Genomic DNA, 55,416 nt, shown 5'->3' on the forward strand with positions numbered 1-55,416 from the left:
GGCCGCGGGCCGGCCGGCAGCCGACCGGTTCGGGCTCACCGTCACCGTACGCGGCGGCGATACCGTCGAGGAGCGGGTCTGGTACGAATCACCCGACCGCGAGTTGCCGGCCTGACACTGCGGATCGACCGAATCCGCCGAAGAGCGCCGCCCTCCGCCGCCGACGACGCGGCGAACTCCGGTGTGGGCGGGGGTGATGCGGCCGACCCATGGCCAGGCCCCGGCGTCCGGTCCGGCGTCGCCGAACCGCCGAACCGCCGAGCGGTATATCGTGGGCGGCCACCACGGCATGTAGCTCAACAGCAGAGCACCGGGCTCCTACCCGGAGGGCGCGGGGGCGGCACCCGCCATGCCGGCTCGATCGGAACCACAGGGTCGGGGGCTCACGGGTGCGGGGACTCCCCTCCCCGTCAGCCCACTTCCGGTCCGCCGCTTCGAACCAATCGGGCGGCCAGGTGGTCCGGCAGCTCGATGGCCCCCACGGCCCGAGGATCCGATGCGGCACGGCACTCCCGGCACAGGTCGCCGGGGGCCAAGTCGCGGTTGGGGCGGCCACATTCGGCGCATTCGACCAGGCGCGGCGGCGATTGCCGGGCCGCCGGGACGGCAGCGGTGGTCGACCCGTGCCCGGAACGTGTGGCGTTGGTGAGGCGGTAGTGCAGGAAGCCGGTACGGATCCGGCGACCGCGAGGCAGGTCGCGGGTGAGCGTACGACGCAGCTCGGCGACGGTCCACCCGGCGGCGAGCCGGTCCACGACAAGCGGTACCAGAGTCCGCAAATCCCGTTCCCGGAAGGCGAGTCGGGGATCTACGTCACCCAGCGAACACAACAGCGCGAACGCCTCGTCGTGCGCCGCCGCAACACCCTCGGGCGGCTCCTCGACGCGGTCCGCCGCGCCCCGCCCGGCCACCCTCGGCCCGATCCAGTCGGTACGTCGGCCCGCCATCCGCCCGGTGACGCCGTCCCGGAGCCGACGCCCGGCGGCGAGGCCGCCGGCGATAAGCTCGCCCAGCACGCGGGCGGCGATGTGGCGGCCCACCCGGAGCAGTTGCCGAATGATGTCGATGCTGAGCGGCGTGCCGGACGGCATCGCCTCGTAGCGGACGGCGGCCTCGAACGCGCGCCCTTCGAGGTGGCCATAACGGGCCAACACGCGGGCGGCGGAGTCGTCGATCGGGGCAGGGGCGTCGATAGTCTTGATGTCAGCCATGGTGAGGGTCACGCTCCTCGCGGTGGTCAGGCCCTCTGCCCGGTGTTCGTTGCACCGGCGAGGGCCGCTTTGCGTTTGTCTATGGATACATACGGCTGCGCCCAGTCCACAGGCGTCAACCAAACCACGTCAATCACCCTGTCGAGTGACGCTCGAACCCACCGCAGTGGACGGGCGGCTGCTGCGACCACCACCGCAACGAAGGTCGCTGCGGCCGAAATCGGAGGCACCCCCGGCCGATTCCGACCGGGGGTGCTGGTTCACCTACAACGACTGGCCTGCCTGCCCGCTACCAGAGCACAGCTTGTTGGAGTTGCCCTCTTCCGAGTGGGGACCCACCTTGCCCTCGGCGTTGACCCCCATCCGCTGCTTGCACACCGGACACTTGTGCGTGGGTGCCATACCTATACCTCCTGAAGTTGACCAGTGGGCACGCGCCGTTCCTTGTAGGGGTCGCGCTAGACGCTGTCCGGCAGGGTGTAGTCCGGACCCGGCCGCTGGCCGGAGCTGTGGGCCGTCACGAAGTTCACCCGGATCTTCGCGCCGGAGTGGTAGCGCACGGACAACCCGTACGGGACGGCCCCGGGAGACTCCGCTTCGGAGAATCGGCGGATGGCGGCCACCTCGGACGATTCGGCGATCAGGGCGGCAAGGAATGCTTCGAGCTCGGCGGTCCGTACCTTGGCGCCGTCGATCGCGGGCGCCGACAGGGGCGCCATTGGCTCACCCTCCACCACGGTTTCCGGTTCGCTGTACTGGTCTCCCGGTGACGACTCCGCCGTGACCCCCACCTCGACGACGGCCCCGTTTCGTAGGGTCAGCAGCAGGCCGTAGGGCCCCCGCTTGGGCGAGGCAGGCTCCCCCGCCTCTTCACGCGTCTGCACTTGGGCGACGCTGCCGGATTCGATCAGCCGCTCTTGCAGCCAGGGCGTGAAGCGAGTAGGGCGCACAGAGGTGTCCTTCCGTGGGGAGAGTCAGCAGTCTAGAGCTGGTCGACGGCCTGACCATCGAGGGCGATACCCAGCCAAACCGGTGGTCCCGCCGCAGGGATCGGCGCTCGGGTGGCCTGGTCCGGTCATGCGTTCGCACCCCTCCGGCCGGCTTCCAGCGGATCCAGCAGTTCGGCCCACATGTCGAACTCGGCGGCCGGGCGCACGTTTTCGGCCCGCGCCGCCCGCAGGAGGGCTCGGCGCGCGGCGAGCGAGCCGGCAAACCAGCTTGGACACGACTCGATCACCCACTGGCGGGCGCTGTCCGCGGAGTGCCCTGCCTCGCGCAGCCACATGTACAAGCCCGCACCTTCGACCCACTGGGGCCCGATCGTCGCCCGGCCCCAGTCGAGCAGCACCACTTCTCCGTTGTGCATGCGCACGTTTCCGGGTGACAGGTCGTGGTGCAGCAGGCTGTCTCCCCTCAGGAGTGATCGATCGCGCGGGGTGAGGTAGCGCGCCATGCGATCCACCAACGTGGGCAATCGGGTACCGGCCGCCGGCCGGATGGCGTTAACGCGACGCAGGGCCGCCGCCACCAGGGGCAGGTCCGGAGATCCCGGTGCGTAGTTCGCGGACCGGCCCGAGACCACCGTGTACAGCAGCCCCGACCAGGTGCCGACGCAGAGAACGTCGAGCAGGTGCGCGGCGGGGCCGCAGCCGAGCATCGCCGCCACCTTCTCCTGCGCCTGGCTGACGGCCGACCTCGCGTTGTCGACGCGGTTCGCCAGCTTGACGAAGACCGGCCTGCCTCGATCGGTGCTCAGTACGGCGGCAAACGAACTCGTGTAGGCATCGGTGGGAGTCTCGACGGCGGTCACCCGGCCCGCCGCCTGTTCGATGGCGGCCCGCAGCTCTGCCGGCAGCTCCGTCCACGTGTACCGGCGGGGGGTGGTGTCGGTGGGGACCGGCTCCGATTCGCGGTCGGCGCCTGCGGAGTTGCCCGGGTCGACGCGCAATGGCCGGTCCGGCGGCACGTCGTTCTCGGTACGCGGCGGGCCGAGGAGCTGCCGGGATGGACGTCGACGCGGCGGGTCCCCGGTCGCGGTTGTTGCCGGCCGGTCAGCTGAACGTGCTCTGTATTCTTCGTCTTGCACCTTGCCGTCCTTCGGACTGGTGGTGTGGCAGGTGGGCGGGCGTCGCCTGGAATCGAGTACCCGCCCACCTGGTCATGACGCCCCGTCAGGCTCCCGGAGCGGGATTTCGTCGGGGTCGTGGATCAACTCGGCGGCCGTGGCGTCGTACAGGGACCGGTCGGACCAGCGGCGAACGGTGTGGATCGGCTCGGCGTCGGTACTCCGGATGCCGATGATCTCCCCGCTGTCCCGCCACCGCGTACCGTGCCGCCGCACCGGGTCGCCGATAGCGAACTCGGGCTGCCTGCCTGCCAGTTGGGGCGATATGACCGCTGGCCTCAACTCGGCGGGGTGGTCTACGGACGACGTGAATCGGATTGTTGTCCGGTCTTCGGTCATGGGCGACCCTTTCGCTGGCCCGACGGGCGGGGTGTAGACGGCCTCGGCAGCAGCGGCGGCCGAGAGAACGGACACGTCGCCCACTCGGGCGGTGAACTCGGTCCCGCCCAGGGTGCGGGCGCAGACGCTTTGACCGGTGCTGGACTCGCAGATGCCGCACAGGCCGGTGAGACGGTCCCGGATCCACACCCCCTGGGTGGGTGGTGTCGTCACTGGGTCCGACCGAATCTGGTGCATGTCAGTACCTCTCGCCCGCAGTTGGCGGTGCGCTCGACCTCCGGACGAGACGGATGAAAATCACGGAGAGTCAAGAACTCGTGACACAATGAACGCTGACACGCAAACGCACTTGCGGCAAGCTATGCGCCAGTCATGCCACAGACTTGAGTCAGGATGCGATGGCGAGGGCAACGATGAGAAACCAGCCGGGCGATGTGGGCTCCGAACTTCGCCGCCTACGAAAGGCGGCCGGGATGCGACAGGAGGACGTGGCACGGTTGGCCGGGTGGGATGCATCCACCCTGTCCCGTCTTGAAACCGGGAAGGCCAAAGTTGATGAATCACACCTATGTGCAGTTGCTCAAGCCCTCAACCTGACGCCAGTTGAGCGTATGCGCCTGGACCGCCTTGCCGGTGGTGCGCACTACGAGCCCGTGGAGTGGTGGGCGCGATATCACGAAGTACTCGTGCCGGAGTACGAACAACTCATTTATCTGGAGTCGATCGCTACCACTATGCACGCAGCGTCCACTCTCGTACCGGGGCCCATGCAGACCGAGGGGTATGCCACTGCGACGATCATGCTCAGCTCGTTCGTACCTGACCCTGACGACGCCGATGCTCTGCTGCAAGTCCGTTTGGGGCGACGACGCGTCATTACAGACGGCAGCGTGCAACTCACTGCAACGCTGGCCGAGGCAGTACTAACACACGCGTTTTGCGGCCCTGTAGCATTGCAAGAGCAGTTGCGCTACCTGCTTGACCTAAGCGATCTGGAGAATGTGAGCCTCAAGATCGTGCCGAGTTCGGCCGAAGCGGTTCCATTTCTGGGCGGGGTCACAATCCTCGACACCCCCGAAAGCAACCAAGTGGCACTTGTTGAGTACCAGTCGGGCACGCAGCTACTGAAGGACGAGCGCACGGTACGGCGATACCGCCGCGACGTGGATCGCTACCGCGCGGAAGCGAGATCCGAAGAGGAATCGCGGCGGATGATAATGGAAAGATTGGGTGTCCTGTGAACATCGACGAGCGCTCATGGCGCAAATCGCGCTACTCCAACGGCAATGCATCCTGCGTAGAGGTAGCGCCCCTGCCAGCGTCCACCGGCATACGTGACACCAAGGACCGCAGTCGCGGCCACCTGGAGGCCGGACCGGCCGCGTGGCGCGAGCTGCTGAACGCACTCAAACAGTAAACGTGAAGAAGCCTCCGACCTGGGGGCTTCTTTCATTGATCAGGATCGGAGGTGTACTACGACAGGGAAGTCCAATGGCCGGACCAGCGTAAATCCCAGGCAGACGAGTCGCGACGAATGATCACGGATAGATTGGATGTGCTTTGACCAGCATCGAGAACTACACGTGGCGCAAATCCGCAGCCTCGAGCGGGAACGACGCGTGCGTCGAGGTGGCCTCGCTTCCAACCTCCACTGGCATACGCGACACCAAGGACCGCAGTCGCGGCCACTTGGAGGCCGGCCCGGCCGCATGGGTCGAGCTGCTGAACGCACTCAAGCGGTAGAGATGGGCGCCATCGATGCGCATACGTGGCGAAAGTCTAGCCGGTCACAGTCCAATGATGCCTGTGTTGAGGTAGCGCCACTGCCGACCTCCACCGGCATACGTGACACCAAGGACCGCGATCGCGGCCACCTGGAGGCCGGACCGGCCGCGTGGCGCGAGCTGCTGAACGCACTCAAACGGTAGCGACGAAGGAAGAAGCCCCCGGCTCCGGGGGCTTCTTCCTTTGGTTGCAATCGGAGGCATCCGGCGGCACAGAGTCCAGCGTTCGCCGAGATCGGATCCGGGAACCTCGCCAGACGCCGGCCGCCGCCCCGAAGGGGCGGCCGGCCCAGTAGTAGCCCAGAACGCCGATCCCCCGACCAGCGGATCTCCGCACCAACGGCCCGACCAGCCCAAACGCCGATCAGCCCCGGCCACTTGACCGACCGTCGAACTCCCCGCCCATCGGACCCTACGACCTACGGACACCCAACCGCCCCAGCACGACGCCCCATTGGCACCGCCCGAGTTGCAACCGGCCGACGCGCCAAGCCACTCAGGCCGATATGGCCTCCGCCTCGGCCCCGTCGAACGGCGGATAGCTCTCGCCACCCATCCGCTCCGCCGCATCGATGTAGTCGGCCAGCGCGTCCCGGGACTGCGCGAGCGTAGCCATCTGATCGTCAAGTCGCCGCAACCGTGCCCGCATCGCGGCCACCAGTTCGGGGCACCCGGGCAACTCCGGTGCCTCGCCCACCGCGCACGGCAGCACGTACGCGATGTCCTCGGAGGACAGCCGGGCGCCGAGCAGGTGCCGGATCTGCTTCACCCGCAGCACGGCGCTCTCGTCGTACTCGCGGTATCCGTTCGCACCGCGGTCCGCCTCCAGCAGGCCCTGGGTCTCGTAGTAGCGCAGCTGATGGGCGTTGACGCCCGTCCGACGACTCAGTTCCCCGATCCGCATCGAAAACCTCGCTTGACCTTCACACCGGTATGAACGTTGACGATGCTGCCATGGACATCGACAAGACCAATTCACCCGTGCCAGTGCCAGCGCCCATGCCAGCGCCAGTGCCCGCACCCGCGCCCGCACCATCGCCATCGCCATCGCCAGTGACCGTCATCGGGCTCGGCCTGATGGGCCGGGCACTCGCCGGCGCGTTCCTGGCGGCCGGGCATCCGACCACCGTGTGGAACCGTACGCCCGCCAGGGCCGACCGGCTGGTGGCCGAGGGCGCCCGGCGGGCGGCGACGGTCGGGGACGCGCTCGAAGCCGGCGGCCTGGTGATCATCTGCGTCACCGACTACCAGGCCATGTACGACCTTTTCGGCGACGCGAGTGACGGCGCGGTCGGCGCGAGTGACCGCACGCTCGACGGCACCACGTTGATCAATCTGACCTCGGGCAGCTCGGCCCAAGCCCGGGAGGCCGCCCGCTGGGCCGAGCAGCGCGGTGCCCGCTACCTGGACGGCGCGATCATGGCCATCCCGGCGGCGATCGGGACCGAGGAGGCGGTGCTTCTGCACAGCGGGCCGCAGTCGGACTTCGACGCGCACAGGTCGACACTCGCCGCGCTCGGCACCGTCACCCACCTCGGCGAGGACCATGGGCTGGCATCGTTGTACGACGTGGCCGGCCTGGCCATGATGTGGAGCGTCCTGAACGCCTGGCTCCAGGGCACCGCCCTGCTCAGGACGGCCGGCGTCGACGCCGCGACGTACGCGCCGTTCGCGCGGCAGATCGCCGCCGGCGTGGCCGAATGGCTACCCGGGTACGCCGAGCAGATCGACCGCGGCGCCTTCCCCGCCGAGGTGGCGGCCCTGGAAACGGACGCACGGTCGATGGCCCACCTGATCGAGGAAAGCGAAGCGGCCGGCGTCAACACCGAACTCCCGAACCTGCTCAAGACCATGGCCGACCGCGCCATCGCCGCCGGCCACGGCGGGGAGCAATACCCGGTCCTGATCGAAGAGTTCGGCAAATCTCACAACGCCGCCTGACCCGACCACGCGGAGCGCTCCGGAGCATCCCTCCGGGGCGCTCGGAGCAGCAGCGGCGCGGTCGCCGGCACGAGCACACCGGCCAGGCCGATGGCCGTACGCGGGCCCAGTAGGCCGCTCTGCACGAGGTCAAGCCGAGAGAGACCACACCTTCAGTTGATATCAATGCGTCATCAACCAACTTCGGAGTGTGTAGCTTGGCCGCATGAGTGCTGAAATCACCCGCCGATTGATCCTGATGCGACATGGCAAGTCCGAATGGTCGGACGTGGACGACCATGAGCGCCCGCTCGCGGAGCTGGGTCGCAAGGACGCGCCGGTTGCCGGCAAGTGGCTGGCCGGCGCCGGTATTGCTCCCGACCTTGCCCTCTGTTCGACGGCCGCACGGTGCCGGGAGACCTGGAAGCTCGCGGTTGCCGAACTACCGCAGCGCCCCCGGACGGTCTATGAAGACCGCCTCTACGAGGCTTCGGTGGGTGAGCTGATCGCGGTGCTCAACGAGGCATCCGACGAGCTCACGGATCTGCTGCTGGTCGGCCACAATCCCGGCATGCATGGGCTCGCCGATGCCCTTGCGGGCGAGAGCGAGGGCGACTTGCTCGCGCGGATGAACCGCAGTGGATTCCCGACCACCTCGGTCGCCGTCCTGACCTTCCAAGGGTCCTGGAAGGCCGTTGAGCATGGGATTGCCCGCCTGGTCGGCTTCCGGGCCCCCGAGCGCGTGAGCAGCCGACCGAAGTGATGCCTCACCGGGCGTGAACGCCATCGCCGCCGGCCACGGCGGGGAGCAATACCCGGTCCTGATCGAAGAGTTCGGCAAACCTCACAACGCCGCCTGACCCGACCACGCGGAGCGCTCCGGAGCATCCCTCCGGGGCGCTCGAGGCAGCAGCAGCGGAGTCGCCAGCAGAAGCACGCCGGCCAGGCCGATGGCCGTACGCGGGCCGAGCAGGCTGCCCAGCACGCCCCAGAGGGCGGTCAGGAGCGCGGTCGTGGCCTTGTTCGTCACCGACCACGCGGACAGGGTGCGGGCGACCCGGTCGGTCGCGGTGCGTTCGAGGCGGTAGGTGGAGTAGACGGGGTTGAAGACCCCGCAGCAGAAGATCAGTCCCAACTCGACGCCCATCACCAGGAGCAGTCCGCCGGTCCCCGGCCCCACGAAGGCCAGCCCGACCGGCCAGAGCGCGCGCAGCGTACCGGCCACGACCAGGACCCGGTGTTGCCCGTACCGACCGACCAGCGGTCGGGCCAGCCGCGAACCGAGCAACCCGCCGATCGCGGGCGCGGCGAAGGCGAGGCCGTACTGCCACGGTGTGAACCCGAGCCGCCCGAGCATCAGGACGGTCAGGAGCGGCGTGACGGCCATCAACAGGCCGTTGAACAAGGTGCTGTTGAAGAACAGCGGTCGCAGCGACGCGTCGGCGAGGATGTACCGCCACCCGTCGAGCAGGTCCCCGGCCCGCATGCGCGCGACCTCCCGGCGCTCGGGCCGCGGTTCCTTGCCGCCGATCGCGCGGATGCCCAGGGCGGAGAGCAGGTAGCTGACCGCGTCGGCCACCACCGTCGTCACCGGACCGAGCAGCCCGATCGCGGCGCCACCCAGCGGCGGTCCGATGATCGTGGTCGTCCAGGCGGTGGACTCGAATCGGGCGTTGGCGACGAGCAGGTCCTCGGCCGGCAGCAGCGTCTTGAGGTACGCGCCGGAGGCGGCGCCGAAGGTGATGTCGGCCGCCGCGACGACGACCGAGACCAGCAGGAGCTGGACGAAGGAGAGCACGCCGAGCGCGAACGCGGCCGGGATCGTCAGCAGCGCCGCAAACCGCACCAGGTCCATCCCGATCAGCACGTGCCGCTTGCGGCGGAACTCCACCCACGGGCCGAGCGGCACCGCCACGGCCGCACCCACCGCCGCTCCTGCGGAGGACAACGCCGCCACCTCCGCCGGCCCGGCGTCCAGCACCTGGATGGCGATCAGCGGGAACGCGCCGAAGGCAAGCCACGTGCCGAGCGCGCTGGTCCCGTACGCTCCCCACAACCACCCGAACCGCCGCCCCAGCCGATGCCCCATCCGGTGCCCGTTCCGCATGTCCGACGCCCCCGTCACTCATCCGCACAACCCACACGACCCACACGACCCGCGCAACCCGCGCAACCCGCGCAACCCGCGCAACCCGCATAACCCGCGCAACCCGCACGACCGCACAACCGATCCGCGATCGGAAACATCAAAGCGAGCGCCGGGCCCGGGGATCAAACAACCGGGGAGCCGCTCGGCCACAACCAATGGTTGTACCCCTAGGGTGTCCGCATGGATCTCGACGCCGCCCGGACCTTCGTCGCCGTTGCCGACGCGGGACAGTTCCAGGAGGCCGCCGCCGAGCTGGCGATCACCCAGCAGGCCGTCTCCAAGCGCATCGCCGCACTGGAGCGCGACCTCGGCGTACGGCTGTTCACCCGCACCCCGCGCGGCGCCGAACTCACCATCGACGGCCAGGCGTTCCTGCCCCACGCCCGCGAACTGCTGCGGGTGGCCGAGCGCGCGGTCGCCTCCGTGCACACCGGCCGCCGGCCGCTGCGCGTCGACGTGATCGGCTCGCGCGGCGCGGGGTCGAGCCTGATGCGCGGCTTCCACCACGCGCACCCCGAGATCGACCTCGACGTGCTGATGTTGTTCGACATCGAGACGGCCGTCGCCGGCATCCGGTCCGGTGCGCTCGACGCATCCTTTCGCGCTGTCACCGCGCCCGGCCGACCCCCCCTGCCCGAGGACATCGAGTCCGTCCGGGTGCTCGACGAGCCGCTACAGCTGCTCACCGGCCCCGCGCACGCGTTGGCGCGCGCCCGGTCGGTACCCCTCGCTCGGCTCGCCGGGCACCGAATCTGGATGCCCGGCATCGTCCCCGGTTCGGAGTGGGCCGCCTACTATGACGACCTGGTCGCCGAGTTCGACCTCACCATCGAGGCGACCGGCCCCAACTTCGGCTCCGACGTGCTCCTCGACACCATCGCCGACACCCCGGCCCTGGCCACCTTCATGGGCGGGCACACCCGCCTCGTCTGGCCCGCCGACCACGGCCTGCGCCGCATCCCGGTGACCGACCCGATGCCCGTCTACCCGCACTCGCTGATCTGGCACCGCGACAACCCGCACCCCGCGCTGACCACCCTCCGCGCCCACCTCGCCGCCACGACGACCGGGCACGACGCCCCCGGGACCTGGGCGCCGAACTGGGCAACCGGGCGTTGAACGCCGCCGCCTCGGCGTGGCCCACCGGGGGGTTGGCCCTACCTGAAGCCGGGTGGGTGGCGGGATCGCCCCGGGCGGGCGCATCGGGACATCCTGGGTTCGGCACATACCGCTGGATTCCCAATGATTTCCCAGGAGTTGACTCGTGCGTGAGCAGCAGGCGTGGCGGCAGGCATGGCAGCAGGCGTGGCAGTGGCGTGGTTCTTCCGAGCAGCCGCAGCCGCAGCCGCAGTCGCAGCCGCAGCAACAGCGGCGGCGGCGGAGCGGTCGACGCGGAGCCGTCTCGGGCGTAGCCGTGCTGGCGGTCGGCGTCCTGGCGATGGGTGCCCTGGCGCCGTCCTCGGCATCCGCCGCCACCAGGCCGGACGCCGTGCAACCGGGCCTGAACGCGCTGGTGAGCGCCGATGGCATGCCCGCCGCGCTGGCGAGCGTCAAGGGCCGCGACGGCCGTACCCACACCTACACCGCAGGGGTCGGCAACCTGGCCACCGGCGCGCCGGTACCCAGGGACGGGCAGGTACGAATCGGCAGCAACACCAAGGCGTTCACCGCGGTGGTCGTGCTGCAACTGGTCGCCGAAGGGCGGATCGACCTCGATGCCTGGGTCGACACCTACCTCCCGGGCCTGGTCCGCGGCGAGGGGATCGACGGACGCCGCATCACCGTCCGTCAGCTCCTGCAACAGACCAGCGGACTGCCCAACTACACCGAGTACGACCTCCAACTCCGCAACTACAAACCCCTCGAACTCGTCGACATCGCTCTCCGGCACCCGGCCCGCTTCATCCCCGGGGAGAAGTGGGAGTACAGCAACACGAACTACGTGCTGGCCGGCCTGATCGTGGAGAAGGTCACCAGCCGACCCATCGCCAAGGAGCTGGAACGGCGCATCATCAAGCCCCTCGGCCTGCGCCACACCTACTTCCCCGCACCCGGTGACGTGACCATCCGAGAGCCCCATCCCCAGGGCTACGACCGGGAGTCGGCGAGCGCGCCACTGCGCGACATCACCGAGATGGACCCCTCGTGGACGTGGGCGGCGGGTCAGCTGATCTCCACCAACTCCGACCTCAACCGGTTCTACACCGCGCTCCTGTCCCCCGGCCGCCTCCTCCCGGCGGCCCAACTCGCCCAGATGCGCACCACCGTGCCCGCCGAGAGCACCTTCGGCCCCGGCGCCCGCTACGGACTGGGACTCGTGAGCAAGCCGCTGTCGTGTGGCCGCGGCGGCCTCTACTGGGGCCACGGCGGCAGCTTCCCGGGCTACGAGACCCGCGGCGGCGCCACCGACGACGGCCGCGCGGCCAACGTCGCGGTGACGATCCAGCCGACCGACAAGTCGGCCATGACGCGCGTCGACGCCGTCGTGGAGACGGCCTTGTGCGGCTGAAGCCAGACGTCAGATGACCTGGACCACCGTAATCACCAGCTCACTTGCCGTGATCTGGTAGACCACGAACACCGAACCGCACGTGGCCTCTCGCCGGTCCTTGCTGTAGGTGGGACTGGATCCGGACCCGTAGGGATCGCAGGCGATCCGCGCGATTCCGCTATCCAGATCCCGCCGCTGCGCCGGATTCAGGTCGCGGCGGGCCTTCTCGGAGACGGGACTGCACCGTACGGAGTACGTCATCGCGGTCCTCCCCCATGATCATGCGTACTTCGGCTTCCTCGTGGATTCCTTGCACCCAGTCGTGGACACGCTCCACCGCCTCCTGCATGTCGGTGGTGGAGCGTGACCACCGCACCATCGTGGCGAGCATGTCCCGCGCCGGGGTGTTCTCGATCGCCTTCGTGAAGTCGCCGCGCCGGCCCTCGGGCAGCGACTCACGAATGCCCGCGATCGTCGCCGGAATGACGTACCACCGACCCTCTTCGACCTGCGTCACGAACAACCGACCACCCTGGTCGTCGGGCCGGTCGGAATCAGGTCGTTCAACGTGCTCGTCCATAGGCTTCCTTCGAAGTGCGTCACAGCCCGACTACAGCCAGTGTGCATCGAATCGGGCCATTCGTGAAGCCGCGCACGCTCACCTCGCGCCGCGCCACACCACGCCGAGAAATGGGTGCGCGCGGGCGAACTCCCCACCGCCACGCGGTCCCGCGCCCCCTCGGCCGGACCCGTCCCGCCGCCCAAGATCGGTGCCGGCTCGGGACACCAACAGGCGTAGGAGGCATCATGAGCGTGACCACTTTCGAGGGGGCAACCATGGACGACGAGGAACTGAGCCAACGCCATGAGGGCATCGCTCGGGCGCTCGACCTGGCCGACCTGGCCGACGCGATCATCGAGGACGCCGAACGCCAGGGCTTGTCCCCGATCCCGGCCTATGTCGAGGCGTTCACTGTGGTGCCCGCCGAGGACGACATCACCCCGGACACCACCCTCGACGCCGGTGGGATTTGCCCCGTGTGTCGCGATACCCGGGTGATCATTCGGCAACAGCCGCTCGGACGGCGCTACTGCGTCGAATGCCAATCCGCGTGGTTCCTCGAAGAGAACTGACGCGTACCCTCGTTGCATGACGTACGAGCGGGAGCCCAGACGTGAGCCCATGCGATGCCCCCAGTGCATGAGCATTCACGTGATGCTGCGTATGGAACCGCATCCTCGGTTGTGTGCGGACTGCCGGCACGAGTGGCCCCGGGACGACGATCTCAACCCACTGCCCACGGGTTGGGACACTCTCCCGCAACGCCGCACCACGAACTGACCCCGCCTCAGGGTCGGCACGGCGGATAACGGACAGGCAACCGACACACCGCCCACACACCGCCACACACAGCCGACACACCGCCGACGCAGACCCGATCGCGCGCGAACTTCCCGGCGACCGCGGCGTGATCGAGCGTCGCGCGGCTCGCGCCGGCGGTCCGCACCCGGCTGTCGGCCCGCCCCCGTACGATCGTTGACTCCGTCGCGTGCGCCTCCGCCCGGCCCGCGCGACCGATCCGGGCCCGCCGAAGCCCGTCGTGGACGACCTACGGAGCCGCATGATCAACGACATCGTCATCACCGGCGCGCGCGAAAACAACCTCAAGGACGTCTCGCTGCGCATCCCGAAGAACCGGATCGTCGTCTTCACCGGCCCGTCCGGATCCGGCAAGTCATCCATCGTCTTCGACACCGTCGCGGTCGAGTCCAAGCGGCAACTCAACGAAACCTTCTCGGCGTTCGAGCGCAAGTTCCTCCCCCGCCACGAACGCCCGCACGCGGACGCGATCGAGAACGTATCCCCGGCCATCGTGGTCGATCAGAAGCCGATCGGTGCCAACTCCCGCTCCACGGTGGGCACGATGACCGACATCAACCCGCTCCTCAGGGTGCTCTTCTCCCGGATCGCCGAGCCCTCGGCCGGCACCCCCGCGATGTACTCGTTCAACGACCCCGGCGGCATGTGTCCCACCTGCGCCGGCCTCGGTCGGACCGTACGGGCCGACCACGCACGCCTGTTGGACACCGCCAAGTCGTTGGACACCGGCGCGTTCCGGGTCGGCCTGCTCGCGGTCGCGATGTACCAGGCCTCCGGCCTGTTCGACAACGCCAAGCCGCTCGCGGACTACACCGACGCCGAGTTCGCGCTGCTCACCCGCGGCGACCCGGACCGGGTGATCAAGTTCAAGTGGGTCACCCCCGACGGCACGGTCAACGTGACCTTCGAAGGCGTGTACAACCGCTTCGACCGGCTCTACCTCAACCGCGACGTGTCCACGCTCAGTGCCAAGACCCGCGAGGTCGTCGAGGGCTACCTGACCGAAGGGCCGTGCCCGGACTGCGCCGGCGCCCGCCTCAATCCGGCCGTACTGGCCGCCCGCATCGACGGCTACCACATCGCCGACTACTGCGCCCTCGAAGTCGGCGATCTGATCGGGGTGTTGACCAAGATCGAGGACCCGATCGGCGGGCCGGTCGCCGAGGCCGCCGCCGCGGCGCTGCGGCGGATCGTCGACATCGGCCTGTCCTACCTCAGCCTGGATCGGGAGACCGGCACGCTGTCCGGCGGCGAGGGGCAACGTCTGAAGATGGTCCGCCACCTCGGCTCCAGCCTCACCGGCATGACGTACATCTTCGACGAGCCGAGCGTCGGCCTGCATCCGCGCGACGTGCACCGGCTCAACGAACTCCTGGTCGCACTGCGGGACCAGGGGAACAGCGTGCTGGTCGTCGAGCACGACCCGGACGTGATCGCCGTCGCCGACCACGTGATCGACATGGGCCCGCACGCCGGTTCGCACGGCGGCGAGCTGGTCTTCGCCGGCACCGTCGAGGAACTGCTCGGGACGGACACCCTCACCGGCCGCTTCCTGAACCGGGGCACGGTGGTCAAGACCGACTTCCGCGTCCCCACCGGCCGACTCCCGATCCGCGGCGCCAACCTGCACAACCTGCGCGATGTCGACGTGGACATCCCCACCGGCGTACTCACCGTGTTCACCGGCGTCGCGGGCTCCGGCAAGAGCAGCCTGGTCTCCGAGGTGTTCGCCGCCGCCTATCCCGAGACCATCGTCATCGACCAATCCGCCATCGCGGCCAACTCCCGTTCCATGCCCGCGAGTCACCTGGGCATCATGGACCCGATCCGGGCCCTGTTCGCCAAGGCGAGCGGGCAGAAGCCGGGGCTGTTCAGCTTCAACTCGGCCGGCGCCTGCGGGGCCTGCCAGGGGCGCGGGTCGATCACCGTCGAGATGGCCTTCATGGACCCGGTGACCACGATCTGCGAACGCTGCGAGGGACTTCGCTTCGACGCCGAGGTGCTGAAGTATCCGCTGCGCGGCAGGTCGATCGTCGACGTGCTCGCCCTGACCGTCGAGGACGCGCAGGAGTTCTTCACCGAGAAGCGGATCCGCCCGCACCTGGCCGCGCTCACCGAAGTCGGCCTGGGCTATCTCACGTTGGGCCAGCCGCTCGGCACGCTCTCCGGCGGCGAACGGCAACGCCTCAAGCTGGCCGGCGAGTTGCCCAAGACCGGCGGCATCTACGTACTCGACGAGCCGACCACGGGCCTGCACATGTCCGACGTGGACACGGTGCTCGCCCTCCTCGACCGCCTCGTCGACGGCGGCAACACCCTGCTGGTGATCGAGCACAACCTGGACGTGGTCGGCCGCGCGGACTGGGTGATCGACCTCGGCCCGGACGGCGGCAAGCAGGGCGGCACCGTGGTGTTCGAGGGCACTCCGACCCAACTGCTTGCCGCAGCACACTCGTTGACCGGCGAATACCTGCGCCGCAACCTGAACCGAGGCGCGGCCCGAGCCCAAGCCTGAGTCTTGGCCCGAGCCCGAACCCGAGCGGGGCGACTCACCCCTCCCGCATACCGAAATCCCCCAGTCCCTCCGCCAATTGCTTGAACGCCGCCTCCGCCTCGGCCACCGCCACCGGGTACACCTCGTCGGCGGTGGCGCCGGCGGCCAGTCGTTCGGTGGTCCGGGCGACCAGGATCTGCCGCACGTTGAGGATCTGACTCGCCGCCAGCCGGCAGGCCAGGTCGCCCGGCCGCCCGACCACCCGCTCGAACTCGGCGACCAACAGGTGCTCGTTGCGCTCCCGCATCGCCATCGCGCCGTGCCGCAGCGTCGGGGTGTCCAGGATCAGCCGATGCACACTGAGGATCTTCGGGTCGTCGCTCAGTCCGACGACCGGGTCCCGCTCGCGCAGCGCGGTCAGGAAGTGCCGGCGCAGCGCCTCGATCACATTCTCCCCGACCGCCCGATCCCGAACCACCCGGGCCGGCTCGCCGACGTGTGCCTCCATCGGCGCCAGGATCAGGTCTTCCTTCGCGGGGAAGTAGTTGAACACGGTCATCTTGGACACATTCGCACCGGCCGCGATCTCGGCCACCGACACATTGTCGAAGCCTCGCTCCAGGAACAGCCGTACTGCGGTGTGCCACAGCGCGCTCCGCGTCTCCGACTTCTTGCGCTCGCGCAGCCCGGGTTCCTGGGTCATGGCAGGACTGTACCAGGATGATAAATTGGTCGAACCAAAAGATTGACCCGACCTAAAAATCAATCCTATGGTCCTGCCATGAAGACGACACGGGGTTCGCAGCCGACGCCGAAGACCCCACCGAACCTCCCATCGAGCCCCCCACCGAAAACCACAACCGACACCGCAACAGAGACCACAGCAGAGACCACAACGGACACCCCACCGAACGCCGCGACCGAGCCCGACGGGATGACCGACTTCCAACGCCGCGTCGGCACCATCCTGTGCCTGCTGACGATGGTGCTGGCGATCCTGGACCAGAACATCGTCTCCGCCGCGATCGTCCCGATCGTGCACGATCTCGACCCGGCGCACGGCGTCGACCACGTCGCGTGGCTGGTCGCGGCGTTCTCCCTGGCCGCGAGCGTGGTGCTGCCGCTGTATGGCCGGCTGTGCGACGCGTTCGGCGCCAAGCAGGTCTATCTCGCCGCGATCGGGACCTTCCTGCTCGGCTCGGTGCTGTGCGGACTCGCCCAATCCATGGGCCAGTTGATCGCCTTCCGGGCGATCCAGGGAATCGGCGCCGGCGGCCTGATGAGCGTCACCATGGTCGTCATCGCACAGCTGCGCAAGCCCGGCGACAAGGGCGGATCGAGCGCGCTCGCGGGCATCCTGGGTGGCAGCGGGATGGCGCTCGGGCCGTTCATCGGCGGCGTGTTCGCCGATCACGGCAACTGGCGGATGATCTTCTTCGTCAACGTCCCGCTCGGCGTGCTGATCATCAGCGGCGCGGTGTGGATATTGCGACTGCCCAAGCACACCACCACCGAGACCCGGATCGACTTCGTCGGCGCGGCACTGGTCGCGGTGTTCGCGAGCGCGATGATCCTGGCCTGCCAGTGGGGCGGCACCGAATATGCGTGGGATTCCCCGCTGATCCTCGGCCTGCTGGTCACGACGGTCGTCGGCCTGGCGCTGTTCGTCCGCCGCCAGGCCACGGTCGCCGTACCGATCCTGCCGCTGTCGCTGTTCCGCAGCGCGTACATCCGCAACGGCTTCCTGCTCCAGGGCCTGACCGGCGCCGGGATGCTGGGCACGATCGTCTACCTGATGATGTACCTCCAACTGGCGCGCGGCGTGACGGCCACCGGCGCGGGATCCTACCTGGCCTTCATGGCGATCGGCATGATGATCGCGGGCATCGTCGGAAGCAAGCTCCCCTGGCAGACCCGGACCGGGCTGATCACGGGTACGGCACTCGCCACCCTCACGTTCGCCGCCTTGGCGCTGCTCGGCACGGACACCCCGCTGTGGGTGCTGCGCGGCGAACTCCTGCTTCTGGGCCTCGGGTTCGGGCAACTGGTGGGCCGGGCGATCTTCGCGGTACAGCGGGCCGCGCCGGCGGCGCAGCTGGGCGTCACCACCACCGGCATCCGCTTCTTCCAGTCGCTGACCGGCACGCTGAGCGTCGCACTGTTCGGCACCCTGCTGGGCCGCGCGTTCGCGGCGAAGAGCGACGTCGGCGACATCTCCGCAATCGCCCACCTCGCCCCGGCCGAACACGCCGACGCGGTCTCGGCCTTCGTCTCCAGCGTCGACCTGATCTTCGCGGGCGCAGCAGTACTGATGGCACTCGCCGCGCTCTGCGCATGGCGAATGCCCGACCCCCAGCCACCTACGACATCCACCGAGGAGCTCACCGAACCGGCCCGGGCAACCTGAAGCTCCAGCCCATCCGGCACTCAAGGACAACCAGGCCGGGGGGCCGCACCACAGCCAACCAATCCGGGGCCGAACCGCGCAGCCAACCAAATCCAGCCCGTCCGGCGTTTGAGGACAAGCCAGCCGCAGGCCCGGCAAACCAACCGCAGCCCAACCACGCAACCAACCAAATCCAGCCCGTCCGGCGCTTGAGGACAAGCCGGCCGCAGGCCCGGCAAGCCAACCCGCAGCCAAACCGCACAGCCCACCAAATCCAGCCCGTCCGGCGTTTGAGGACAACGCAGACCCGGCGAGCCAAAACCGCAGCCGCCCGTTGTCCGTCGATCGGTGGACAACCGGCGTCCGTCGTTCGTACGTCCCGCACCCCACCCCCCGCGCGGGATCGTCGAGGCATGACAGGGGAACCCACAGCGCAACACACCGACGCCGAAACGGCGATCACCGTGCGCGGGCTCCGGCGCGAATACCGGGGACGACCGGCCGTGGACGGGCTCGACCTCGACGTCCGTCGCGGCGAGATCTTCGCGCTGCTCGGCCCGAACGGCGCGGGCAAGACCACCACGACCGAGATCCTGGAGGGCTACCGCTCGCGCGACGCCGGCGAAGTGGCCGTCCTGGGCCAGGATCCGGCGACCGCCGGCCCACGCTGGCGGGCCCGGATCGGCATCGTGCTCCAGGAGTCGGCGGACGTATCCGGGCTGACCGTCCGCGAAAGCGTCCGGCACTTCGCGCACTACTACCCCAAGCCCCGCGACCCGGACGAGGTGATCGAGGCAGTCGGCCTGACCGACAAACAAAACGCCCGCGCCGGCGCCCTCTCCGGCGGCCAGCGACGCCGGCTCGATGTCGCGCTCGGCATCCTGGGCGACCCCGAACTGCTCTTCCTGGACGAGCCGACCACCGGCTTCGACCCCGAGGTACGCCGCCGCTTCTGGGCGCTGATCGCCGGCCTGCGGGACACCGGCACCACGATCCTGCTCACCACGCACTACCTGGACGAGGCCGAACACCTCGCCGACCGGGTCGGGGTGATCCGCGCCGGCCAAATCGTCGACGTGGACTCGCCCGAGCGGCTCGGCGGGCGGCACCTGGCCCCGTCGACGCTGCGCTGGCGCGACGCGGAGGGTACGCACCAGCTCCGCAGCACCGCACCCGCCGCCGACGTGGCCCGGCTGGCCGCCCGCTTCGGCGGCGAGGTACCGGAACTGACCGTCACCCGCCCGTCCCTCGAAGACGTCTACCTCGACCTGATCGGAGCCGAGTGATGTCGATGCCGGCCCTCGTGGCGGAACGCACCCGCCTGGAACTCAAGATGTTCGCCCGGCACCGCGAACAGGTGGCGGTGACCTTCGGGATGCCGGTACTGATGCTGGTACTGCTCGGCCTGATCAGCGGCGGCACGGTGGACGGAACGAACGTGCCGCTGAGTCGGGTACACGCGGCGGGCATGATCGCGGTCGGCATCGTCGCCGTCGGCTTCCAGGGCCTGGCCCTCGCGGTGGCCGCCGAACGGCAGGACGGCACCCTCAAACGGCTGCGCGGCACGCCGATGCCGCCCGCGGCGTACCTGCTCGGCAAGATCGCCCAGGTGCTCACGGTCACCCTGGCCCAGGTCGCGGTGCTGCTCGTGGTCGGCGTGCTGTGGCTGGATCTGACCCTGCCGCACGACCCGATGCGCTGGCTGACCTTCGTGTGGGTCTTCGTCCTGGGGGTGACCGTCGCCACACTGTTCGGTCTGGCCGCGAGCGGACTGATGAGGAAGGGCGCCAACGGCGCGGTGATCATCCTGCCCTTCACCGCGCTCCAGTTCGTCTCCGGCGTGTTCGTCAGCTTCAGCCAACTGCCGAACAGCGTCCAGGAGTTCGCCGCCCTCTTCCCGCTCAAGTGGCTCACCCAGGGGATGCGCTCGGTGTTCCTGCCGGATTCGTTCCGGGCGGTCGAGCCGGCGGGCGCCTGGGAGCTGGGACGAGTGGCCCTGGTGCTGGGCGCGTGGGGTGTGGTCGCCTTGGTCGTGTGGATCAAGACCTTCAGGTGGAGCGAGAACGAGCGTTGAGCACAGTGGGCATTCCGGGGGACTACGACCCGGAGGAGCGGGCCTTCGGGACCAGGCTGCTCACCGCGTACCGCTACGCGTACTTCGTCCTCGCCGCGATCACCGCCGCCGAGTTCGCCGGTCACGACCAGCCGATCTGGTGTTTCGTGGTGATCGCCGCACTGCCCGTGGCCTTCTGGGTGATGTTGCCGCCCGGCGTGGATCCGACCGATTGGGACCGACGCGGCCGGGCACACCTGCTGGTCGCGTACGCCGGGGTGATCGCGCTCAGCGCCTCGCGTCCCGACGGAATCCTGATCATGTACCTCCTGATGCCGCTGACCTTCACCTTCATCGAGGCGATGACTGGGGCGTTGCTGGCGTGCATCTGCCTCTTCGGCGTGAACGGCGCGTTCCAGGCCCGGCAGGCGCACTGGGCGCCGGACCGGGTCGTCAGTCTCCTGATCGAGGTGACGGTCGTGCTCGGCTTCAGCTTCATGATGGCCCGGTTGATCAACTGGCTCGCCGACCGGGTGGAGGAGCGCGGGAACCTGGTGCGCGAGTTGGAGGCGACCCGGGCCGAGCTGGCGGACACGCACCACGAGGCGGGGGTGCGGGTCGAGCGGGAGCGCATGGCGCGGGAGATCCACGACACCCTCGCGCAGGGCTTCACCAGCATCCTGATGCTGATCCAGGCGGCCGGGATCACCGTGGACACCGACGCCGAGGCCACCCGCAAGCGGCTGGACCTGGCGGAGCGGGTGGCCCGGGACAACCTGGCCGAGGCCCGCGCCCTGGTCGCCGCCCAGGGGCCGGCCGAGGGCGAGGGCACCATCGAGCCGCTCGCCGACCTGCTCGGCCGAACCGTGGCCGGGCTCGGCGAGGAGTTGGAGATGGCCGCGACGTTCAAGGTCAGCGGCGCCGAGCACGAGTTGTCCTCGACGGTGCAGGTGGTGCTGGTCCGGGTGCTGCAGGAGTCCCTGGCCAACATCCGCAAGCACGCCGAGGCGGGTTCGGTGACGGTGGAGTTGGCCTACCGGCCGTTCGCCACCCGGCTGACCGTCACCGACGACGGACGGGGCTTCGATCCGGGGCCGGGGAAGGGGGGATACGGTCTTACCGGCATGCGAGCCCGACTCGCACAGGTCGGCGGCGAGGTGGAATTGCACTCGACGCCCGGCCGGGGCACGACCGTACGCGTGGAGGTACCGCAGTGATCCGGCTTCTCATCGCCGACGACCATCCCGTGGTGCGCGAGGGATTGGCGGGCATGCTCGCGGCAGAGCCCGACTTCGAGGTGGTCGCCGCCGCCGAGGACGGTGCACAGGCTGTGGACAGGGCCGCCGAACTGCGGCCCGACGTGGTGCTGATGGATCTGCGCATGCCGGGCACCGACGGGGTGACCGCGACCCGGCGGATCGTCCGCGAGTTGCCCGGGATCCATGTCCTGATCCTGACCACGTACGACACCGACACCGACATCGTGCGCGCGGTCGAGGCGGGCGCGACCGGATACCTGCTCAAGGACACCCCCCGGGCGGAACTGGCCGCCGCCGTCCGGGCCGCGGCCCGGGGCGAGACGGTCCTTGCGCCGCCGGTGGCGGCCAAGCTGGTCACCCGGATGAAGGCGCCGGTCCGGGACGCGCTGAGCCCGCGCGAGACGCAGGTGCTCGGCCTGGTCGCGCGCGGGATGACCAACGCCGAGATCGGCCGCGAGTTGTACATCAGCGAAGCCACGGTCAAGACACACCTGCTGCGTACGTTCAACAAGCTCGGCGTGGACGACCGCACCGCCGCCGTCACGGTGGCCATGGCGGACGGGTTGTTGCCGGCGGCGGGCGGCTGAGCCGAAACCCGGTCGGGGATCGGTCGGGATCGGTCGGGATCAGTCGGGGATCGGTCGGCGGACAGCCGAGCCGGGGCCTATTCGGCGACCAGGCGCGCGTACCGGCCCCGGTGGAACAGCAGCGGCGCAGTGTCCCGCGGCAGGTCCAGGGCGGTCACCGCGCCGATCACGATCACGTGGTCCCCGCCGGGCAGTTCGTGCGCGATGTCGCACTCGATCCAGGCCAACGCGCCGGCGAGCCGCGGTGCGCCGTTGTCGGCGGGGGTCCAGTCGACGCCGGCGAACTTGTCGCCGCCGCTGCGGCCCATCGCGCGACAGAGGTCCTGCTGGTCCTCGGCCAGGACGTTGACCACGAACCGGCCCGCCGTGCGGACCCTGGGGTAGGTGGTCGAGGTGAGCGCCGGGGCGATCGAGATGTACGCCGGGTCCAGGGACAACGACGTGAACGACTGGCATGCCATGCCCACGGGTACGCCGTCGTGGCTCGCGGTGACCACCGTGACGCCGGTCGCGAAGTGGCCCATGACCTGGCGCATCCGCGCCTGATCGAGCCCGGCCGACGACGACGTCCTTGCGTTGGACATGGCTGCCCCCAGGGATCCGTGGCCGGAGATGACCACCGGTGAATATGACTATTAGTCGTATGCCTGTTTGTCCCCGCCATTGAACGGCGGATCTGACGAACCGTCAATAACGTGGCGTGCCTCCCATCCGGTGATCACCGCCACCTTGACGGCCCCTTTCGGCGCGTTCGGGAACTTAGGCGTGCGTGCCACACGTCCGGATCAGTAGCAGTAGCGTCGTCCGCGACGTCACACACCTCTGGAAGGACACCATCCATGGCCGTGAGCCTGAGCAAGGGCGGAAACGTATCTTTGACCAAGGAGGCCCCGGGCCTGACCGCGGTCGTCGTCGGCCTCGGCTGGGACCTGCGCACCACCACGGGTGAGGACTTCGACCTCGACGCGAGCGCGATCGTGGTCAACACGACCGGCAAGGTCTACTCCGACCAGCACTTCGTCTTCTTCAACAACATGAAGACCCCGGACGGCAGCGTCGAGCACACCGGCGACAACCGCACCGGCGCGGGCGAGGGCGACGACGAGCAGATCAAGGTCAACCTCGCCGGCCTGCCCGCCGACGTGGACAAGGTCGTCTTCCCGGTCTCGGTCTACGACGCGGAGACCCGCAAGCAGTCCTTCGGCCAGGTCCGCAACGCGTTCATCCGCGTCCTCAACGCGGCCGACAACACCGAACTGGCCCGCTACGACCTCTCCGAGGACGCGTCGACGGAGACCGCGATGCTCTTCGGCGAGCTCTACCGAGCGGGCACCGACTGGAAGTTCCGCGCCCTCGGCCAGGGCTACGCCTCCGGCCTGGCCGGAATCGCAAAGGACTTCGGCGTCAGCGTCTGAGCCTGCGGCCTCCATTTTGGCCTCATGCGCCGGCCGGGCTGTCGATAGCCCGGTCGGCGTTTGAGGCCAACGCAGCGCAAGCAACGCCCGGGGTCGGCCGAACACTTTCAGCCCGGCCGGCGTTTGAGGCCACTCAGCCCGGCCGGCGCATGAGGCCAACGCAGCGCGACCAACGCCCAGGGTCGGCCGAACACATCCAGCCCGGCCGGCGTTTGAGGCCACTCAGCCCGGCCGGCGCTTGAGGCCAACGCAGCGCGACCAACGCTCAAGGTCGGCCGAAGACATCCAGCCCGGCCGGCGCATGAGGCCAAGTAGCCCGGCCGGCGCTTGAGGCCACCCCGGGACACCGGCGTGTTCAGTCGGCCCACGTGTAGCCGACGTAGTTCTCGGCCAGCGAGTCCATCGCCGCCTCGGAATCCGCCACATAGGCCAACTGGGCCAATTGACAACGCTGCTCGAACTCCGCCGCACCCGGGTCGAGGTGCAAAAGCGTCGTCATCCAGTACGAGAAGTGCTCGGCCCGCCAAACCCGCCGCAGACACGTGTCGCTGTACGCGTCCAGCCCACCCCGCGAACCCCGCTCGTACCACTCGCCGACCGCGTCACCCAGCACCCGCACATCCGCCATCGCCAGATTGAGCCCCTTGGCCCCCGTCGGCGGCACTATGTGCGCCGCGTCGCCGGCCAGGAACAACCTGCCGAAGCTCATCGGCTCCGCCACGAAGCTCCGCATCGGCGTGATGCTCCGCTCGCTGATCGGCCCCTCGTCCAACGTCCAGCCCGGCAGCGCCAACCGCTCCCGCAGCTCGGCCCAGATGCGCTCGTCCGGCCAGTCGGCGAGGTCCGCGTCCGGGGCCACCTGGAGGTAGAGCCGACTCACCTCCGACGACCGCATGCTGTGCAGCGCGAAGCCGCGTTCGCTGTACGCGTAGATCAGGTCGTCCGTCGACGGCGCGACCTCGGCCAGGATGCCCAGCCAGGCAAACGGATGGACCCGCTCGTACGTCCTCAGCACGTCGGCCGGGATCGCCGCCCGGGACACCCCGTGGAAGCCGTCGCAGCCCGCGATCAGTTCGCAGTCGAGCACCTCCTCGACCCCGTCCCGCACGAACCGGACCCGCGGCGCGTCCCCGTCGATGCCCTCGATCGAGGTCACCGGCGCGTCGAAGTACAGCCGCGCTCCCTCCGCCACCCGCTTGGCGATCAGGTCCTTGACGATCTCGGTCTGCCCGTAGACGGTGACCGATCGCCCGCCGGTCCGGCTCGGGAAGTCGATGTGCCGGTCCGTACCCGCGAAGCGCAGATGGATCCCGTGGTGCACGAGGCCCTCACGATCCAGGCGATCCGCCGCACCGGCCGCACGCAGGACATCGACCGTGGCCTGTTCCAACATGCCCGCACGCTGCCGCCGCTCGCAGTAGTCCCGACCGCGCGCCTCCAACACCACCGTGTCGATCCCCCGGTCGTGCAGCAGTTGCGACAGGAGCAGACCCGCCGGACCCGCACCGATGATCGCGACCTGTGTCCGCATCCGCCCGCTCCTCGTCCCGCCGGTACCGATCCGCCCCAGGCTCGCCCATCGCGCGCACCGGCCACCCGCTCCCCTTCCGGTGACCGGAAACCCGGTACGGCGGGCGGAGTTTGGCCCGCCCGGGTCCGGCAAGGCATGAGATGTCGAGCACACACGGAAAGCTCCGAGATAGCCGGAAATACGGAGTAGATCCGCGGTTCCACCGAAAGGCACCACCCGAGATCGAGACCCACCATCCGGGAGTCCCCGTGAACACGACCACGACCACGACCGTCATCCTGATCGTGGTGATCGTCCTCGCCCTCGCCGCCGCGGCCGGCCTCGCGGGTCGCCTCGTACTGCGCCGCAGGCACCTGCAAACCCGCTTCGGCCCCGAGTACGACCGGGCCATCGAACAGTACGGCGACCGCCGGGTGGCCGAGCGCGACCTGACCGACCGCGAGCGCCGGCATCGTGAGCTGGACGTCAAGCCGCTGGACCCGGCCGCGTGCGACGCGTACGCCGCCGAGTGGACCGAGGTCCAGGAGCGGTTCGTCGACGCTCCGGACGACGCGGTCCAGGCGGCCGACGAGCTGATCACCCGGCTGATGCACGAACGCGGTTACCCCACCGGCGCGCACGACAAGCGCATGGAACTGCTGTCCGTCGAGCACGGCCACACGCTGGAGCACTACCGCACGGCACACGAGATCGCCCGCCGCAGCGAGGCCGGCCACGCCGAAACCGAGGACCTGCGCCTGGCCATGATCCACCACCGAGCCCTGTTCACCGACCTACTCGGCCGGCCGTACCACCGCCCGCGCGCAATGCCCACCGACGCACCGCCGATCCCGGTCGACACGACCGAGCCGAACCACAACTGACCGGCGTACACCCGCACCACCGCGCACCACCACCAAGGACGGTCGTACCGCCGCGCACACCGCCACGGCCCCCGCAGGAACGGCGCCATCGCCCAGTCGTACCGGACGAGAGGACCCACACCGATGCGCAAGCAGAATCCGCCGACCGGGCCGAGCGCCACCGGTCCCGGCCGCGACGACGCGCCCGTCGTCGAACGCGGCGACCGAAACCGCGCCACCCGGCAGGCGCGCGTGACCGACAGTCCCGGCCCGGGTTCCGACGGGATACCGCCGGCGCCCACCGAACCACCGCCGACCCCGGTCGCGCTCCCGCCGGAACCGCACCGACCGCACGACGACGTGGAGCCCTATGGCACGTCGGTACTGCCGGTCCGGGTCGTCGGGAAGAGCGCGCCACCCGCCCCCTCGGGCCCGCCCGCGAGCCGAACTCCCGCGCCCCGCACGGCCACCGCCCGCAAATCGACGCGCCGCACCGCCGTGCACGCCGAACCCCTGCTCGACCGGGACACCGGCGACGAGTTGCAGGCCCGCTTCCGGGAAACCCTGGTGGCCTTCGTGGACGGCCCCTCGGACGCGGTGTCCGACGCCGACGAAGTGGCCGCGCAGATCGCCAAGTCGGCCGTGGACGCGATCCAGGTCCGGCGCGCCGAACTGGACCAGATCCGGCGCGCGGCCGGGGACGACACCGAGCAACTGCGGCTCGCGCTGCACAAGTACCGGGCGTTCGTCCAGGCCATGCTGAAGCTCTGACCGCCGCACGCGCGGAGGGAGCCCGGGGGCGGGGGCCTGGGCGGGACTGTCACCCACGTAGGGGACCATCACCCACGTGGGTGACAGTCCCCGCCCGCGCCCTCGTCCCCACCGATGTCCCCGCTGCCCGACCAGTGCAGTGCCACATCCCGCGACAAGGCCCGAGCCGCCGTCGTCACACTCGGCACCAACCGCCGCAGATCGGCCGTCCGCCGCCCGGTCACCAGGGACAACGCGGCCACCACCGTGTCATGCCGATCCCGAATCGGCGCCGCCACCGAATGCGCGCCGACGGTCATCTCCCCGGACGTGGTGGCCACACCACTTCTCCGTACCTCCGCCAAACACTCCCGCAGCCGGCCCGGGTCGGTGATGGTGCGCCCGGTATGCGCCGCGAGCGGCCCGCCCAACACCCGCTCCCGCAACTGCCGGGGCGCATAGGCGAGCAGCACCTTCCCGACCCCCGTCGCATGCAACGGCAACTTGGTACCCACCCGAGTGACGATCGGCATCGACCGGGTCCCGCGCAGCCGCTCCAGATACAGCGCCTTGCCGTCCCGCAACACCGCAAGCTGCACATTCTCATGCGTAGCCTCGTACAAATCTTCCATGTGCGGCAGCGCCAAATCCCGCAGATCGGTCGCGGCATGCGCCTGCGCGCCGATGTGCCAGAGCTTCATCCCAACCCGATACGACCCATCATCGAGCCGCTCCAAAAACCCACCGCCCACCAACTCCCCCACGAGCCGATGCCCGGTAGCCAACGCCAGATCGGCCCGCCGACAAACCTCGGTAAGCGTCAACCGCCCATCCCCGGCCGCAAACGCCCCAAGAATGGCCATCACCTTGCCGGCAACCGACACGGGCGCCATCAACACACCTCCAAACTCACCAACCCCCAATCCCCCAACCCAACCAAACCCCAACCCCACAAACCACCCAACACCCAGCCGACCACAATCCCGATCAGCCAAACCAACAATCCAGCCCATCCGACACCGGAAGCCAAGCCGGCCGCAGCTCAACCCACCGACTCAGCCCAAAAACCCAGCCCGTCCGCCGCTTGAGGCCAAGCCCACCGCAGGCCCGGCACACAGCACCACAGCCCAGACCACCGAGCCCACCAACACCCAACCCACCAACCGCAGCCACCCACGGAACCGGCACAAGAACCCAGCCCGTCCGGCGCCCGAGGACAAGCCCACCCCAGACCCGACGCACCGCACCGCAGCCCACCCGGCCGAGTCACCGCAATTCCAGCCCGTCCGGCGCTTGAGGACGAGCCGGCCGAAGGCCCGGCACACAACACCGCAACCCAACCCGCCAACTCAGCCCAAAATCCAGCCCGTCCGGCGCTTGCCGACAAGCCAGCCGCAGGCCCGGCACACCGCACTGCAACCCGCCAACTCAGCCCAAATCCAGCCCGTCCGGCGCTTGAGGACGAGCCGGCTGCAGGCCCGGCACACAAGACCACAGCCCAACCCGCCGAGTCACCGCAAAAACCAGCCCGTCCGGCGCTTGAGGACAAGCCGGCCGAAGGCCCGGCACACAACACCGCAACCCAACCCGCCAACTCAGCCCAAATCCAGCCCGTCCGGCGCCTGAGGACAAGCCCGCCGCAGGCCCGGCACACAAGACCGCAACCCAACCCGCCAACTCAGCCCAAATCCAGCCCGTCCGGCGCTTGAGGACAAGCCCGCCGCAGGCCCGGCACACAAGACCACAGCCCAACCCGCCGAGTCACCGCAAAAACCAGCCCGTCCGGCGCCTGAGGACAAGCCAGCCGCAGGCCCGGCACACAACACCGCAACCCAACCCGCCAACCCAGCCCAAATTCCAGCCCGTCCGGCGTTTGAGGACAAGCCGGCCGCAGGCCCGGCAAGCCCGCCCACCCAACCGCAGGCCGGCCTACTCCCCCAGCTCCCCCCGCACCCGCTCCGCCACCCCGAACGCGCTGTTCGCCGCCGGCACCCCGCAATAGATCGCCGCCTGCAACAGCACCTCCTTGATCTCGTCCCAGCTCAACCCATTCGTGCGCGCCGCGCGAAGATGCATCGCCAACTCGTCCATGTGGTTGCGCGCCACCAACGCCGTGAGCGTGATGCAGCTCCGCGTACGCCGATCGAGTCCCGGCCGAGTCCAGATCTCCCCCCACGCATAACGCGTGATCAGATCCTGATAGTCGGCGGTCAATTCGCTCGTCCCCGCGACCGCCCGGTCCACGTGCGCGTCACCCAACACCTCGCGCCGGACCCGCATCCCCTCCGCGTACGCCTCCGGGTGACTCACCGCGCGCCCCTCCACATGCCCCTCCACACGCCCCTCCGCGTAACCCCCACGCGACCCTCCACGTGCCCCTCCGCGTGACTCACCGCGCCACCCCCGCCACCCTCGCCAGATGCGCCGTCATCGCCGCCGTAACCACCTCGGCCTGCTCGATGTTCGCCAGGTGCGCCGCATCCTCCACCTCGACCAACGTCGCACCCGCGATCCCGGCAGCCAGTTCCCGGGCGTGCGGCATCGGCGTGGACGGGTCCCGCGAAGCGCCGATCACCAACGTGGGCGCGGTGATCCGGCCCAACTCGCCCCGCAGGTCATAGCCCGCGAGCGCGTCGCAGCAACCCGCATAGCCCTCCGGCGGACACGCGTACAACATGTCCAGGACCCGCTGCACCGCAGCCGGCTCCCGCTCCACATACTCCGGCGTGAACCACCGTCGAATCACCACATCCGCCAGCTGCCGCATCCCCTCGGCCCGCACCGTCGCGGCCCGCTCCCGCCATGCCTCCGGCGCGCCGAAACACGCCGACGAACAACACGCGATCAGCGCGGTCAACCGCTCGGGGTGATGCGCCCCTATCCACAGACCCACCGCACCGCCCAGCGAGACACCGCCATAGGCGAACCGCTTGATGCCATACGAGTCGGCCAGCGTGAGAACGTCACCCACCAGATCGCCGACCGAAGCGGTCCCCGGCACCGGGTGCGACCTCCCGTGCCCGCGCAGGTCGTAGCGCAGCACCCGATACTCCCGGGACAACTCCGGAATCTGCGCGTCCCACATCCCCAGTTCGGTGCCGAGCGAGGGGCCCAGTATCAGCACCGGAGCGTCGGCGGGACCGTCGAAGCGGTGGTTGAGCGTGGCGATCGTCATTGATCCTTCTCTTCGTGCGCGTGGAACACGGTGCGGTGGTGCGCGAGCGCCCGGTCGAGCAGCGCCGGGGCCGAGCCGAGGTAGGCCGCCGGGTCGAAGACCGCCTCGTCCAACCGCCCCAGCAGATCACGAAGGTGCCGGCCGGTCCGCGCCGAGGTCCCCGATGCCTCGCCGAGCATCCGCCGCGCCTCGTCGCGACCCACCCCGACGGCCAACTCCGCGGCCAACCGCTCGGACACGATGCGCCCGTGGGTCAGCTCCAGATTGGCCCGCATCCGGTCCGGGAAGACCACCAGCCCTTCGGCCAGTTCGGCCGCCGTCTCGGCCGCGCCACCGGCCAGCCGCAGCGCCGCGCGCAACGGTTGCCACTCGGCGTGCCACGCCCCGGCCGGCCGCTGATACTCGGCACCTGCCATCGACGCGGCCAGGATCGACCCGTACCCGGGCAGTTGCCGCGCGGCCGACACGATCAGCACCGACAACACCGGATTACGTTTGTGCGGCATCGCCGACGATCCACCACGCCCCGCGCCCGCGCCCGCCGGCTCGGCCACCTCGCCCACCTCGGTCTGCCCGAGCAGCGCGACATCCCCCGCGAACTTCCCCAGCGCCCCGGTCACCTGGGCCAGCGCGCCGGCCAGGTCCAGAATCGGCGTACGCAGCGTATGCCACGGCAACACCGGCTCGGCCAGCCCGAGTTCGGCCGCGAACGGCCCGAGCAGCGCGATCCCGGACGCGCCGAACGAGGCCAGCGTGCCCGCCGCACCACCGAGCTGCGCGGGCAACGCGTCCCGAACCGCACGGGTCCGCGCGTACGCGTCGCCGACCAGCACACACCACCCGGCGGCCACCAGCCCGAACGTCGTGGGCACCGCGTGCTGCGTGAGCGTACGACCGGCCTGCACGGTGTACCGATGCCGCTCGGCCAACCGGGCCAGCGCGGCGGCGGTCCGAGCCAGGTCGGGCAGCGTGACGTCCAGGGCCCGGGCGGCCACCAGCATCGCGGCGCTGTCCACGATGTCCTGGCTGGTCGCGCCCAGGTGCACATGCTCGGCGGCGGCCGGATCGAGCGCGCGCACGGCCGAGGTCAACTCGCGCACCAGCGGCACCACCGGATTGCCCGCCTCGCGGGCCCGCCGAGCCAGGTCGACCGCCTCGAAGCGGCCCCGGGCGACCACCGCGTCGATCGCGGCGGCGGAGGCGGGCGGGATCAGCCCGATCCGGGCCTGGGCCCGGGCCAGCGCGGCCTCCACCTCGAGCAGCGCCCGCAACTGCGCCGCGTCGCTCGTGGCCGCCTCGACGGCGGTCCCGGCCCGAACCGGCTCAAGCAGCCCGGCGTCCATAAAACCGGCATCGCCACCGGCATCGCCACCGCCGGCAGCACCAACGTCAGCGTCAGCGTCAGCGTCAAACAGCAAGGAAAACCGTCTCCCGCTCGCCCTGGATACGCACGTCGAAGCGGTAGGACCCCGATTCCTCCCGCACCGCGATCAGCGTCTCATGCCGGGTCGCCGGAACCACCGAGAAGAGCGGGTCCGCGCGTCGGTCGTCCTCGGGGAAGTACACCCGGGTCACCGCCCGACGCAACATGCCGCGCGCGAAGACCGACATGGCCAGATACGGATTGGCGTCGCCGCCGGCCGCACCGGGTCGCAGGGTGCTGAACGTGTACCGGCCCAGCCGGTCCACCGCCGCCCGCCCCCACCCGGTGAAGGTCGCCCCGTCCCGCGCGAACGAGCCGGGCGCCTGCGGAAGTCGGCCCGCCGGATCGGCCTGCCAGATCTCCAGTACGGCATCCGGAACCGGCACACCGGCCCCGTCGTACACCGTCCCGTGCACCCGAATCGCCCCCGGTACGTACGGCGGCACCAACTCCGGTCCCCCCACGAACGGCAACGCGTAGCCGAAGAACGGCCCGACGGTCTGCGCCGGCGTCAGTCCACCGTCCCGGTTCGGCGTACCGCTCTCCGCGTCGCTCGGCCACGTGTTCACCGGTGGTCCTCCCTCGGGGTCGCGCTCGCGCCGCCGAGCACGATGTCCCACCGATAGCCCAGCGCCCACTCGCTCTCGGTGGTGTCCAGGTCGAACCCGGCGATCAACCGCCGTCGGGCCCGCTCGTCCCGAACCGAGTTGAAGATCGGGTCGTGGACGAACAGCGGATCGCCGGGGAAGTACATCTGGGTCACCAGACGCTGCGTGAAGGCCGTGCCGAACAGCGAGAAGTGGATGTGCGCGGGCCGCCACGCGTTGTGGTGGTTGCGCCACGGGTACGCGCCGGGCTTGATCGTGACGAACCGATAGTGCCCGTCGGCGTCGGTCAGGCAACGACCGGCGCCGGTGAAGTTCGGGTCCAGCGGGGCCGGATGCCGATCGCCCGAATGCCGGTAGCGGCCCGCCGCGTTGGCCTGCCACACCTCGACGAGCTGACCGGCCAGCGGCCGGCCGGACTCGTCGAGCACCCGCCCGGTGACCACGATCCGCTCGCCGAGCGGTTCGCCGACATGCTGCCGGGTCAGGTCGAAATCCGCGGGATGTACGTCGGCGGGGCCGAAGACCGGCCCGGTCAGCTCGGTGTCGCCACTCGGCGGGATCACCAACGGCTGGGCGGGGCTGCGCAGTTCGGTGCTCTTGTAGGCGGCGAACGCGAACTCGGGCAACCGGCGCGGTGGTTCGCCGGGCACGGATCGATCCGGTGGGCCGGCGACATGCGCTTGGCCGGTGCTCATCAAAGGTTCCCTCACTTCACTTCTCCAGCGTGACGGCGAGGCCCTGCCCGACGCCGATGCACAGCGCGGCCAGCCCGAACCCGGCGCCGCGGCGGTGCAGTTGGTGGGCGAGCGTGCCCAGGATCCGGGCGCCGGAGGCACCGAGCGGGTGGCCGAGGGCAAGTGCGCCGCCGAGCGGGTTGACCACGGCCGGGTCCAGCTCCGGCCATTCGCCGAGGCAGGCGAGCGACTGCGCGGCGAACGCCTCGTTGAGCTCGACCATGTCCAGGTCGGCGAAGCCGCGACCGGCCTTGGCCAGCGCCCGGCGGGCCGCCTCGACCGGGCCGATGCCGAAGTAGCGCGGGTCGACGCCGTGCACCCCGCTCGCGGTGATCCGGGCGAGCGGCTCCCGGCCGAGTGCGCGCAGGCCCGCCGCGTCGGCCACCAGGACGGCGGCGGCGCCGTCGTTGAGCGGCGAGGCGGTACCGGCGGTGATCGTGCCGTCCGGACGGAACGAGGGTTTCAGACCGGCCAATACCTCGGGCGTGCTGCCGGGTCGGATCGACTCGTCCCGGGGCAGTTCGACGCCGGGAACCGGGACCACCTCGGCGGCGAACGCACCGGCGGTCCAGGCCGCGTCCGCCTTGGCATGCGAGGCAGCGGCGTAGGCGTCCTGGGCCTCGCGGGTCACCCCGTGCCGCGCGGCCAGTTGTTCGGTCGCCTCGCCCAGGCCGACCGTCCACTCGGCGGGCATCCTCGGGTTGACCAGCCGCCAGCCGAGCGTGGTCGAGTGCAGCGTCTCGTGGCCGGCGGGATAGCCGTTGCCCGGCTTGGCCAGCACCCACGGCGCGCGCGACATCGACTCGACGCCGCCGGCGACCACGATCGACGCGTCGCCGACCGCGACCGCGCGGGCGGCCTGGATCACCGCCTCCAGGCCCGATCCGCACAGCCGATTCACCGTCACGCCGGGCACCGAGGTGGGCAGCCCGGCGAGCAGTACGGCCATCCGCGCCACGTCCCGGTTGTCCTCACCGGCTCCGTTGGCCGCGCCGAACACCACGTCGTCGATCCGCGCCGGATCCAACTCGGGCGCACGGTCGAGCAGGGCGCGCAGCACGGTCGCGGCCAGGTCGTCGGGCCGTGTCCCGGCCAGCGCGCCGCCGTAGCGACCGATCGGCGTGCGTACGGCATCCACGAGGTAGACGTCCTCGAGCCCGTTCATACAGCCTCTCTCCCCTGCGCACCGGCGGCGATGTCCCTCCCACACGGTGCCGCCTCCAGGCCGCCCGCCCCTCGCCGGCATTCCACTCAGCGGAAACGAGACCGGAAGCGAAAGCGCCGGCGAGCCAAAACGTCTCGGCACGGCCGACGACTCACCACGCACGCGCAGGCCAGCTCCACACTCTCCGACCCGAAGCTCAACGCGACCCGGGGCCGGATGTACATCCACTTCCCCGGCTGAACCAACCACGCCCGGCCGGCCACATGCAGCTACGGCTGCCGTTACCGCTACCGCTACCGACTACCCACGCAGTGGCAGCGGCAGCGGTACCGCCGGCAAGCCGTCGATGCTGGCCACGTTGTACGGCTTGTTGCTCGTGTACTCGACGAACTCCTCGTCCGTCTTGCGCGACATGAACTCCTCGTGCAGCGTGCGCTCTTCGCGGTAGTCCATGAACGGCACCGCGTAGCCGCACGTGTCGCTGATCAACTTGGCCCGAACCACCACGACCGCGCGCAGCCCGTCCGCGTCCGCGTCGCCGAAGCGCGCAACCAGGTCGGTGAAGCGTGGGTCGTCGCGGAAGACCGCCTCGCCGACGCCGTGTACCCGGACGATTTTCGGCGGGCCCTCGAACGCGCACCACATCAGCGTGATCCGGCCGTTCTCCCGCAGGTGCGCGATGGTCTCGGCGTGGCTGCCGCCGAAGTCCAGGTAGGCCACGGTGTGTTCGTCCAGGATGGTGAGCGTGCCGGCGCGCCCCTTGGGCGACACGTTGACATGGCCGTCTTCGGCGAGCGGCGCGCTCGCGACGAAGAAGACCGGCTGGGCCTCGATGAACTTACGCAGACGGTCGTCTATGTGCGCATACGTCTTCCCCATATCGCCATTATCAAAGCCGAAATCAATCAAGCCCACCAAATACCCGAAGAATCTCGCCCCCCGGACACCGCCTCCGGGCCACATCAGGCCGCCCCGAAGCCTCAAAAACCCCAGCCATCGCACCCGAGGTGACGGGTGGGCGGGTGGGCAAAACAACCCCGAACCACCGCCCGCACAAGCGCCAGCGCCGAGGGCGCCACCGACACCGCATCACAACCGAGCCGGACCAGGTGCGGCAACACCGCCGGATCCGCCGCCGCGTCCCCGCACAACGACACCGCCCGCCCATGCGCGTGCCCCGCCCGGATCGTCCGCGCGATCGCGTCGAGCACACGTGGATCGGCCGCCGACGCCGGCGTCAGCCGCGGATCGTCCCGGCGCAACCCGAGCAGCCGCGAGGTCAGGTCGTTGGTGCCCAGCGACAGGAAGTCGGCGTGCTCGGCCAGGTCGTCCACCTGGTCCAACACCTGGGGCAGTTCGACCATCGCGCCCAGCGGCGGCGGTGCCAGCCCCAACCCGGCACACGCCTCGGCCAACAACACACGGACATGCTTGATCCGCCGGGGATGGTCGACCATCGGCAACAGCAGCGCCACCTCGACCCCCGTATCGCTCGCCGCCCGCATGACGGCGCGCAACTGCGCGAGCAGCGCGTCCGGTCCGGGCAGCGTGATGCGCCGGTCCCGCAGGAACGGCGGACGTTTGTCGCCGGTGAAGTCGAAGGTGCGGACCACCACCGGCCCCGGCGGCACCGCGGCCAACACCGGCGCCAACGCGGCCACCTGCCGCTCCTCGTCCGGCCAGCCGAACTCCTCGGCCAGGAAAGGCAGTTCGGTACGCAGCAGGCCGACCCCCTCGGAACCCTCCGCGCCCGCCGCGAGGGCGTCCGTCACGGTCGCGACATTGGCCCGGACCCGGATCCGGCGTCCGTCCCGGGTGATCGCCTGCCCCGCCCCGCCGCCGGGCACCCGCCGAGACGCCGGGATGGTCCGCACCCGGGCACCCGCGTTGACCTCGACCGTGCCCGCCTCGCCGTCCACCAGGATCAGCTCCTCGGCCAGCTCGGCCAGCGCCGCTACCGGGATGCCGAGCACCAGCGGAATCCCCAACGAGCGGGCCACGATGGCCAGATGCCCGGTCGGTCCACCCCGCTCGGACACCGCCGCCGCCGGCCGCACCCCACGCAGCAGATCCAGCGCGGCCAACTCCGTGCCGACCAGCACCGCCGGCGCCCCGCCCGGCAATCGACCCCCCGTCGGATCCTCGCCGCGCAACAGCGTCTCGGCCTGCCGGCCCACGTCGCGTACGTCCACCGCGCGCTCGGCGAGCAGCTCGTCGTCGAACCCGGCCACCAGCTCGGCGAATTCGTGCACCGCAGCGGCCAGCGCGTCGATCGGCGCGAGCCCGGCCGCGAGTCGGCGGGCCGCGCCGTCGCGCAGTTCCCGGTCCCGGGCGATCAGCGCGGCGAACTCGACGACGTCCGCCTCCGCCGCCCGCCCCCGGGTCCGCAACGCCCCGGCCAGGTCGTCCATATGCCGGGCCACCGTGTCCAACGCCTCGGGGATCCCGGCCGGCGGCGGCGTGGCCGGCACCCCGCGCGGTTCACCGACCCGGGCCACCACGAGCCGGCCGACCGCGGAACCCGGCGCGACGCCCGTACCGCGCAACACCGCGCTCACCCGAGCCGGATGCGGTCGTGGCCGGCCCAGTGCAGCTCTCCCACGGTGCGTCCTCTTTTCACTTGACCCAAACCGCCCACGTCGCCCACTTCGCCCGACTCGCCCGCACCTCGGCACGCGCATTCGTAGGCGCGCGAGTTCGGCCGAACACCGGGCAACCACCCGGTCCCGCGACACAGTCTGCTGGACGCACAATCCGTGTCCAGCCGAGCCACCCGCAACGAAGACCGTCGGAAACGGACGGAGACGGACGGAGACGGACGGAGACGGTGAAGCGTACGGAAGGGGAAGTGGGGGCGCGCCCCGCCTCGGGTCAGGCCGGGTCGTCGGCCTCTCGATAGCGCACCGCCGAGAGATCGTCGACGAACCGGCCCATCAGCGCGCCGAGTTGCGCGAGGTCGTCGTCCGTCCAGCCGGACAGTGCCTCCTCGAAGTGCCGGTCGCGCACCCGGCGCAACCGCCGCACCACACCTCGGCCCTTGGGGGTCAGGCCGACCCGGGTGATCCGCCCGTCGCGCGTGTCCGTGGTCCGGGTGACCAGCTCGTCCGCCTCCAGCTTGCGCAGCTCCCGGCTGACCAGCGACATGTCCATCCGGGCCAGCTTGGCCAGATCGCCGATCGCCAGCCCGCCGCCGCCCGCCTGCAAGCGAGTCAGCAGCACCACGGCGGGCTGCGAGACCTGCGCCCGCGAGGCGGTGGTCAGTTCGCCGTGCACGCGCCGGCTCTGCTGGAGCCGGATCAGCCGTTCGAGGGTGGTCTGGACGTGGTGCCGCGACTCGTGTCGTTCCGGCGGGGAAGGCGGCTCGGCTGACGGGGGCACTGGACGTGTCCTCCAGAAGGGGAGCAACGCCATACGGTTTCGTATGGCGGAGTCGGGCGTTCCACAGTCTAGGTGCGCTCCAGGGCCCGCAGAAGGTAATTGATGGAGTCCAGCATTGACACGTGTAGAGGCCGATGCCGGGCTGCGCGAGCGGCACCGTCGACGCCGCGCACAGCCGCCGCCGACGCGCCCATCGACCACCCCGGGGGGCTCGCCTGTCCGCATTCCCGGCCGCCACGGAACGCCGCCGCAGACCCTGGCCCGGCACACCCGGGTGTGTTGCACTGATACCGAACCCGCGAGTAACAACGCGCGATCGGAGTGACCGGATGACGGCCGAGCAGCCCGGCCCGAGCACGACGGACCCCAACCCCAGGACCTGGCCCACCGACATACCCCTCGCCGACCTCGACTTCTGGTCGGGCCCACTGGCGCAGCGCGAGGCCGGCTTCGCCCGGTTGCGCGCCGAGTGGCCGATGCCGTACTACCCCGAACCGGAAACGCCGCTCCCGGCCGGCCCCGGCTTCTGGGCGCTGACCACGCACGCCGACGTCGCGGAGGCGACCCGGCGGCCGGAGGACTTCTGCTCGGGGCGCGGTGCGACCCATATTCCCGACTTCCCACCGGAGTTCGGCGAGTTCTTCGGCTCCATGATCGAGATGGACGACCCTCGCCACCAGCGGCTGCGCCGGATCGTCGCCCGCACCTTCACCCCCAGGATGATCAAGAAGTTCGCCGACGACGTGGACCGGACCGCCGGCGAGATCGTCGACGACGTCGCCGAACGCGGCTCCTGCGACTTCGTCACCGACATCGCGGCCCGGCTGCCGCTGACGGTCATCTGCGACATGATGGGCATCCCGGCCAAGGACCACGGCTTCGTCTTCGACCGCTCGAACGTGATCCTGGGCATCGCGGACCCCGAGTACGTCCCGCAGACCGCCGGCGGCCACCTCGAGGCGCTGTTCACGGCCGGCACCGAACTCGCCCAACTGATGGGCGACCTGGCCGAGTTCCGGCGCGGCACGCCGACCGACGATGTCACCTCGGCGCTGGTCAACGCGGAGATCGACGGGGAGAGCCTGAGCAGCGACGAACTCGCCTCGTTCTTCATCCTGTTGCTCGCCGCCGGCAACGAGACCACGCGCAACGCGATCTCGCACGGCATCCGCCTGCTGACCGAGAATCCGGACCAACACCGGTTGTGGTGCTCGGACTTCGAGCGGTACGCGCCGACCGCCGTCGAGGAGATCGTCCGCGTCGCCTCACCCGTCGTCTGGATGCGGCGAACCGCGACCCGGGACACCGAGCTGAACGGCAAACCGGTGCGCGACGGCGACAAACTGCTGCTGTTCTACTGGTCGGCCAACCGCGACGAGACGGTATTCGCCGACCCGAGCCGGTTCGACCTCACCCGCGACCCGAACCCGCACGTCGGCTTCGGCGCACGCGGCCCACACTTCTGCCTCGGCGCACACCTGGCCCGACGCGAAATCACTCTGCTGTACCGCGAGTTGCTACACCGCCTACCGGACATCCGGGTGGTCGGCGAACCGGAGCGCCTGCGCTCCAGCTTCATCAACGGCATCAAACACATGACCTGCGAATTCACCCCGACTTCTCGGACCCCCCGGAGGACTTGAGCCCGGACGCAGGCGGAGCCGAGGACCCGGGCCCGGGTTCGGACCCGGACTCGGGCCCGGACTCGGGCCCAGACTCGGACTCGGACTCGGACCCGGTTTTCGGCTCCACCTCGGGCACAGGCTCCACCCCGGATCCGCCCTCCGGTGCGGCCACATGCTCCACCTCGGATGCGGGCTCGGCCCCTGGCGCGGCCTTCGACTCGGCGGTGGGCTCGTTCGGCGCGTCCTCCACCGGCGCACCGGACACCGACGTCCCGGCCTCGGTCGCACCCTCCCCCGCCACCCGCTCGTCCGGGGCCACAGGCGCCTCGGCTCCCGCAACCCCCGCCCCTACCCCTGCCCCCGCGCCCGTGCCCGGATCGATCAACTCGCCGATGTCCCCTACTGCCGGCAACTCCCCGTCCGGCGTCACCGCGTCCACCACCCCCGGGAGCGTCGCGGCCAGCGCGGCGGCCGTCTCCTCCTTAGTCATCCCGGCCTGCCCGGCCAGCCGTACCATCTCGTCCTCGCCGAGCGCGTCGGTGAGTTCCTTGCCGCTCACCGGCTGATTGCGCCCGACGTCCACCCACGACCTCGCCTGCTCCTCCAGCCCACCCGCCCGCAGCCGCTGCAGCAACGTGCCGAGGCCGCCGGCCCCGCTCACCCCGCCCGGCCCGGTCAGCAGCCCGAGCAGCACCCGAACGAGCCCCTGATCGCCACCACCACCCCGCCCGCCGAGCAACCCGCCGAGAAGTCCGCCGAGTCCACCGGGAAGGCTTGTTCCGCCGCTCATCCGTCCACTCCCTGCGCAGATCGCCATATCCGACTCTCGCCATATCCGGCTCTCATAGTGGGGTAAATAGGACAGTTCTTCGCGGTGGGCACGACGGCGGTACGCCCATCGGGCGACGCCCGGGTCAACGAGTGAGGTCGCGCAAAGCCAACCCCCACCCACCCCCGAAGACCCGGAAAGCCCCGGCGTGACCTTCGTCCCACGGTCCGCCGACCGCCGCGCCCACGTCGGTAACGTGCACCCATGTCGCTGTCCCAAGCCCTGCGCGGGCACGCCCGGGGGGCCCTGTCCCGCGCCGCGCACCGAGGCTGGCGGGCGCTGCAACGCGTCGGCGCGATCACCCCCGAGCAGCCCGGTCCGTACCGCTTCCGACGTCTGGGTGCGGGCAGCAAGCTGGCCTTCCCGGTCGGTTCGGTATTCGGCGAGCAGTGGATCATGGTCGGCGCGGGCTGCCTCATCGGCGAACACGTCACGCTGTCCGCCGGCCTGGCCCCCGGGCACGACCTGGGCACGGCGGCGGTGGTCACCATCGGCGACCGGTGCACGATCGGGCGCGGCAGCCACATCGTCGGCCACCACTCGATCACCATCGCGGACGACGTGTGGACCGGGCCGTACATCTACATCACCGACCAGAACCACAGCTACGCCGACCCGGATCGACCGATCGGCACCCAGTGGCCGATCAACGACACCGTGGAAATCGGCCCGGGCAGCTGGATCGGCGCGGGCGCGATCATCCTGCCGGGCGCCAAACTCGGGCGAAACGTGGTGGTCGCGGCCGGCTCGGTGGTCCGAGGCACCGTCCCCGACCACAGCGTGGTCGCGGGCGTACCGGCCAAGGTGGTCCGACGCCGCACCGAATCCGGCTGGGACCCGCCACTGCGGTACACCCCCACGCCGCTCCCCGCCGGCATCACCCACGACGAACTGGTGGCCCTGCTCACCGAGTACGAGGCCTCCGGCGGCCAGTAGCCCGGGAGTTCCACGTGAAACCGAGGCCACGGGCGGAGCGACCCCGGAACCGCCCCGCCCGCCCGGCGGCTCAACGCCTCGACGTCAAGCCTTCACACTGCCAAGCTTTCACACCGCCAAGCCTTCACACCGTCGTGCCGGCACACCGGCACACCCGTCGCGCCGTCACGCCTTCAGCCCGGACAGCCGCAACTGCACGCCGACCGCGTCCAATACCCGCACCTGCTGACCGCGCTGCCACCCCGGCACCGTCCAGTCCGCGTCCAACATCGAGATCGACACCGATCCGTTGTCGATCGCGGTGGTGTCCGCGTTGCGCACCGGCTCGTTCGTATCCGGCGCCAGTCCCAGGTTCAGCTTGTAACAGGTGTCGCAGGACGGGTCTTTGACGTAGCTCACCTCGAGCGGGTCGGCCTCGCCCACGTTGGTCATCTCGACCCGACCGGTCGGCTTGGCCGGGTAGTTCACGTTCAGCGAGGTGTGCGCGGGCAGCACCGGGCCACCGGCCCTGGCGGTGACCGCAAGCCGGTCCACCAGTCGGGTCGCGAACGTCATCACCTGCGCCATCTGCGGGAACGGATTACGCGGATCGGCAGTGTTGTACGCGGCGCTGAACGCGACCGCCGGGATGCCCTTCTCGGCGGCCGTGATCGACGCACCGACCGTGCCCGAGTGGTTGGTGGTCGCGCCGACGTTCTGCCCGGGGTTGACCCCGGTGACCACCAGGTCCGGCCGCTTGCCCCGGAAGACGTTGGCCAGCGCGAAGGAGACCGAGTCGGCGGGGGTGCCGTCCACCGACCAGATGCCGGGCTCGACCTCGGCCGCCTTGACGATCGAACCGGGCGTCGCGTTGATCCCGGTGCCCTTGCCGGACTGATCCGTCGCGGGCGCCACGATCACCGCGTCGTGCCCGGCCGCCTTGAGCGCCTTCTGCAGGGCGCGGATGAACGGGCCCTGCTGCCCGTCGTCGTTGCTGAGCAAAATGCTCAGCCTGCGCGGCGTCCGGGCGTCGCGGGCGCCCCGGGCGTCGTCGCTCGCCATCGCGACGGGCGCGCTCGCCGCGAGTAGGGCGGCGGCGGTGACACCCGCCGCGAGGGCGGGCAGTTTTCTACCGAACTCGGCCATCTCGTCCTCCGTAGGCAAGAAGGTCTGCGCACGGGAAGAGGCCGAAGCCCGCAAGCCCCATGCACGAAAGCGAAACCACAACCGGAACCAGAACCGGAACCGGCCGGGCGGAATCCGTTGTCGACCCGACGCCGATGGCGGGTGAAATGCGGATCGCACTACGTGTACGGAGGGGTGAATCGGACGGAATGCACCCTGCGATTCGACACGTGTCGGCCGGCGGATAGCGAAAATAGGGTCATCGGTCGGACATTGCAATGGGCAATGCCGGGCGATTCGTCCGGCCGCATGTTCCTTCGCCGCACCGGGTGATCGGGGTCGTCCCGCGAGGGAGGCCCCAGCCGAACTCGTGGCGCCGATGGCCCTGCCGAAACGGCCACCGACGCCGACCCGGTAGCCGCCCCACGCGCGCCACCTCTGGAATTCAACATCATTTCGGTCAAAACGTCATCAAGCACCACACGTGACACGCCATCCTGTTCCAGGTGTCATCCGAAAAGATCACCGCACGGATAAGCACCGCGCATCCGGGGCAGTAAACCCGCCATGTTGGGGCTTCCGAACACGATCCATGCGCTTCTCTTCGACCTCGACGGGGTGTTGACCCAGACCGCCAAGGTCCACGGCGTCGCCTGGAAGGAGATGTTCGACCGCTTCCTGCGCGACCGCGACGGCGCCGGCTTCACGCCGTTCGACCCCAGACGCGACTACGACACCTTCGTCGACGGCCGGCCTCGACTCGACGGCACCCGCTCCTTCCTGGCCTCGCGCGGCATCGAGTTGCCCGAGGGCGAGGACGACGACGCGCCCGGGACGCCGACGGTGCACGGGCTGAGCAACGCCAAGAACGACCTGGTGTTGCAACTGATCCGAGAGCAGGGCGTCGAGACGTATCCCGGCTCGGTGCGCTACGTGCACGCGGCGCGCGCCGCGAAACTGCCCTGCGCCGTGGTGTCCTCCAGCGCCAACTGCGAGGACGTGCTGCGCGCCGCGGGCATCCACGACCTCTTCGACACGATCGTGGACGGCGTGGTGGCCAAGCGGGACAAGCTCGCCGGCAAACCGGCCCCGGACACCTTCCTGGCCGGCGCCCGGGCGCTCGGCGTCGCGCCCGCGCACGCGGCCGTGTTCGAGGACGCGCTGGCCGGCGTCGCGGCCGGCCGGGCGGGCGAGTTCGGCTGGGTGATCGGCGTGGATCGGGTCGGCCAGGCCGAGGAGTTGCGCAAGCACGGCGCCGACGTGGTGGTATCGGACCTGGACGAACTCCTGGACACCCCGGCGGAAGGCACGGCATGAGCACCGGACACCCGTACACGGTCGAGCCGTGGGGCATCACCGAACAGGCCCTCGATCTCGACCATCTGCCCCAGTCCGAGTCGGTGTTCGCGCTCTCCAACGGCCACATCGGCCTGCGCGCCAACCTGGACGAGGGCGAGCCGCACGGCCTGCCCGGCACCTACCTCAACGGCGTCTTCGAACTACGCCCACTGCCCTACGCCGAGGCCGGCTACGGCTATCCCGAGTCCGGGCAGAGCGTCATCAACGTCACCAACGGCAAGATCATCCGACTCCTGGTCGACGACGAACCGTTCGACCTGCGCTACGGCCAAACCCAGGACCACGAACGCTCGATCGACTTCCGCGAGGGCGTCCTGCACCGCCGCGCGCTCTGGACCTCCCCGGCCGGCCGCACCGTACGGGTCACCTCCAAACGCCTCGTCTCGCTCACCCAACGCTCGATCGCCGCGATCGAATACGAGATCGAGCCGATAGACGGCCCGGCCCGCATCGTGCTCCAGTCCGAACTGGTCACCAACGAGGAACTCCCGCTCCCCAACGCCGATCCACGCGCCGCCGCCGTCCTGGAGGCGCCGCTGCGCGCCGAGGAGCACACCCACAACGCCTCGAAGGCGATCCTGGTCCACCGCACCGAACACAGCGGCCTGCGCGTCGCGGTCGGCATGGACCACGAGATCGACGGCCCCGAGAGCATGTACGTGGAGACCGAAAGCGCCGCCGACCTGGCCCGATTCAGCGTCACCACGGTGCTCGATCGTGGGCAGAAGCTGCGCATCGTCAAATACATCGCGTACGGCTGGTCCTCCACCCGCTCACTGCCCGCGCTGCGCGATCAGGTCGCCGCAGCGCTCACCGCCGCGCGCTACACCGGCTGGCACGGCCTGGTCGACGAACAACGCGGCTACCTCAAACAGTTCTGGGACAACTCCGACATCGAAGTGGAAGGCGACGTCGAACTCCAACAAGCGGTCCGATTCGCGATGTTCCACGTACTACAAGCAGGCGCCCGGGCCGAGGAGCGGGCCATCCCGGCAAAGGGCCTGACCGGGCCCGGCTACGACGGCCACTGCTTCTGGGACACCGAGGTGTTCGTCCTGCCGGTGCTCACGTACGGGCTGCCGCACGCGGTCGCCCAGGCGCTGCGCTGGCGGCACTCGACACTGCCCCTGGCCCGCGAGCGGGCCGCGCAACTGGGGTTGGCCGGCGCGCTGTTCCCGTGGCGGACGATCCGCGGCGAGGAGTGCTCGGGCTACTGGCCGGCGGGCACCGCCGCGTTCCACATCGGCGCGGACATCGCGGTGGCCGTCGCGCGCTACGTCCGGGCCACCGGGGACCGCGACTTCGAACGCGACTTCGGCCTGGAAATCCTGGTCGAGACCGCCCGGATGTGGCGCTCGCTCGGACACCACGACGCGGCCGGGCAGTTCCGGATCAACGGGGTGACCGGTCCGGACGAGTACAGCGCGCTCGCCGACAACAACGTGTTCACCAACCTGATGGCCCAGACCAATCTGTTGGCCGCCGCCGACGCGGTGGTGCGCCATCCACACGAGGCACGCGCGCTCGAGGTGAACACCGAGGAAACCGCCAGCTGGCGCGACGCGGCAAACGCGATGTACATCCCCTACGACGAGGAACTCGGCGTCCACCCACAAGCAGACGGCTTCACCAAGCACAAAGTCTGGGACTTCGAAAACACCCCGCCCGACCACTACCCCCTGATGCTCCACTACCCGTACTTCGACATCTACCGAAAGCAAGTCGTCAAACAGGCCGACCTGGTCCTTGCCATGCAGGTCCGCGGAGACGCCTTCACCGACGAGCAAAAACGCCGCAACTTCGACTACTACGAGGCGCTGACCGTCCGCGACTCCTCACTCTCCGCCTGCACCCAGGCAGTCCTGGCCGCCGAGGTCGGCCATCTCGAACTCGCCCTGGACTACACCGCCGAAGCCGCCCTGATGGACCTGCACGACCTGGCCAAGAACACCAAGGACGGCCTGCACATGGCCTCCCTGGCCGGCACGTGCCTGGCCCTGGTCGCAGGCTTCGGCGGCCTACGCGACCACGGCGAATGCATGTCCTTCAAACCGCGTCTCCCGATCGGCCTGACCGGCCTCGCCTTCTCACTGTCCGTCCGAGGCGCCCGCCTACGCGTGGAAACGACCCACACCCAAACCACCTACACACTGCGCGAAGGCGACGAACTCCCCATCCTCCACCACGACGAAAGCCACACCCTGACCCCGGGGAAACCGATAACCCTAAAAATCCCCCAACTCCCAAGAGACACCCCACCCACCCAACCAACGGGCCGCTCCCCAGTCCACCGCCAAGGCACCCCCGACACCCACCCCACAGGCCCCAGCCCAAGCTGACCCCCCCCGGGCCCCCAAACCCCAGCCCGGCGAGCGTTCGAGGCCACCCCCAGCCCGACGGGCGTTTGGAGCCACCCAGCCCGGCCGGCGCTTGAGGCCACCTCCAGCCCGGCCGGCGCTTGAGACCACTCAGCCCGGCCGGCGCATGGGGCCACCCCAGCCCGGCCGGCACTTGAGACCACCCACAGCCCGGCCGGCGTCTGAAGCCACCCAACCCGGCCAACGTATGGGGGCACCCCCAGCCCGGCCGGCGTTTGAAGCCACCCAGCCCGGCCGGCACTTGAGACCACCTCCAGCCCGGCTGGCGCTTGAGGCCACCCAACCCGGCCAGCGCTTGGAGCCACCTCCAGCCCGGCCAGCGCTTGAGGCCACCCCCAGCCCGGCCGGCGCTTGAGGCCACCCCCAGCCCGGCCGGCGCTTGAGGCCACCCCCAGCCCGGCCGGCGCTTGAGGCCAAAAAAACCCGCCCAAAGCGCAAGCGCAAGTGCACTGGCCTTCACGTCCACGTAAAGGTCTACCGTTCCCACCATGCGCATCGGAGAACTTGCGGAGCGCGCAGGAACCAGCACCCGAACCCTGCGCTACTACGAGGAACGCGGCCTGCTGTCCGCCCGCCGCACCAGCAGCGGTTACCGCGACTACGACGAGGACGACGCCCGCCTGGTCCGCGAGATCCGCGCCCTTCTCGGCATCGGCTTCGACCTCGAAGAGACCCGCCCCTTCGTGGAGTGCCTGCGCGCCGGCCACGACGCCGGCGACGAGTGCCCCGCGTCGGTCGCCGTCTACCGCCGCAAACTCGCCGAACTCGACGCGTGCATCGACCGCATGCAACGCATCCGCTCCCACCTGGCCGCCCAACTCGACCAGACCGAGCGCAACCACGGCACGGCCGAAAAGCCCGACGGCGCCAACCGCACCCCCACCGAGGCCGCCGCCACCCTGCCCGACCCACCCGAACCCCGCTGCGCCCTGACCCCGGGCCCACCCACGCCCACCGCCACACCACCCACCGAGGAGCCCCGATGAGTACCCACGTCCACGACGCCACCGACGCCGACTTCGACGCAGTCGTACTGCGCGGAGAGCGCCCCACCCTGGTCGAGTTCACCGCCGACTGGTGCGGCCCCTGCCGCCAGATGGCCCCGGTCCTGGACCAACTCGCGATCGAGGAGCCCGGCCTGGCCGTGGCCAAGCTCGACGTCGACCACAACCCGGCCGTGGCCGCCCGCTACGGCGTACTGTCCATGCCGACCTTCATCGTCTTCCGCGACGGCGAACCGGTGAAGCAGTTCGTCGGCGCCCGCCCCAAGCGCCGCATCCTGGCCGAACTCGCGGACGCGAACGTACTCGGCACCAACGCCCACGCTCGCTGAGCAGTGCCGCGCCCGGCGACAGAGGCGGCCTCGGGCGAACTCGTCGCCTACCGGGACTCCGCCGAACTGCTCGCCGTCTCCGGCCACGACGGCGACACCGCGCGCCCGCTCGGCGTCCGCGCCGGGGATCGGCTGCCGGTCGGTCCTACTTGAAGTCCGGCTTCTGGTCGGACACCCAGATCTGATCCAGCGAAGCCTTGCACTTGTCGCTCGCCGTGCAGGTGAGCTGGATCTCGTTGGCCCCGTCGACCAGGGTCACGTTGTTCCAGGTCCCGGTGACGCTGTTCCCGGTGCCCCACGACTTCAGCATCGACTGCTTCTTGGTGTTCGTACCGTTGACGATGATCGACAACGTCTGCTGATCGCCGGAAGGGGCGGGGTTCAGGTATCGCACCGCCAGGTAGTACGTCCCGGCCTTCGGGGGCGTGACCTTCAGCGTCACCGTCGACCCGACGACCTGCATGTCCACCATGTTGCCGCCGGCGGAGTTGGTCACGCCCGGCACCAGGGCCGCACCGCCACTGGGCGCGGCGTCCTTGGCCTCGAGGACCGCGAACTTCCCACCGGGAGCCGTCGACGGCGCGGCCGGCTGCGTCGCCGGCTGTGACGGCGTCGAGCTGGTCTGCACACCGCCGGTCGTCACCGGCGTCTTCGCCTTCTTGTCCTTGTCGTCGCCGCTGTTGTTCGTCAGCAGGACCGCGACCACGCCGATCACGACCACCACCGCCACCACTGCGGCGATGATCGCGCCGCGCCCGCCGCCCTTGCCGCCGCCGCGCGTCGGCGGCGCCTGCTGGGGAGGCGGCGCGCCGCCGTGTTCGTGCTGGGCCGGAATCGCCGCCTGGGGCTGCGTATGCGCGGGGGGCTGACCGTAATTCATCTGCCCGACCTGCACATATTGCGGCATCATCCGATTGGCGGGAGAACCGTACGCTCCGGTTGCCCCTGTCCCCTCGCCCGCTTCCTCACCCGGCGCCGGCCGATAGAGGTACCCGTACGGGTCTTCAGGTTCACCGTTGGTACCCGCCGTCATCGGGTAGTCCTCCCTACGTGCGCCAGGCCAAGCGTTGTCAATACCAGGCATCACACTAACGGGCGACGGGCGACGCAAGTGGCGATGTCCGCGTGACGGGACTGTCACGAAAACGCCCTACCGACGCGTATGGAGACCGGGCACACACCCGCCCCCGGCCTGTTCACAGCCGCTTCGGCCGGTCCCAATTCCACACCCGATCGGTGACCGAATTCACCCGAGACGCGCAAGAGATCCACCCATGCGGAGGTGGCCCGCGCCAGGGCCGGCCAACCGTCCGCCCGACCGGCCGCAGCCCGACCGACCCGCGCCTACCCCGCCCGACGTTGCGCGCGATCGCGGCGGCGCTTGTTCGCGTACATGTGCTCGTCGGCGATCCGCAGCAGGTCCTCGGGCTCGGCCGCCTCCTCCGCCCAGCCGATCCCGAAGCTGGCCCCCTCCAGCGGCACCGCGAGCCCCTCGGCCGGAATCGGCACGGACAGCGCCCGGCGCAGCCGGACCGCCATCTCCTCCGCCTCCTCGCGCCCGATCCCGTCGGCGAGCACCACGAACTCGTCGCCGCCGAGCCGGGCCACCGTGTCCCCCTCGCGCACCGCGGCGGTGAGCCGCTCGGCGACCGCCTTGAGCACCACGTCGCCGATGTGGTGGCCGAAGTTGTCGTTGATGTGCTTGAACCCGTCCAGATCGCAGAACAGCAGCGCGACGCCGCGCCGTTCGGCCGCGGGCGGCTCGTCGACCACCACCACCGCGCCCTCCGGCAGGCCGAGGCCGTCCGGGATGCTCAGGATCGCGCTCGAGGGCATCGTCCACTCGTCCGCGTAGGGCTCGTGCACTTCGCCGACGGACCCCACCGCCCCGCCCGGCACCCCGGCGGGGATGCCGGACTTCACCCCGAACCGCGCGGCCAGCCGAGCCCGCAGCTCGCGCCCGTTCGGCAGCCCGGTGAGCGGATCGTGGCTGGCCTCGTGCACAAGCGCCTGTTCGCGCTGCTTGCGATCCTCGATGTCCTCCACGTGGGTCAATCCGAACCGCAGATCGCCGAGCCCGTCCGCGACCTGCGAGGTGCGCAGCGAGACCCAGCGATACGTTCCGTCGCTGCGTGCCAGACGCAGCTCGGTACAACCCGCCACCGGGACCGTCCCGCCCAGGTGCCCGCCGAGCAGCGGCCGATCCTCCGGGTGCGCCAACGCGCCGAGGCCGAGCCGCTTGAGCACCGGCGCCGGGTAGCCCAGCATCCGGCACAGCGCGTCGTTGGCCCGCAACAGCTGCCCCTGCTCGTGCCCGCGCACCCCGGTCATCACCATGCCGCTCGGCGCGTACTCGAACGCCTGCCGGAAGCTCTCCTCGCTGGCCCGCAAGGCCAGTTGCTCCCGCTCGAGCCGGGCCACCGCGCGCTGCATGTCGCTGCGCAGCCGCGCGTTGTCCACCGCGATCGCCGCCTGCGCCGCGAACATGCCGAGCACCTCGCGCCGCCAGGGGGCGGGCCGCAGGCCGTCCACCGGCAGGTCCACGGACAGTACGCCGACCAGGTCGCCCTCGGGCGTGTGCAGCGGCGCGAGCAGCGCGTCGCGCGGGTGCCAGGCCTCGGGGTGGTCGCCGATCGGCAGGTCCGGTATCCAGCTCGGCACGTCGCCCATGTCGGCCGGCCCCGAGCTGTGGTGCCCGAGGAAGCGCAGCGGGCCCCACGGCTCGGCCGCGGCCAGAATTCGATCCCATCCCTCCCGTGAACCGATCTGGCCGGCCATCGCCTTGCGCAGCTCGTCGTTGCCGGCCACCGCCGCAACCTCAAGATCGGCGTCGGCGCGGACGAGATTGACCGCCGCGACCCCGAACCCGAGGCCCGAGACCACACCGTCGACGACGGCTTGGAGGGTGTCCTTGAGGTCGCGCGTGGCGTTCAGGTCGGCGACGACGCGGTTCAAAAGGCGCAAAGTCGCCAACCGGACGTGGGTCTCCGTCTCGGCTGTCATGGGTCTCCCCCAGGGGTCGACGCCGGTGTCTTCTGAACAGATATCGTCCGTTTACCAGAGAAACTGAATCACAGCGGGCTTCGAATTGGCGACGTTCCGTCATCGATCCGACTGTCACTGTGAGCCACTTCACGCTTCATACCGTATCGAGTCGGACCGCCGGGCCGCCCCGGAATCAGGTCCTCCGCCGCCGTCCAAGGCGCATCGTACGAGGCGGGAGCCCACTTTCGGGAAATAACCCCGGGGTTCGCCGGGGCCACCTGACGCCCAATCAGAAACGGATGGCCGCTCCGCTGTGTGTCACCGGGCTGCGGCACAGCCGATCGGGCGCCGGGATCACCGCCCGCCCGCACCGCCGCACACCCGGCGTCGGTCACCGCCGCCGGGGCATCGGGGTCGGCCGCATACCCTGGAGGCGTGCCCCAGTCTCCCGCGCCTCCCGTCGAGGCCGACGTGTTCAAGATGGCGATGTCGCGGTTCGCCGCCGGGGTGGTGTTGATCACCGCGGTCGAGGGTGATCCCGCCGACGGCGGACCCGTGGACGACGTGGGGATGACCGCGACCGCGTTCATGTCGGTGTCCGTGGCCCCGCCGCTCGTGCTGATCAGCCTCCGCGAGGAGGCCCGGATGCGGGACGTGCTCGACGAACAGCCGCTGTGGGCGGTGTCGCTGCTGTCGCAGAGCCAACGCCACATCGCGGGCCGGTTCGCCATCCCCGGCCGGATCAGCGACCGGCTGATGTTCGCCGACATCCCACACCGCCGCGGCCCGGCGTCCGGCGCGGCGCTGGTCGGCGGCGCGCTGGCGACCCTGGAGTGCCGTACGCATCAGGTCGTCGAGGCGGGCGACCACGTCCTCTACGTCGGCGAGGTGCTCACCGCCGAGTTGCCCAGCCCCGAGGGGCTGCCACTGCTGCACTTCCGCGGCCGCTACCGGAGCCTGGGCTGACCCCGCGCGGTCCGTCCCGATCCGGCCGGGGCCGGCACATCCCATGGGTCGGCCACCGCGATCCTCGGCCACCTCGACACTCCACCGGCCATGGCCCCTTGATCGCAGCCCGTCCACCGCAGCCCGTCCGCCCGCCGCCCGCACCGTCCCTGACGGACCGTCAGCTCCAGCGGGGAGTCAGCGCCGGGCTCCCTTGCCGGTGAACTTGACCACCAGCGACACCAGGAAGGCCGCCACCGCGATGCTGATGATCCAGCGGATCCAGTCGATCCCCTTGGTGTCCTCGACGCCCAGGCCGGCGGCGATCCCGTAGCCGATCAGCGTGCCCACGATGCCCACCGCCATCGTGGCCAGGAAACCGATCTTCTGCTTCCCGGGGAGGAAGAGCCGCCCCAGCGCGCCGATGATGATGCCGGCGAAGATCAAGCCAACGAACGTCACAGGTTCCTCCACCGGGCGGGCAGCAGCGTTACAAAACATCCCGACCCGGGCTTTTCCGGGCAGGTGTCTCCTGTTCCCCACGATCACCGCGCGTTAACGCGAACACGCCCAGGCCACAAAGCTCTAAGGTGGTTGCGCCCGCCGGGTGACCGCAGTGCAAAATGGTCCGGTACACGCCCCGATAGCTCAGTTGGCCAGAGCACGCGCCTTGTAAGCGCGGGGTCGTCGGTTCGAACCCGACTCGGGGCTCAAAGGGCTTCTGACCAGCGGAAACGCGATCAGAAGCCCTTTTTGGCTTGTAGCACGTCGGTTGAACAGTAGGCGCCTGCCGATTGCTTTACCTTCCGGACATGACCACCGAAAACGAACCGGATCCCCCCTACGACTTGCGCCCGATGGTCGCTTCGTGGTTGAGGTCGATTCGCGCGCGCGGCCTCGCGGACAACACCGTCCGCATCTACCGGGCCGCCGGTATGGGCCTCGCCAGGCATCTCCTCGCCTACGTGCCCGAGGAGGATGCCCGCCCCGCGCCGACGACGCAGGAGGAGATCCACCGGGAACACGTTGAGAGCTACATCACAGTTCTGCTCGATAGCACGTCGCCCGGCAACGCCCACCAGCATTTCCGCTCGCTCAAGACCTTCTTCAACTGGATGACGGACATCGAGGAGGAGTTGGACAGATCGCCCATGGCGCGGATGAAGGCGCCGATCGTGCCCGAGCAGGAGGTGGAGATCGTCCCCGAGGACGCCCTGCAACGGCTCCTGAGGCGCTGCGGAGGCCGGTCGTATACCGACCGTCGCGACACGGCGATGATCATGCTCCTGCTCGACACGGGCGTTCGGCGGGCCGAGTTGGTCAACCGGCTCATCAGTGACGTGGATCTCGACCTGAAGGTCATGTTGATCGTCGCGAAGGGCAAGCGGCCCCGGTCGGTGCCGTTCGGCAAGCAAACTGCGGTCGCCCTCGACCGGTACTTCCGCGCGTTGCAGAAGTTGGCCGGGCCCGACGCATTGGAGAGGGATGCCCCGCTGTGGCGCGGCGTGCTGAAGAAATCGACCTTCACGGTCAGCGGCGTGAACCAGATGTTGGAGCGGCGGTGCATCCAGGCGGGGATCGAGCACGTGCATCCCCACCGATTCCGGCACACCTTCGCGCATCTGTGGCGATTCCACGGCGGAGGCGACGACGAGTTGATGAGCATCGCCGGGTGGAAATCGCGGGCGATGCTGAACCGGTACGCCGCTTCGACGAGCAAAGCCAGGGCGAAGGCGGCCCACGCGCGCTTGAGTCCCGCGGACCGATTGGGAGGCGCCACCGCCCGAGGGAGGTAGGGCTGCCACCCTGGCCACGGTCCCCGCGACAACTCGCGGGGGCCGTGGCCAGGGTGGCTCACTTGGTTGCCCAGAGGCCCGATCCGTCTCGTATAGCGAGGTTCTTCCGCAGTGCGATGGTGAGCGCTGCGGCAAGAGTTTCGGCGTCAGCTCGCGAGTCGAGAATGATCCGGACCTGCTTGGGGTGGTCCAGAATCACAACTGGCGCGCCATCGTCGAGGACTCGGGCTTCAACACAAAGCAGGGGCCGCGGAACGTCACCGTCGGGGTGATCGAGTGTAGGTGAATCTGTCGTAGGCCCCCTCGAAACACGCGGAGTTGTCCGAGGCCCGCCACGTAGGACCTGCAACGAGGCCATTACCCTATGCAGTGGCAAACAGCTAATGTGAAGAATCTTCCCGATCCGTTCGAGTTTGATAATTTCGGTATTCGCTGTTCGAAGGACCAGCAAGTTCTCCCAAAACCTCCTCGACAATTGCACGAGTCCTCGGCAGGTCGTCGCCGCTGAGCCGTGGATCGTGAACCACCGTCACGACGACCTCGGGGCCGTGCGCGTCAGGCCATGGATCGTCGCCCTCGAACCGCAGACCAACGTATTGGCGGGCAGCCGCTCGACCTGCTCGTTCTGGGTCTATTCCGAGACCCGCTGCGACGGCTCGGACGACCGACGGTGAGACCATGATGGGCAGGCCCTTGGCGATTTTCCATAGGACGTTCCGGCTTGGCCGCGTCCGCTGCTTGGGGTCGACGGCCGCTTCCTCGAAGCGCGTAAAAGTGAGCTTTCGGCCAGTGCCCACGCGGGCAGCCACCAAGTCCGTAAGTGTCTCCGGTGTCGTCATCGTGCTGATCACACTGCCTTGGTTTCATTTTCTTGGCTCCCGCGTCGATTGCGTAGCTACGCCCCGCGCGACACGGTGGCTCCCCACATCCCAGTGTCCACGTTCGCGAACGCGTACACCAACACCAACCTGCACTGCTCGACCGAAAAACACTCGCGAGCGTGCACGACACGCCGATCGTCCCATCCCAACTGGACACGTGCGCACCAACGTGCTTGCATGTTCCCGTTCGCGAACGCGAATACGAAAGGTTGGTTTGCGTGGCCCGAGCTCGCGGCGAGTTCACATTGCGCGATGGTCCCCTGCTTCTTCGACTGATGAGGGGACCGATGGAGGGCGGCACGGTCCACAGCGTGCGAACCCTTGCGGCAGCGGTTGACCTGTCGACCAGGAAGATCCACGCCCTGATCAAGGGCGAGCGCCCCACTGTGGGCGCCGAGACGGCCGCCCGGATGGCGTGGGCCGTCGACGTCCATCTCGATGCTCTGTTCGTGCTCAATCCGTTTTTCGTGCTCAATTCGTTCGCGTACGCGAACGAAGATGTGGAGGAAGGTCATGATGACCCCGGCACAGCGGTCGATGCGGGCACGGCTCGCGTCACACACGAGCTGGAGTAACACGGCGGATCGACGCGCTCGCACGGAGCCAGCGACGCGGGCCGGCAGTTGGGATCGGTTCGAGAAGGCGATCCGGGCCGAGGCCGCCGAGCGTGGTGAGTCGCTGACCGACGAGCAACTGCGGTCCATGGTCGAGTCTCGGCGCAGCGCCTATTTCACGCGGCTGTCGATGCAGGCCGCCGCCGCGCGCCGGAAGAAGGCGCCCCGGCCGAAGAGCGGCGAGTCGAAGCCCGAAGCCGCTTGATCTCGCCCCCCGTCCACCGGCCAGCGCTTGCGTTGTCGGTGGTCGCGGCCCCCGGGGACGGCCAGCCGTGCCGGGCCGTGATGCCGCCCCCGAAGTGCCGCAGGAACCTCAACCACCTACGAATCGAGGAACCGTGAAGGACTGTACCGAGCCTCACAAGGCAGGAACCTGCGACCGATGCCGGGAGCTGCGCCACCCGTCGCGCGTACGGACGCGGCGGACGCTGGTCGCAGCGCTGCCCCGGCAGGCCAAGAGCGGCACCGGCCGCGCGAGCGGCGGTGGCCGCTGATGGCGCGGACGTCGTTCCGGCCGGGGCGCGATGCCCCCGTCGGTGACGCGGCGGCTGGCGACTACGCAGCGTTCAACAAGTACCTGCGGGCTGTTGCTGTCGCCCGTATCCCGGCGCCCGAGCGGACTGTCGCCCTCCCCAAAGGGCTCGCGAACCGCGCACCCAGCCTCCACGTCGGCGTGGCCGTTGGCGCGCTCGACACCGCCGGTCTCGGCGCCATCGCCCGCCTCGTTGACGAGGAGCTGACGACACGCGGGGGCTGGATGTCCGTCCGCCGGGCCGTCCAGTTCCTCGCTCACGCGTGCCGTAAGGACTCGAAGTGACCACCTGCATGCCGGAGGCACCGACCGCGCGCCTGCTGCTCTCTTCGTCCGCGCCGGATGACGTGTGGAGGGAGACCCGCCGCTCCGGGATCGGTGGGTCTGACGTGGCCGCGATCCTCGGTCTCGGCGGCGGTAGGTACACCAGCCCGCGCCACGTCTACGAGGAGAAGCACGGCCGACCCGACGAGGTGACCTCCGAGGCCGCCGAAGTCGGAAGCGAGATCGAGGGGTTCGTGGCCCACCTGTTCTCGAAGCGGTCCGGCCTGGCCGTCGCGATGCCGCCCGGGACTCTCGTGCACACCGATCACCCGTGGATGTTGGCCAACGTTGATCGGTACGTCCTTGGCCAAGATGGCGCGGTCATGGGGCCGTTGGAGTGTAAGAACCGCAGCGAGTACCAGATCGACGACTGGGAGGAGTGCGTCCCAGATGCCCCCGCGATCCAGCTCCACTGGTATCTCGCGGTCGGCGGCTGGTCGCACGGCTACGTGGCTGCGCTCGTCGGTGGGAACAAGCTGCGCTGGCACCTGATCGAGCGTGACGAGGAAATGATCGGCTACCTCGTCGACTACTGCGGCCGGTGGTACGAGCGTCACGTCGTGGAGGGCTTCCCG

The 55,416-nt window shown here is 69.8% G+C and carries 58 protein-coding genes, 2 tRNA genes and 1 pseudogene (2 of these 61 cut by a window edge); 35 read left to right on the plus strand and 26 right to left on the minus strand.

Annotated features, from left to right (window positions below):
- Together ABIA38_RS18630 and ABIA38_RS18635 are read left to right on the plus strand one after the other, a co-directional pair.
- Positions 1-115 carry the 3' end of a methyltransferase domain-containing protein gene (locus ABIA38_RS18630; RefSeq protein WP_424639805.1) on the plus strand. It extends 1,022 nt beyond the left edge of the window, so 115 of the gene's 1,137 nt are visible here — the last part of the coding sequence; the start codon falls outside the window, past its left edge; it ends in the stop codon at positions 113-115.
- A 170-nt stretch (positions 116-285) separates the two neighbouring features.
- Positions 286-356, plus strand: a tRNA-OTHER gene (locus ABIA38_RS18635).
- 54 nt (positions 357-410) lie between these two features.
- Here ABIA38_RS18635 and ABIA38_RS18640 read toward each other — a convergent pair.
- The 4 genes from ABIA38_RS18640 to ABIA38_RS18655 form a co-directional block, all read right to left on the minus strand.
- A complete protein-coding gene (locus tag ABIA38_RS18640; protein WP_424639806.1) occupies positions 411-1,211 on the minus strand; it encodes a hypothetical protein in 801 nt (266 codons plus the stop codon).
- A 458-nt stretch (positions 1,212-1,669) separates the two neighbouring features.
- Positions 1,670-2,161 (minus strand): hypothetical protein, encoded by a 492-nt coding sequence (locus ABIA38_RS18645; protein ID WP_424639807.1) that lies wholly within the window; start codon positions 2,159-2,161, stop codon positions 1,670-1,672.
- Between the two features lie 125 nt (positions 2,162-2,286).
- Complete coding sequence (locus tag ABIA38_RS18650; protein WP_424639808.1) at positions 2,287-3,177, minus strand: phosphotransferase family protein; 891 nt, start codon at positions 3,175-3,177, stop codon at positions 2,287-2,289.
- A gap of 192 nt (positions 3,178-3,369) precedes the next feature.
- Positions 3,370-3,675 carry a hypothetical protein gene (locus tag ABIA38_RS18655; protein ID WP_424639809.1) on the minus strand — a complete coding sequence of 102 codons (306 nt, stop codon included), beginning with the start codon at positions 3,673-3,675 and terminating at the stop codon, positions 3,370-3,372.
- A gap of 413 nt (positions 3,676-4,088) precedes the next feature.
- Between ABIA38_RS18655 and ABIA38_RS18660 the strand changes: the two genes are divergently transcribed.
- The 4 genes from ABIA38_RS18660 (at position 4,089) to ABIA38_RS18675 (ending at position 5,603) form a co-directional block, all read left to right on the plus strand.
- On the plus strand, positions 4,089-4,916 hold the full coding sequence (locus ABIA38_RS18660) for a helix-turn-helix domain-containing protein (protein ID WP_424640056.1): 828 nt from the start codon (positions 4,089-4,091) through the stop codon (positions 4,914-4,916).
- On the plus strand, positions 4,913-5,092 hold the full coding sequence (locus ABIA38_RS18665) for a DUF397 domain-containing protein (protein WP_424639810.1): 180 nt from the start codon (positions 4,913-4,915) through the stop codon (positions 5,090-5,092). The genes ABIA38_RS18660 and ABIA38_RS18665 overlap by 4 nt, the downstream gene beginning before the upstream one ends.
- Before the next feature lie 143 nt (positions 5,093-5,235).
- Positions 5,236-5,418 (plus strand): DUF397 domain-containing protein, encoded by a 183-nt coding sequence (locus tag ABIA38_RS18670; RefSeq protein ID WP_424639811.1) that lies wholly within the window; start codon positions 5,236-5,238, stop codon positions 5,416-5,418.
- A 2-nt stretch (positions 5,419-5,420) separates the two neighbouring features.
- A complete protein-coding gene (locus tag ABIA38_RS18675; protein ID WP_424639812.1) occupies positions 5,421-5,603 on the plus strand; it encodes a DUF397 domain-containing protein in 183 nt (60 codons plus the stop codon).
- Between the two features lie 352 nt (positions 5,604-5,955).
- Here the strand turns inward: ABIA38_RS18675 and ABIA38_RS18680 are convergent, their stop codons facing one another.
- The gene (locus ABIA38_RS18680) at positions 5,956-6,363 is read right to left on the minus strand and encodes a MerR family transcriptional regulator (protein WP_424639813.1); all 408 of its coding nucleotides are present in this window, start codon (positions 6,361-6,363) and stop codon (positions 5,956-5,958) included.
- Between the two features lie 95 nt (positions 6,364-6,458).
- On the opposite strand from ABIA38_RS18680, the gene ABIA38_RS18685 reads away from it, so the two are divergent.
- Together ABIA38_RS18685 and ABIA38_RS18690 are read left to right on the plus strand one after the other, a co-directional pair.
- Positions 6,459-7,400: an NAD(P)-dependent oxidoreductase gene (locus ABIA38_RS18685; protein WP_424639814.1), complete on the plus strand. Its 942-nt coding sequence runs from the start codon at positions 6,459-6,461 to the stop codon at positions 7,398-7,400.
- Between the two features lie 205 nt (positions 7,401-7,605).
- Positions 7,606-8,142, plus strand: coding sequence for a SixA phosphatase family protein (locus ABIA38_RS18690; protein WP_424639815.1), 537 nt, complete (start codon positions 7,606-7,608; stop codon positions 8,140-8,142).
- Positions 8,143-8,223: 81 nt separating this feature from the next.
- On the opposite strand, the gene ABIA38_RS18695 is transcribed toward ABIA38_RS18690, so the two are convergent.
- Positions 8,224-9,486 (minus strand): MFS transporter, encoded by a 1,263-nt coding sequence (locus tag ABIA38_RS18695; protein WP_424639816.1) that lies wholly within the window; start codon positions 9,484-9,486, stop codon positions 8,224-8,226.
- A gap of 222 nt (positions 9,487-9,708) precedes the next feature.
- On the opposite strand from ABIA38_RS18695, the gene ABIA38_RS18700 reads away from it, so the two are divergent.
- Together ABIA38_RS18700 and ABIA38_RS18705 are read left to right on the plus strand one after the other, a co-directional pair.
- Positions 9,709-10,647 (plus strand): LysR family transcriptional regulator, encoded by a 939-nt coding sequence (locus ABIA38_RS18700; protein ID WP_424639817.1) that lies wholly within the window; start codon positions 9,709-9,711, stop codon positions 10,645-10,647.
- A gap of 319 nt (positions 10,648-10,966) precedes the next feature.
- Positions 10,967-12,037 carry a serine hydrolase domain-containing protein gene (locus tag ABIA38_RS18705; protein ID WP_424640057.1) on the plus strand — a complete coding sequence of 357 codons (1,071 nt, stop codon included), beginning with the start codon at positions 10,967-10,969 and terminating at the stop codon, positions 12,035-12,037.
- A 9-nt stretch (positions 12,038-12,046) separates the two neighbouring features.
- Here ABIA38_RS18705 and ABIA38_RS18710 read toward each other — a convergent pair whose 3' ends face one another.
- The gene (locus ABIA38_RS18710) at positions 12,047-12,280 is read right to left on the minus strand and encodes a hypothetical protein (protein WP_424639818.1); all 234 of its coding nucleotides are present in this window, start codon (positions 12,278-12,280) and stop codon (positions 12,047-12,049) included.
- Between the two features lie 546 nt (positions 12,281-12,826).
- Here ABIA38_RS18710 and ABIA38_RS18715 point away from each other — a divergent pair.
- Both ABIA38_RS18715 and ABIA38_RS18720 read left to right on the plus strand, forming a co-directional pair.
- A complete protein-coding gene (locus ABIA38_RS18715) occupies positions 12,827-13,153 on the plus strand; it encodes a hypothetical protein (RefSeq protein WP_424639819.1) in 327 nt (108 codons plus the stop codon).
- A gap of 488 nt (positions 13,154-13,641) precedes the next feature.
- Positions 13,642-15,915 carry an ATP-binding cassette domain-containing protein gene (locus tag ABIA38_RS18720; protein ID WP_424639820.1) on the plus strand — a complete coding sequence of 758 codons (2,274 nt, stop codon included), beginning with the start codon at positions 13,642-13,644 and terminating at the stop codon, positions 15,913-15,915.
- 34 nt (positions 15,916-15,949) lie between these two features.
- Here ABIA38_RS18720 and ABIA38_RS18725 read toward each other — a convergent pair whose 3' ends face one another.
- Positions 15,950-16,597 carry a TetR family transcriptional regulator gene (locus tag ABIA38_RS18725; protein ID WP_424639821.1) on the minus strand — a complete coding sequence of 216 codons (648 nt, stop codon included), beginning with the start codon at positions 16,595-16,597 and terminating at the stop codon, positions 15,950-15,952.
- 231 nt (positions 16,598-16,828) lie between these two features.
- On the opposite strand from ABIA38_RS18725, the gene ABIA38_RS18730 reads away from it, so the two are divergent.
- The 5 genes from ABIA38_RS18730 (at position 16,829) to ABIA38_RS18750 (ending at position 22,179) form a co-directional block, all read left to right on the plus strand.
- Positions 16,829-18,301, plus strand: a complete 1,473-nt coding sequence (locus ABIA38_RS18730) for an MFS transporter (RefSeq protein WP_424639822.1) — start codon at positions 16,829-16,831, stop codon at positions 18,299-18,301.
- A gap of 392 nt (positions 18,302-18,693) precedes the next feature.
- On the plus strand, positions 18,694-19,566 hold the full coding sequence (locus ABIA38_RS18735) for an ABC transporter ATP-binding protein (RefSeq protein WP_424639823.1): 873 nt from the start codon (positions 18,694-18,696) through the stop codon (positions 19,564-19,566).
- Entirely contained in the window at positions 19,566-20,354 is a 789-nt protein-coding gene (locus tag ABIA38_RS18740) for an ABC transporter permease (protein ID WP_424639824.1), read from the plus strand. Before ABIA38_RS18735 ends, ABIA38_RS18740 begins: the two co-directional genes overlap by 1 nt.
- 5 nt (positions 20,355-20,359) lie before the next feature.
- Positions 20,360-21,550 carry a sensor histidine kinase gene (locus ABIA38_RS18745; RefSeq protein ID WP_424640058.1) on the plus strand — a complete coding sequence of 397 codons (1,191 nt, stop codon included), beginning with the start codon at positions 20,360-20,362 and terminating at the stop codon, positions 21,548-21,550.
- Positions 21,547-22,179 (plus strand): response regulator transcription factor, encoded by a 633-nt coding sequence (locus ABIA38_RS18750; RefSeq protein WP_424639825.1) that lies wholly within the window; start codon positions 21,547-21,549, stop codon positions 22,177-22,179. Before ABIA38_RS18745 ends, ABIA38_RS18750 begins: the two co-directional genes overlap by 4 nt.
- Before the next feature lie 77 nt (positions 22,180-22,256).
- Here ABIA38_RS18750 and ABIA38_RS18755 read toward each other — a convergent pair whose 3' ends face one another.
- A complete protein-coding gene (locus ABIA38_RS18755; RefSeq protein ID WP_424639826.1) occupies positions 22,257-22,763 on the minus strand; it encodes a flavin reductase family protein in 507 nt (168 codons plus the stop codon).
- Between the two features lie 255 nt (positions 22,764-23,018).
- On the opposite strand from ABIA38_RS18755, the gene ABIA38_RS18760 reads away from it, so the two are divergent.
- On the plus strand, positions 23,019-23,594 hold the full coding sequence (locus ABIA38_RS18760; protein WP_424639827.1) for a TerD family protein: 576 nt from the start codon (positions 23,019-23,021) through the stop codon (positions 23,592-23,594).
- Positions 23,595-23,949: 355 nt separating this feature from the next.
- On the opposite strand, the gene ABIA38_RS18765 is transcribed toward ABIA38_RS18760, so the two are convergent.
- Positions 23,950-25,125 (minus strand): 4-hydroxybenzoate 3-monooxygenase, encoded by a 1,176-nt coding sequence (locus tag ABIA38_RS18765; protein ID WP_424639828.1) that lies wholly within the window; start codon positions 25,123-25,125, stop codon positions 23,950-23,952.
- A gap of 248 nt (positions 25,126-25,373) precedes the next feature.
- Between ABIA38_RS18765 and ABIA38_RS18770 the strand changes: the two genes are divergently transcribed.
- Together ABIA38_RS18770 and ABIA38_RS18775 are read left to right on the plus strand one after the other, a co-directional pair.
- Complete coding sequence (locus ABIA38_RS18770; RefSeq protein ID WP_424639829.1) at positions 25,374-25,988, plus strand: hypothetical protein; 615 nt, start codon at positions 25,374-25,376, stop codon at positions 25,986-25,988.
- A gap of 123 nt (positions 25,989-26,111) precedes the next feature.
- Positions 26,112-26,738 (plus strand): hypothetical protein, encoded by a 627-nt coding sequence (locus ABIA38_RS18775; RefSeq protein WP_424639830.1) that lies wholly within the window; start codon positions 26,112-26,114, stop codon positions 26,736-26,738.
- 68 nt (positions 26,739-26,806) lie between these two features.
- On the opposite strand, the gene ABIA38_RS18780 is transcribed toward ABIA38_RS18775, so the two are convergent.
- The 11 genes and pseudogenes from ABIA38_RS18780 to ABIA38_RS18830 form a co-directional block, all read right to left on the minus strand.
- A complete protein-coding gene (locus ABIA38_RS18780) occupies positions 26,807-27,418 on the minus strand; it encodes an IclR family transcriptional regulator (RefSeq protein WP_424640059.1) in 612 nt (203 codons plus the stop codon).
- 39 nt (positions 27,419-27,457) lie between these two features.
- Positions 27,458-27,730: pseudogene (locus ABIA38_RS18785) on the minus strand (helix-turn-helix domain-containing protein); the annotation flags it as partial.
- A gap of 916 nt (positions 27,731-28,646) precedes the next feature.
- A complete protein-coding gene (gene pcaC, locus ABIA38_RS18790; RefSeq protein ID WP_424639831.1) occupies positions 28,647-29,027 on the minus strand; it encodes a 4-carboxymuconolactone decarboxylase in 381 nt (126 codons plus the stop codon).
- Between the two features lie 79 nt (positions 29,028-29,106).
- Positions 29,107-29,892: a 3-oxoadipate enol-lactonase gene (gene pcaD, locus ABIA38_RS18795; protein ID WP_424639832.1), complete on the minus strand. Its 786-nt coding sequence runs from the start codon at positions 29,890-29,892 to the stop codon at positions 29,107-29,109.
- Positions 29,889-31,235 carry a 3-carboxy-cis,cis-muconate cycloisomerase gene (pcaB, locus tag ABIA38_RS18800; protein WP_424639833.1) on the minus strand — a complete coding sequence of 449 codons (1,347 nt, stop codon included), beginning with the start codon at positions 31,233-31,235 and terminating at the stop codon, positions 29,889-29,891. Before pcaB ends, pcaD begins: the two co-directional genes overlap by 4 nt.
- A 64-nt stretch (positions 31,236-31,299) precedes the next feature.
- Positions 31,300-31,884 (minus strand): protocatechuate 3,4-dioxygenase subunit alpha, encoded by a 585-nt coding sequence (gene pcaG, locus ABIA38_RS18805; RefSeq protein ID WP_424639834.1) that lies wholly within the window; start codon positions 31,882-31,884, stop codon positions 31,300-31,302.
- Entirely contained in the window at positions 31,881-32,618 is a 738-nt protein-coding gene (gene pcaH / locus ABIA38_RS18810) for a protocatechuate 3,4-dioxygenase subunit beta (RefSeq protein WP_424639835.1), read from the minus strand. Before pcaH ends, pcaG begins: the two co-directional genes overlap by 4 nt.
- A 16-nt stretch (positions 32,619-32,634) precedes the next feature.
- On the minus strand, positions 32,635-33,822 hold the full coding sequence (locus ABIA38_RS18815; RefSeq protein WP_424639836.1) for a thiolase family protein: 1,188 nt from the start codon (positions 33,820-33,822) through the stop codon (positions 32,635-32,637).
- Between the two features lie 300 nt (positions 33,823-34,122).
- Positions 34,123-34,701 (minus strand): pyridoxamine 5'-phosphate oxidase family protein, encoded by a 579-nt coding sequence (locus tag ABIA38_RS18820; RefSeq protein ID WP_424639837.1) that lies wholly within the window; start codon positions 34,699-34,701, stop codon positions 34,123-34,125.
- A gap of 101 nt (positions 34,702-34,802) precedes the next feature.
- The gene (locus ABIA38_RS18825; protein WP_424639838.1) at positions 34,803-36,371 is read right to left on the minus strand and encodes a putative PEP-binding protein; all 1,569 of its coding nucleotides are present in this window, start codon (positions 36,369-36,371) and stop codon (positions 34,803-34,805) included.
- Between the two features lie 322 nt (positions 36,372-36,693).
- On the minus strand, positions 36,694-37,200 hold the full coding sequence (locus ABIA38_RS18830; RefSeq protein ID WP_424639839.1) for a MarR family winged helix-turn-helix transcriptional regulator: 507 nt from the start codon (positions 37,198-37,200) through the stop codon (positions 36,694-36,696).
- A 329-nt stretch (positions 37,201-37,529) separates the two neighbouring features.
- On the opposite strand from ABIA38_RS18830, the gene ABIA38_RS18835 reads away from it, so the two are divergent.
- Positions 37,530-38,843 carry a cytochrome P450 gene (locus ABIA38_RS18835; RefSeq protein WP_424639840.1) on the plus strand — a complete coding sequence of 438 codons (1,314 nt, stop codon included), beginning with the start codon at positions 37,530-37,532 and terminating at the stop codon, positions 38,841-38,843.
- Here the strand turns inward: ABIA38_RS18835 and ABIA38_RS18840 are convergent.
- Positions 38,809-39,615 (minus strand): YidB family protein, encoded by an 807-nt coding sequence (locus ABIA38_RS18840; RefSeq protein ID WP_424639841.1) that lies wholly within the window; start codon positions 39,613-39,615, stop codon positions 38,809-38,811. The two genes, ABIA38_RS18835 and ABIA38_RS18840, sit on opposite strands and share 35 nt — an antisense overlap.
- A 243-nt stretch (positions 39,616-39,858) precedes the next feature.
- Here ABIA38_RS18840 and ABIA38_RS18845 point away from each other — a divergent pair, with 243 nt between their 5' ends.
- On the plus strand, positions 39,859-40,590 hold the full coding sequence (locus ABIA38_RS18845) for an acyltransferase (protein ID WP_424639842.1): 732 nt from the start codon (positions 39,859-39,861) through the stop codon (positions 40,588-40,590).
- A gap of 165 nt (positions 40,591-40,755) precedes the next feature.
- Here the strand turns inward: ABIA38_RS18845 and surE are convergent, their stop codons facing one another.
- Positions 40,756-41,715, minus strand: a complete 960-nt coding sequence (gene surE / locus ABIA38_RS18850; RefSeq protein WP_424639843.1) for a 5'/3'-nucleotidase SurE — start codon at positions 41,713-41,715, stop codon at positions 40,756-40,758.
- A gap of 546 nt (positions 41,716-42,261) precedes the next feature.
- Between surE and ABIA38_RS18855 the strand changes: the two genes are divergently transcribed.
- From ABIA38_RS18855 to ABIA38_RS18875, 5 genes are all read left to right on the plus strand, one after another.
- Entirely contained in the window at positions 42,262-43,011 is a 750-nt protein-coding gene (locus ABIA38_RS18855) for an HAD family hydrolase (protein ID WP_424639844.1), read from the plus strand.
- On the plus strand, positions 43,008-45,392 hold the full coding sequence (locus tag ABIA38_RS18860) for a glycoside hydrolase family 65 protein (protein WP_424639845.1): 2,385 nt from the start codon (positions 43,008-43,010) through the stop codon (positions 45,390-45,392). Before ABIA38_RS18855 ends, ABIA38_RS18860 begins: the two co-directional genes overlap by 4 nt.
- 527 nt (positions 45,393-45,919) lie before the next feature.
- Positions 45,920-46,417, plus strand: a complete 498-nt coding sequence (locus ABIA38_RS18865; RefSeq protein ID WP_424639846.1) for a MerR family transcriptional regulator — start codon at positions 45,920-45,922, stop codon at positions 46,415-46,417.
- Positions 46,414-46,764 carry a thioredoxin gene (trxA, locus tag ABIA38_RS18870; protein WP_424639847.1) on the plus strand — a complete coding sequence of 117 codons (351 nt, stop codon included), beginning with the start codon at positions 46,414-46,416 and terminating at the stop codon, positions 46,762-46,764. The genes ABIA38_RS18865 and trxA overlap by 4 nt, the downstream gene beginning before the upstream one ends.
- Before the next feature lie 3 nt (positions 46,765-46,767).
- Entirely contained in the window at positions 46,768-46,917 is a 150-nt protein-coding gene (locus ABIA38_RS18875; protein ID WP_424639848.1) for a hypothetical protein, read from the plus strand.
- Here ABIA38_RS18875 and ABIA38_RS18880 read toward each other — a convergent pair.
- Both ABIA38_RS18880 and ABIA38_RS18885 read right to left on the minus strand, forming a co-directional pair.
- Positions 46,910-47,644, minus strand: a complete 735-nt coding sequence (locus ABIA38_RS18880) for a CBM35 domain-containing protein (protein ID WP_424639849.1) — start codon at positions 47,642-47,644, stop codon at positions 46,910-46,912. The genes ABIA38_RS18875 and ABIA38_RS18880 overlap by 8 nt on opposite strands.
- Positions 47,645-48,108: 464 nt before the next feature.
- Entirely contained in the window at positions 48,109-49,767 is a 1,659-nt protein-coding gene (locus tag ABIA38_RS18885) for a diguanylate cyclase domain-containing protein (RefSeq protein ID WP_424639850.1), read from the minus strand.
- 462 nt (positions 49,768-50,229) lie between these two features.
- Between ABIA38_RS18885 and ABIA38_RS18890 the strand changes: the two genes are divergently transcribed.
- A complete protein-coding gene (locus ABIA38_RS18890; protein WP_424640060.1) occupies positions 50,230-50,715 on the plus strand; it encodes a flavin reductase family protein in 486 nt (161 codons plus the stop codon).
- 177 nt (positions 50,716-50,892) lie between these two features.
- Here ABIA38_RS18890 and ABIA38_RS18895 read toward each other — a convergent pair whose 3' ends face one another.
- Positions 50,893-51,156 (minus strand): GlsB/YeaQ/YmgE family stress response membrane protein, encoded by a 264-nt coding sequence (locus tag ABIA38_RS18895; protein WP_424639851.1) that lies wholly within the window; start codon positions 51,154-51,156, stop codon positions 50,893-50,895.
- Between the two features lie 175 nt (positions 51,157-51,331).
- Between ABIA38_RS18895 and ABIA38_RS18900 the strand changes: the two genes are divergently transcribed.
- From ABIA38_RS18900 to ABIA38_RS18930, 7 genes are all read left to right on the plus strand, one after another.
- Positions 51,332-51,405: transfer RNA gene (locus ABIA38_RS18900), tRNA-Thr, on the plus strand.
- A gap of 101 nt (positions 51,406-51,506) precedes the next feature.
- Entirely contained in the window at positions 51,507-52,490 is a 984-nt protein-coding gene (locus ABIA38_RS18905) for a tyrosine-type recombinase/integrase (RefSeq protein ID WP_424639852.1), read from the plus strand.
- A gap of 548 nt (positions 52,491-53,038) precedes the next feature.
- The gene (locus ABIA38_RS18910; RefSeq protein ID WP_424639853.1) at positions 53,039-53,164 is read left to right on the plus strand and encodes a hypothetical protein; all 126 of its coding nucleotides are present in this window, start codon (positions 53,039-53,041) and stop codon (positions 53,162-53,164) included.
- Between the two features lie 494 nt (positions 53,165-53,658).
- Complete coding sequence (locus ABIA38_RS18915; RefSeq protein WP_424639854.1) at positions 53,659-53,946, plus strand: hypothetical protein; 288 nt, start codon at positions 53,659-53,661, stop codon at positions 53,944-53,946.
- Positions 53,885-54,190 carry a hypothetical protein gene (locus ABIA38_RS18920; RefSeq protein ID WP_424639855.1) on the plus strand — a complete coding sequence of 102 codons (306 nt, stop codon included), beginning with the start codon at positions 53,885-53,887 and terminating at the stop codon, positions 54,188-54,190. The genes ABIA38_RS18915 and ABIA38_RS18920 overlap by 62 nt, the downstream gene beginning before the upstream one ends.
- Before the next feature lie 288 nt (positions 54,191-54,478).
- Positions 54,479-54,802, plus strand: a complete 324-nt coding sequence (locus tag ABIA38_RS18925; protein ID WP_424639856.1) for a hypothetical protein — start codon at positions 54,479-54,481, stop codon at positions 54,800-54,802.
- On the plus strand, positions 54,799-55,416 hold the 5' portion of the coding sequence (locus ABIA38_RS18930; protein WP_424639857.1) for a YqaJ viral recombinase family protein. The gene runs 414 nt beyond the window's last position; 618 of the gene's 1,032 nt are visible here — the first part of the coding sequence; it begins with the start codon at positions 54,799-54,801; its stop codon lies beyond the right edge, outside the window. The genes ABIA38_RS18925 and ABIA38_RS18930 overlap by 4 nt, the downstream gene beginning before the upstream one ends.

This window comes from Embleya sp. AB8 (assembly GCF_049739465.1).
GTDB lineage: Bacteria > Actinomycetota > Actinomycetes > Streptomycetales > Streptomycetaceae > Embleya.

What these genes read in the sequence shown, in the direction of transcription:
- ABIA38_RS18765 (WP_424639828.1), bottom strand. Translation starts at nt 25,125, where the DNA reads ATGCGGACACAGGTCGCGATCATCGGTGCGGGTCCGGCGGGTCTGCTC.
- ABIA38_RS18775 (WP_424639830.1), top strand. Translation starts at nt 26,112, where the DNA reads ATGCGCAAGCAGAATCCGCCGACCGGGCCGAGCGCCACCGGTCCCGGC.
- ABIA38_RS18730 (WP_424639822.1), top strand. Translation starts at nt 16,829, where the DNA reads ATGACCGACTTCCAACGCCGCGTCGGCACCATCCTGTGCCTGCTGACG.
- ABIA38_RS18860 (WP_424639845.1), top strand. Translation starts at nt 43,008, where the DNA reads ATGAGCACCGGACACCCGTACACGGTCGAGCCGTGGGGCATCACCGAA.
- ABIA38_RS18695 (WP_424639816.1), bottom strand. Translation starts at nt 9,486, where the DNA reads ATGCGGAACGGGCACCGGATGGGGCATCGGCTGGGGCGGCGGTTCGGG.
- ABIA38_RS18680 (WP_424639813.1), bottom strand. Translation starts at nt 6,363, where the DNA reads ATGCGGATCGGGGAACTGAGTCGTCGGACGGGCGTCAACGCCCATCAG.
- ABIA38_RS18865 (WP_424639846.1), top strand. Translation starts at nt 45,920, where the DNA reads ATGCGCATCGGAGAACTTGCGGAGCGCGCAGGAACCAGCACCCGAACC.
- ABIA38_RS18735 (WP_424639823.1), top strand. Translation starts at nt 18,694, where the DNA reads ATGACAGGGGAACCCACAGCGCAACACACCGACGCCGAAACGGCGATC.
- ABIA38_RS18640 (WP_424639806.1), bottom strand. Translation starts at nt 1,211, where the DNA reads ATGGCTGACATCAAGACTATCGACGCCCCTGCCCCGATCGACGACTCC.
- trxA (WP_424639847.1), top strand. Translation starts at nt 46,414, where the DNA reads ATGAGTACCCACGTCCACGACGCCACCGACGCCGACTTCGACGCAGTC.
- ABIA38_RS18880 (WP_424639849.1), bottom strand. Translation starts at nt 47,644, where the DNA reads ATGAATTACGGTCAGCCCCCCGCGCATACGCAGCCCCAGGCGGCGATT.
- pcaH (WP_424639835.1), bottom strand. Translation starts at nt 32,618, where the DNA reads ATGAGCACCGGCCAAGCGCATGTCGCCGGCCCACCGGATCGATCCGTG.
- ABIA38_RS18820 (WP_424639837.1), bottom strand. Translation starts at nt 34,701, where the DNA reads ATGGGGAAGACGTATGCGCACATAGACGACCGTCTGCGTAAGTTCATC.
- ABIA38_RS18675 (WP_424639812.1), top strand. Translation starts at nt 5,421, where the DNA reads ATGGGCGCCATCGATGCGCATACGTGGCGAAAGTCTAGCCGGTCACAG.
- ABIA38_RS18690 (WP_424639815.1), top strand. Translation starts at nt 7,606, where the DNA reads ATGAGTGCTGAAATCACCCGCCGATTGATCCTGATGCGACATGGCAAG.
- ABIA38_RS18840 (WP_424639841.1), bottom strand. Translation starts at nt 39,615, where the DNA reads ATGAGCGGCGGAACAAGCCTTCCCGGTGGACTCGGCGGACTTCTCGGC.
- ABIA38_RS18725 (WP_424639821.1), bottom strand. Translation starts at nt 16,597, where the DNA reads ATGACCCAGGAACCCGGGCTGCGCGAGCGCAAGAAGTCGGAGACGCGG.
- ABIA38_RS18885 (WP_424639850.1), bottom strand. Translation starts at nt 49,767, where the DNA reads ATGACAGCCGAGACGGAGACCCACGTCCGGTTGGCGACTTTGCGCCTT.
- ABIA38_RS18815 (WP_424639836.1), bottom strand. Translation starts at nt 33,822, where the DNA reads ATGAACGGGCTCGAGGACGTCTACCTCGTGGATGCCGTACGCACGCCG.
- ABIA38_RS18905 (WP_424639852.1), top strand. Translation starts at nt 51,507, where the DNA reads ATGACCACCGAAAACGAACCGGATCCCCCCTACGACTTGCGCCCGATG.
- ABIA38_RS18835 (WP_424639840.1), top strand. Translation starts at nt 37,530, where the DNA reads ATGACGGCCGAGCAGCCCGGCCCGAGCACGACGGACCCCAACCCCAGG.
- ABIA38_RS18780 (WP_424640059.1), bottom strand. Translation starts at nt 27,418, where the DNA reads ATGAAGCTCTGGCACATCGGCGCGCAGGCGCATGCCGCGACCGATCTG.
- ABIA38_RS18710 (WP_424639818.1), bottom strand. Translation starts at nt 12,280, where the DNA reads ATGACGTACTCCGTACGGTGCAGTCCCGTCTCCGAGAAGGCCCGCCGC.
- ABIA38_RS18845 (WP_424639842.1), top strand. Translation starts at nt 39,859, where the DNA reads ATGTCGCTGTCCCAAGCCCTGCGCGGGCACGCCCGGGGGGCCCTGTCC.
- ABIA38_RS18660 (WP_424640056.1), top strand. Translation starts at nt 4,089, where the DNA reads ATGAGAAACCAGCCGGGCGATGTGGGCTCCGAACTTCGCCGCCTACGA.
- ABIA38_RS18760 (WP_424639827.1), top strand. Translation starts at nt 23,019, where the DNA reads ATGGCCGTGAGCCTGAGCAAGGGCGGAAACGTATCTTTGACCAAGGAG.
- ABIA38_RS18705 (WP_424640057.1), top strand. Translation starts at nt 10,967, where the DNA reads ATGGGTGCCCTGGCGCCGTCCTCGGCATCCGCCGCCACCAGGCCGGAC.
- pcaB (WP_424639833.1), bottom strand. Translation starts at nt 31,235, where the DNA reads ATGGACGCCGGGCTGCTTGAGCCGGTTCGGGCCGGGACCGCCGTCGAG.
- ABIA38_RS18685 (WP_424639814.1), top strand. Translation starts at nt 6,459, where the DNA reads ATGCCAGCGCCAGTGCCCGCACCCGCGCCCGCACCATCGCCATCGCCA.
- ABIA38_RS18890 (WP_424640060.1), top strand. Translation starts at nt 50,230, where the DNA reads ATGGCGATGTCGCGGTTCGCCGCCGGGGTGGTGTTGATCACCGCGGTC.
- surE (WP_424639843.1), bottom strand. Translation starts at nt 41,715, where the DNA reads ATGGCCGAGTTCGGTAGAAAACTGCCCGCCCTCGCGGCGGGTGTCACC.
- ABIA38_RS18925 (WP_424639856.1), top strand. Translation starts at nt 54,479, where the DNA reads ATGGCGCGGACGTCGTTCCGGCCGGGGCGCGATGCCCCCGTCGGTGAC.
- ABIA38_RS18720 (WP_424639820.1), top strand. Translation starts at nt 13,642, where the DNA reads ATGATCAACGACATCGTCATCACCGGCGCGCGCGAAAACAACCTCAAG.
- ABIA38_RS18915 (WP_424639854.1), top strand. Translation starts at nt 53,659, where the DNA reads ATGGAGGGCGGCACGGTCCACAGCGTGCGAACCCTTGCGGCAGCGGTT.
- ABIA38_RS18700 (WP_424639817.1), top strand. Translation starts at nt 9,709, where the DNA reads ATGGATCTCGACGCCGCCCGGACCTTCGTCGCCGTTGCCGACGCGGGA.
- ABIA38_RS18920 (WP_424639855.1), top strand. Translation starts at nt 53,885, where the DNA reads ATGATGACCCCGGCACAGCGGTCGATGCGGGCACGGCTCGCGTCACAC.
- ABIA38_RS18855 (WP_424639844.1), top strand. Translation starts at nt 42,262, where the DNA reads ATGTTGGGGCTTCCGAACACGATCCATGCGCTTCTCTTCGACCTCGAC.
- ABIA38_RS18755 (WP_424639826.1), bottom strand. Translation starts at nt 22,763, where the DNA reads ATGTCCAACGCAAGGACGTCGTCGTCGGCCGGGCTCGATCAGGCGCGG.
- ABIA38_RS18655 (WP_424639809.1), bottom strand. Translation starts at nt 3,675, where the DNA reads ATGACCGAAGACCGGACAACAATCCGATTCACGTCGTCCGTAGACCAC.
- ABIA38_RS18715 (WP_424639819.1), top strand. Translation starts at nt 12,827, where the DNA reads ATGAGCGTGACCACTTTCGAGGGGGCAACCATGGACGACGAGGAACTG.
- ABIA38_RS18740 (WP_424639824.1), top strand. Translation starts at nt 19,566, where the DNA reads ATGTCGATGCCGGCCCTCGTGGCGGAACGCACCCGCCTGGAACTCAAG.
- pcaD (WP_424639832.1), bottom strand. Translation starts at nt 29,892, where the DNA reads ATGACGATCGCCACGCTCAACCACCGCTTCGACGGTCCCGCCGACGCT.